Origin of the sequence: Kitasatospora sp. NPDC086801 (genome assembly GCF_044745805.1) — a bacterium.
Lineage (GTDB): Bacteria > Actinomycetota > Actinomycetes > Streptomycetales > Streptomycetaceae > Kitasatospora.
Genome location: NZ_JBIVAX010000021.1, coordinates 56571 through 112467, shown reverse-complemented (window position 1 = coordinate 112467; position 55897 = coordinate 56571). Strand labels below are relative to the sequence as shown.

The window sequence follows — 55897 nt, the reverse complement described above, 5'->3', positions numbered from 1 at the left end:
CGCGGTGGCCGGGGCCGTGCGCCCCGCGCCGTCCGCCTGCTGGCGGATCTCCAGGGCGCGGGCGGCGGCGGTGAGTTCGACGGCGAGGATCCGGCCGAGGTTGTCGACGGCCTGGCGCAGCTTGCGGGCGGCGGACCAGCCCATCGACACGTGGTCCTCCTGCATCGCGGAGGACGGGATCGAGTCGACCGAGGCCGGGACGGCGAGCCGCTTGTTCTCGCTGACCAGCGCCGCCTGGGTGTACTGGGCGATCATCAGGCCGGAGTCCACGCCCGGGTCGTCGGCCAGGAAGGCCGGCAGGCCGTGCGAGCGGGCCTTGTCGAGCAGCCGGTCGGTGCGGCGCTCGGAGATGGAGCCCAGGTCGGCGGCGGCGATGGCGAGGAAGTCCAGCACGTACCCGACCGGGGCGCCGTGGAAGTTGCCGTTGGACTCCACCCGGCCGTCCGGCAGCACCACCGGGTTGTCGACCGAGGCGGCCAGCTCGCGGGAGGCGACCAGCTGGGCGTGGGCGAGGGTGTCCCGGCCGGCGCCGGCCACCTGCGGGGCGCAGCGGATCGAGTAGGCGTCCTGGACCCGCGGCGCGTCGTCCTGGTGGTGGCCGGTGAGGCCGGAGTCCTTGAGGACGGCCAGCATGTTGGCGGCGCTCAGCGCCTGGCCCGGGTGCGGGCGGATCGGGGCGTGCAGTTCGGGGGCGAGCACCTTGTCGGTGCCGAGCAGCGCCTCCAGGGTCATCGCGGCGGTGATGTCGGCGGTGGTGAACAGCCGTTGCAGGTCGGCGATGGCCATCACCAGCATGCCGAGCATGCCGTCGGTGCCGTTGATGAGGGCCAGGCCCTCCTTCTCCAGCAGTTCGACGGGCTCGATGCCGGCGGCGGCGAGCAGTTCGGCGGCGGGCTTCTCCACACCGTCCGGGCCGGTGGCCACGCCCTCGCCCATCAGGACCAGCGCGCAGTGTGACAGCGGCGCGAGGTCGCCGGAGCAGCCGAGCGAGCCGAACTCCCGGACCACCGGGGTGATGCCCGCGTTGAGCAGGGCGGCCATGGTCTGCGCGACCAGCGGGCGCACCCCGGTCCGGCCGGAGGCCAGCGTCTTCATCCGCAGAAAGACGAGTGCCCGGACGACCTCGCGCTCGACCGCCGGCCCCATCCCGGCCGCGTGCGAGCGCACCAGCGACCGCTGGAGCTGTGCCCGCAGTTCGGGGCTGATGTGCCGGACGGCGAGCGCGCCGAAGCCGGTCGACACGCCGTAGACGGGGCGCGGTTCGGCCGCGAGGGCGTCGATCCGCGCCCGCGCCGTCGCCATCTCGGCGAGCGCGTCGGGGCCTATCTCGACCCGGGCGTTCCCCCGGGCGACGGCCAGCACGTCCTCGGCGCTGACGTCGGCCTTGCCGACCTGGACCAGCGGAGCGTCGGGGGCCACAGCACTGTGCATATCCATATACACCATCACATCAGGTGAATGAAGATATGACAACAGGTGGTCGCCATCCTAACCGGCCACGGTTGCGCGCCCCGTACCGACCAGCAGGATTTTCACCCGGCCCGCCCCGTGCCGCACGCTGGTGACCACGGATGACCACGGACACGCACGGAGGTGGCAGGGCGATGACGCGGGCGACGGCACGGCGCCGGGTGGTGCGGCTGCGGGGGGACGAGCGCGGGGTGCGGCCGGACGCGCTGGCGGCGGAGGAACCGCTGGAGATCCGGCTCGGCGGCGAGCCGCTGACCGTCACCATGCGCACCCCCGGGCAGGACTTCGACCTGGTGGCCGGGTTCCTGGTCGGCGAGGGGCTGGTGCACACCTCCGAGGAACTCGCCGCCCTGCGGTACTGCGCCGGGACGGACGAAGCCGGCGCCAACACCTACAACGTCGTCGACGCCACCCTGCGCGGCGCCGCCCGCGCGCTGCCGCTGTCCGCGCACCGCAACCTGCTCACCACCAGCGCCTGCGGCCTGTGCGGCCGGGACACCGTGGACGCCGTCCGCACCCACGTCCGCCACCCGGTGGGCGAGGACCCGCTCACCGTCCCGCCGTCCCTGCTGTACGGCCTGCCGGACCGGCTGCGGGCCGCCCAGCGCACCTTCGAGTCCACCGGCGGCCTGCACGCGGCCGGACTGTTCGACGCCGCCACCGGCGAACTGCTCTGCGCCCGCGAGGACGTCGGGCGGCACAACGCGGTGGACAAGGTGGTCGGCTGGGCGCTGCGCGAGGGCAGGCTGCCGCTGACCGGGCACGTGCTGCTGGTCAGCGGCCGGGCCTCGTTCGAGCTGACCCAGAAGGCCGCGCTGGCGGGCGTCCCGCTGCTGGCGGCCGTCTCGGCGCCGTCCTCGCTCGCGGTGGACCTGGCCGAGGAGCTGGGCCTGACCCTGGTCGGCTTCCTGCGCGGGGAGGGCGCGAACGTCTACACCCGGCCGGACCGGATCACCGCGCCCTCCCCCGCCACGTCCTCCCCCACCGCGCCGGTCACCCCCTGAGCTCGGCCTCGATCAGGTCCGCCGCGCGGGCGGTGCCGCCCTCGGCCCGGCCGGCGGCGGCCAGCGCCTCCAGCCGTTCGGCCACCGCCGGGTCGCCGACCAGCTCCAGCAACGCGCCGCGCAGCGCCTCCGCAGTGGCCTCCGCGGTGTCCAGCCGACGGGCGACGCCGAGCCCCACCAGCGCGTCCGCGTTGGCGAACTGGTCGACGGCCTGCGGCACCGTGATCATCGGCACGCCGTGGTACAGCCCCTCGCTGGAGCCGCCCATGCCCGCGTGGGTGACGAAGGCGTCCGCCTGCGCGAGCACCGACAGCTGCGGCACCCACCGGTGCACCTCAACGGTGTCCGGCACCTCGCCCAGCTCCGCCAGGTCGGTGTGCGCGCCGACCTGGAGCACCGTGTGCCAGCCGGGCAGGTCGCCGAAGGCCTGCGCGCAGGCCCGGTAGAACGCGGGCTGGTGGGTGAAGGCCGAGCCGAGCGAGACCAGCAGCACCTTCTCGGCGTGCGCCGGCCGGTGCCACTCGCCCTGGTGGGCGCGGTCGCCGAAGCACGGCCCGACGAAGGTGACGCGCCGCTCGTCGACCCGGTCCGCGTTGGGCTGCAGGGCGCGCGGGACCAGGGCGACGGCCCGTGCCGGGATGCTCTTGAAGGCGTCCACGTCGCGTTCCACCGCCCCGGCCTCGGCCAGCCAGTCGGCGAACCGCCGGTAGTACTCGGCGCCGCCGGGCCCGTTGCGGACGGCGTCGAACACCTCCGCCAGGTCCTGCTCGAAGCCCTCCCAGCCGACGAAGGTGGGCGACAGCTGCACCACCGGCACGCCCAGCCGCTCGCCGAGCGCCCGCCCGGCGAAGCCCGCGATGTCGCAGAGCACCAGGTCGGAGCGGTCGTCCGCGAAGGCCTCCAGCAGGACGGGGTACATCGCTAGCGCGTCGTCCAGGAACAGCTCCTGGATCGCCACCGGGTCCTCCCCCCACCCGCTCGGGTCGTCGGCGAGCGGCAGCCGCGTCGGGTACGGGACGAGGCGGGCGCCGGTCGACTCGACGGCCTCGGCGAAGGAGGCGTCGTTGACGTAGCTGACCCGGTGGCCCCGGGCGACCAGTTCGGCGATCACGGCGAGGCTGGGGTTGACGTGGCCGTGGGCCGGGACCGACACCATCAGGATGTGGGCGGGGTGGGCGGATCGGGTCATGGGGGCCTCCAAGGTTTCCTCACTTGAGACGAGACGGTTCGTCTCGCTGGCGCCCCTCCAGCATGATCGGGAGCCCGGCGCCGCGTCAAGACGATACGTTCCGTCTCGCCACTTCGCTTAGAATTTCCGCCATGGCCCCCAGAACCGCCCCCGACCCCGCCCGCCGCAGCGAACGCTCCCGCGCAGCCGTCCTCACCGCCGCCTCCGAACTCGTCGCCGAGGTCGGCTTCGGCAAGCTCACCATCGAGGCGATCGCCGCCCGGGCCGGCGTCGGCAAGCAGACCATCTACCGCTGGTGGCCGTCCAAGGGAGCCGTCGTCTTCGACGCCTTCCTCGCCACCAACGAGCACGAGGGCGGCCTCGACCTCCCCGACACCGGCGACCTCGCCGCCGACCTGCGGACCGTCCTGCGCCCCACCACCGACGAGCTCACCGACCCCTCCCTCGACCGCAGCTACCGCGCCGTCACCGCCGAGATCCTCAACGACCCGACCCTGTACGCCGATTACCGCACCCGCCTGCTGGACCCGCTCCTCGACGTCACCCGAGCCCGCCTGCGCAGCGCCCGCGAGGCCGGCCAACTCGCCCCGGACGCCGACCTCGACCTCGCCGTCGAACTCCTCTACGGCCCGATCCACTACCGCTGGCTCTACCGCCTCGGCCCGCTCGACCACGCCTACGCGGACCGCCTGGTCGAGGCGGTCCTGCGGGCCCTCGGCCCGCCGCCCGCCACCTGCCGCCCCTCCACCGGCCGCCCCGACGCCTGAGCCGCACCAGCACCAGCACCAGCACCAGCACCAGCACCAGCACCACGGTCGGCCCCCCACTCCCCCGCCCCGGCCTCACACCACCGGGGGCGAGGCCGCGCCCGCCAGGGCGACGGCCACCAGGGCACGCATCGCGAAGGCCGCCTGGCCGAGCGGCAGGGTGGCGTCGTCGGCGAAGAGCTCGACGAGCCAGCCGCCGGCCGGGTTCTGGCCGCCGGCGGCCACCATGCCGCGGTAGCCGGAGACGACCAGCATGGCCTCCTCGGCCGGGTCGTTGCCGGCCGCGCCGGCGCGCAGGGCGAAGGCGCCGCCGCGGACGGCGCGGCGGGTCATCGGGTAGTGGCGCAGGTCGAAGACGGCGTCCGGGGCCTCGATCTGGGCCCGCTGGGTCTCGGCGCGGGTGCTGCTGGGGCCGCGGGTCATCCGGTAGACGGCGTGCTGGGCGGTGCGCATGAGGTGGGAGCCGGGCGGGACGTAGGAGACCCACCAGCCGACGGCGTCGAGCAGCCGGGCGGAGGCCTCGGCGACGACGACGAGCTTGCCGAGGGTGTCGGCGGGGTGGACGGCCCGGGCGGCGGAGGCCTGGTCGAGGGCCGCGAGGACGGCGGTGAGCAACTGGCCCGGGTCGGCGCTGTGCGCGGCGCCCCGGAAGCGCCGCCGGTCGCCCGCCCCGGCCCGGCCGGGGCGCCCGCGTCCGTCGGCCCGGTGGTGCGGGTCGGCGGCGTCGGCGAGCAGCACGGTGGGGTCGGGCGAGAAGCCGGGGCCGTGGCTGCGCCCGGCGACGACGGGGTGGGCGGCACGGGCGGCCTTGGCCCGGTACTGGGCGGCGTCGGCGAGCCGGAAGAGCCGGTCGGGGGTGGTGACGGGGCCGATGGAGTCACCGGTGGAGGCGACGCCGCAGGCGACGCCCTCGCCCTCGGACAGGGCGAGGGCCCGGGCGCAGAGCTCCTCGGCGACGGTGACCACCTCGTCGGCCTTCTGCCCTTCGGCGAGCAGGCAGAACTCGTCGCCGCCGAGGCGGGCGGCGAGGCTGCCGGGGAGTTTGGCCGCGGCGACCGAGAGCTGGTGGGCGAACCGTTCGAGCAGCCGGTCGCCCATTTCGTGGCCGAGCTGGTCGTTGACCCGCTTGAGGCCGTTGACGTCGCAGACGACGAGCGAGACCACGGTGTTGTCCCGGTTGTGCGCCGTCAGGGCGCTCTCCAGCCGGGCGTCGACGGCCCGCCGGTTGGCGAGGCCGGTGAGCGGGTCGGAGAAGGCGAGTCTGCGCAGGTCGGCGAGGCGTTCGGTCTGGGCCAGGCCGGCCGAGATCTGGGCCGCGAGCAGGGTCGCGTAGTCGGCGTCGGCGTCGGCGAACTCGGGCGTCCCGACGCTGCGGGCCAGGTACAGCTCGCCCCAGGCCTGCCCGTGCAGGACGATCGGGGCGACCACGCAGCAGGCGCGGCCGCGCCGGCGCAGCGCCGCGGCGCGCTCCTGGCAGTACGCACCGGCGGTGGGGTGGGTGTGCCCGGCGTGCGGTTCGGTGTTCTCGGCGGTCTGCAGCCAGGCGCGCGGGAGGCGCCCGGTGGTCCAGCGCTCCTCCAGGTAGGTGACGATCTCGGGGAAGTCGGCGACGGGGTACGACTCGTCCTCGGGCAGTTCCTCCTCGCCGGGCGCGAGCTCGCCGTGGTTGACCAGGACCCGGAGCCGACCGGATTCGCGGTCCCAGACCGAGACGGCCGCCATGGTGGCCCCGAGCGCCTCGGTGGCGCGGGCGGCGGCGGCCCGGACGGCCTCCAGCGGGGTGAGCGCGCCGGCCATGTCCTGGGCCAGCTCGACCACGGACTGGAGCCGCAGGTCGGGCAGTTGGCCGGACGGCTGCGGGCCGCCGCAGTCGCAGCCGCGGTCCGTCATGATCGCCTCACTGCTCACCGGCTCGCCTCGCTCCCTGTGCTCGGTCCTGCCGGACCCCCGAACGGCGGCCGCACCCGTCCGGCCGCCTGCACCAAGACTATGGCGGTTTCGTTCGGTTATGCCCCGTTTGCCGGGGCGGACCCGCAACCGGCCGTACGGGTTTCAACCGTTCGGCACCCCAAGCATCGGGACCGGCCCCGCACCACGTCCTGGAAAAGCCCCGGGAAGGCCGGAAAGGCCCGGGAAAGGCCGGGAAGGGCACAGGAGGAGACCGGGAGGGGCGCGAGCGGGACCGGAAAGGACCCGGGAGGGGCCGAGAAGGGCCGGGAAGGGCCCGGGAGGGGCGAGGAGCCCTACTCCGGCTTCAGCCGCCGCGACAGCAGCCACGGCTCGACCAGCCCGAGCCCGCGCACCGGCCGGCGCCACATCGGCTGCAGGCGGAACCGGTGCCCGGCGTCCAGCCCCGGCACCGGCAGGCCCGAGGCGGGCATCCCGGCGGCGGCCGACAGCGCCTCGGCGAGGCCGGGACCGTCCGTGTCGGGCGGGGCGACGCTGCCGTACTGCTCCAGCGCGGCGGCGAACTCGCCGTCGATCAGCACCGCGTCCTTGGGCGCGATCGAGGTGAGCCGGCTGGCCAGGTTGACGGTGGTGCCGAAGACGTCGCCCATCCGCGAGGTGACCGTGCCGAAGGCCATGCCGACCCGCAGCGCGGGGATGGTGTCGTCCTCGGCGAGGGCCTCGATCAGGCTGAGCGCGATCTCGGCGGCGGTGACCGGGTCCTCGGAGACGTAGAGGATCTCGTCGCCGAGGGTCTTGATGACCCGGCCGCCCTGCCCGGCGATCAGGTCCGAGCAGGTGTTCTCGAAGGTCTCGACGAGTTCGCCGAGCTCCTCCTCCTCCAACCGCCGCGACAGCCGGGTGAAGCCGACCAGGTCGGCGAAGCCGACGGCGAGGCGGCCGCTGGTGATCTCGTTGTCCTCGGCGGCCTGGACCACCCGGCCGGTGACGGCGGCGAGCTGGCGGCGCCAGACGTACACCAGGAACTGTTCCAGCTCCGGCAGCAGCAGCTCGACCAGCGGGTAGGCGACGTCGGCGCGGGTCAGGCCGGGTTCGACGGCCTGGGTGAGGTTCTCCAGGAAGGTGTCCATCTGCCAGCCCGCCAGCCGGGCGGTGGTCTGGCCGGTGGAACGGGCCACCTGGATCGCCATCGACTCGCTGAGCAGGCCGGACTCGACCAGGCCGGCCAGCCGGCGCAGGGCGATCACGTCGCCGTCGGTGAGGGCCCGGGACTGGCCGATGTCGGGGAAGCCCATGGCCCGCCAGAAGCGGGTCGCCAGCTCCATCGGGACGTCGGCGGCCCGCGCGGCCTGGTACGGGGTGTAGCGGCGTGGCGCGTCCAGGATCAGGCGTTCCAGTTCGAGCGCGACCGTGGGGTCGTGGGGGCCCGATGTCGCGCCGCTGCTGCCGTCCTCTGCCACCGGTCCGTCCCCGTGCGGTCGCCGCACTTGCCTCGTGTCCTGCCTGTCCGGGCGCGCCCGCCACCCGGCGGGCAGTGGCGCGCCTCACACCGCTGCCAGGTGGAATGTTCGCACGGAATCGCGTGATCCGGGGCATCAGCCCGGGTCAAGGAGAGGTGAAGAGTGCCGTTCAGCGGGGCTCGGGGCGCACGTGGACGACGTCCCCCGCGCCGACCGCCCGGCGTGCGCCGTCGGGGGTGCGGACCACCAGGCGGCCGTCGCCGTCGATCGCCACCGCCTCGCCGACCAGCTCCCGGTCACCCGGCAGGTGCACCTTCACCTGGCGGCCGAGCGTGGTGCAGCGGTCCGTGTAGGCGCGGAGCAGTTCGCTGGCGTGCGGGTCGCCGGCGGCGGCCGTCCAGGCGCGGTACAGCTCGGCGAACTCGCGCAGCAGGGCGCGCAGCAGGGTCGACCGGTCGGTGACCCGGGCGCCGGCCAGCGTGAGCGAGGCCGCGGTGGGGACGGGCAGTTCGGGCTCGCGCAGCGAGACGTTGATGCCGAGGCCGGCGACCACGGCGCCGCCGCTCAGCTCGGTGAGGATGCCGCCGAGCTTGCGCTCCGCGCCGTCGATCTCCACCTGGAGGTCGTTGGGCCACTTCAGCCCGACCTCGGCCCCGGCGACCCGGCTCAGCGTGCTGGCGGTGGCCACCCCGACCAGGATCGGCAGCCAGCCGTACCGTTCGACCGGCACCTCCTCGGGGCGCAGCAGGACGGACAGGAACAGCCCGGAGCGGGCCGGGGCGGTCCACCGGCGTTCCAGCCGGCCGCGCCCGGAGTTCTGCACCTCGGCGACCAGCACCGCGCCCTGCGGGGCACCGGCCCGGGCGCGGGCGGCGAGGTCGCTGTTGGTGGAGCCGGTCTCGGCGACGACGTCCACCGAGGTCCAGAGCCCGTCCGGAACCACCAGGTCGCGGCGCAGCGCCGCCTCGTCCAGCGGCGGGCGGTCCAGGTCGGTCCACGGCGACGGCCCGGCGTGGCCGAAACCGCGCAGTCCACTGCGGCGGGGGGTCTCGGGTGCGGTCATGCTCCAGAACACTAGGGCCTGTCCGGCGGACACGCCCTGGACGGCGCCCGGACGCCGGGGGCGTAGGCCGCCCCATCGTCCCGCAGAACGCGCGTTGACACACTGTGTCGATGGCCATAACGCCAGGACGTGACGTCCGGCCCCGTGCGCTGGCTACGCTACCCAACGGTAGTTCGCAGCGCCGCCCTGCCCTCATGCGCGGGCCCCACTCCGGCCCGCACGCACTCGAACAGGTCGCGGCCATGGATCAGGGAGAGCCACCGGATGACCGAGGCGCCGTACGACCCCCACACCACCGCCGGCAAGCTCGCCGACCTCCGGCACAGGCTCGACGAGGCGGTGCACTCCGGCTCCGCCACGGCCGTGGAGAAGCAGCACGCCAAGGGCAAGCTGACGGCCCGCGAGCGGGTCGCGGAGCTGCTGGACGAGGACTCCTTCGTCGAGTTCGACGAGTTCGCCCGGCACCGCTCGACGAACTTCGGGCAGGAGCGGAACCGCCCGTACGGCGACGGCGTGGTGACCGGCTACGGCACCGTGGACGGCCGCCAGGTCGCCGTCTTCGCCCAGGACTTCACCGTGTTCGGCGGCTCCCTGGGCGAGGTGTTCGGCGAGAAGATCGTCAAGGTGATGGACTTCGCGCTGAAGACCGGCTGCCCGGTCATCGGCATCAACGACTCCGGCGGCGCCCGGATCCAGGAGGGCGTGGTCTCGCTCGGCCTGTACGGCGAGATCTTCCGCCGCAACGTGCACGCCTCGGGCGTGATCCCGCAGATCTCGCTGATCATGGGCCCCTGCGCGGGCGGCGCGGTGTACTCCCCCGCGATCACCGACTTCGTGGTGATGGCCGACCGGACCTCGCACATGTTCATCACCGGCCCGGACGTGATCAAGACCGTGACCGGCGAGGACGTCGGCATGGAGGAGCTGGGCGGCGCCCGCACCCACAACAGCAAGTCCGGCAACGCGCACTACCTGGCCACCGACGAGAAGGAGGCCGTCGAGTACGTCAAGAGCCTGCTCTCGTACCTGCCCTCCAACAACCTCTCCGACCCGCCGTCGTACCCCGAGCAGGCGGACCTCACCGTCACCGACGAGGACCTCGAACTCGACGCCATCGTGCCGGACTCGGCGAACCAGCCGTACGACATGCGCAAGGTGATCGAGCACATCGTCGACGACGGCGAGTTCCTGGAGACCCAGCCGCTGTACGCGGGCAACATCATCACCGGCTTCGGCCGGGTCGAGGGCCAGTCGGTCGGCATCGTCGGCAACCAGCCGATGGACCTGGCCGGCTGCCTGGACATCAACGCCAGCGAGAAGGCCGCCCGCTTCATCCGGACCTGCGACTCCTTCAACATCCCGGTGCTGACCTTCGTCGACGTGCCCGGCTTCCTGCCCGGCACCGAGCAGGAGTGGGACGGCATCATCCGCCGCGGCGCCAAGCTGATCTACGCGTACGCCGAGGCGACCGTCCCGCTGATCACCGTGATCACCCGCAAGGCCTTCGGCGGCGCGTACGACGTCATGGGCTCCAAGCACCTGGGCGCCGACCTCAACCTGGCCTGGCCGACCGCGCAGATCGCGGTGATGGGCGCGCAGGGCGCGGTCAACATCCTGCACCGGCGGGAGATCGCCGAGGCCGGGGCGGCGGGCGGTGCCGAGCAGAAGCGGGCCGAGCTGATCGCCTCGTACGAGGACACCCTGCTGAACCCGTACCTGGCGGCCGAGCGCGGCTACGTGGACGCGGTGATCCCGCCGAGCGAGACCCGCCGGCACATCGTCCGGGGTCTGCGGGCGCTGCGCGGCAAGCGCGAGGTGCTGCCGCCGAAGAAGCACGGCAACATCCCCCTGTAGGCCCCCGTCGGGAGAGAATGAGCCATGGCCCCGATCCACGTGCTGCACGGGCAGCCGACCCCCGAGGAGCTCGCCGCCGTCCTGGCGGTGGTCCAGGCCCGGGCCGCCGCCGCGCAGGCCGCCGCCGAGGCGGCGCGCCTCGCCGGTGCCGGCCCGGCCGCTCCCTGGAACGACCGCTCCCGCCTGTTCCGCCAGGAGATCCACCCGGGCGTCAACGCCTGGCGGACGTCCGGCTGGGCGAGCTGAGAAAGCAGGTGCGGAGTGGGAAGTCGGCCCGTCCGACTTCCCACTCCGCACCCGCCCACTCCGCACCCGTTCCGGTCCGTCCGCCCGGATTGCCCGAAAGCTGAGTACGGATACTCAGGCGCCCCGGGCCGGGCCCGGCGCACCCTGGACGTGTGCTCTGGTCAGACCCCCGTGACGAGCCCTCCCCGGAGGCCCGCCGGATGATGGAGCGGCTGCACCGGGCCGGCCGGGTGCTCGCCGCCCTCGCGATGGTGGCCGCCGTCCTCCTCCTGCTATGACCGTCGTTCACCCGAACGGCGGATATCGGCACCCCCTACCCTGGTGGGCATGACCGACCAGCGCACCCTCGTCCTCGCCTCCGCCTCCCCCGCCCGCCTCGGGCTGCTGCGCCAGGCGGGCCTCGCCCCGCGCGTGGTGGTCAGCGGCGTGGACGAGGACGCGATCAGCGCCGCCACCCCGGGCGAGCTCGCCCTGGTGCTGGCCGAGGCCAAGGCCAAGGCCGTCGCCGCCGAACTGACCGGCGGCGAGCTGGTGATCGGCTGCGACTCCGTCCTGGAACTGGACGGCCGGGCCCTCGGCAAGCCCGCCGACGCCACCGAGGCGCTCGCCCGCTGGCAGTCGATGCGCGGCCGGGCCGGGGTGCTGCGCACCGGCCACTGCGTGATCGACACCGAGACCGGCCGGCAGTCCTCGGCGACCGCGTCCACCACGGTCCGCTTCGGCACCCCGGACGACGCCGAGATCGCCGCCTACGTGGCCTCCGGCGAACCCCTGCACGTCGCCGGGGCGTTCACCCTGGACGGGCGCTCGGCGCCGTTCATCGAGGGCATCGACGGCGACCCGGGCAACGTCATCGGCCTCTCGCTGCCGCTGCTGCGCACCCTGCTCGCCGACCTGGACGTCCGGCTGGTCGACCTCTGGGCCTGACGGCCGGGCCGAGGCCCTGCGCCGAGCGGCCCGCCGGGCCGGGCAGTTCCGCCGCCCATGGCCCCGGCACCGCCCCACCGCTAGGCTCTCCGTTCCGGACGGGGCCGGACGGGGCCGGACGGGGAGGGAACGCGGCGATGACCGACAGCGTGCTCAACGTGGTGCTGGGGCTGGTGGCCAGCGCCATCAGCGCCGCGCTCGGCTGGCTCGCACAGGCCCTGCGCCGGCGCCGCCGGGTGGAGCGGGTGCGGGAGTTCTTCGGACTGCCGACCGGCAGCGAGTGCCTGATCGTGGTGCCCCGCAGCATCGGGACGGGCTCGCACGCCCACACCGTGACCCGCCGGGACGCCTACGCGCTGATGTGGCTCGCCGGGCTGGTCGAGGAGTGCGGGGCCCGGCCGGAGCTGGTCGCGCACGACGCGGCGAACCGGGGCCTGGGCGTCAAGACCGAGCTCTGCCTGGGCGGACCGGTCAGCAACGAACGGATGGCCGCCCACCTGACCTGGGGCCTGCCGGGCGCGCTGGTCACCTCCGGGCCGGGCCCGGGCAGCAACGTGATCGTGGTGGGCGAGCGCGACTTCACCGCCGACCAGGACCAGGTGCACGCCCTGCTGGCCCGGATCGCCACGCCGGACGGCGGGCGCCCGGTCTTCCTGATCTCCGGCCAGACCGGCACCGCCAACCAGGCGGGCGTCCGGTACCTGGTCGCCCACCACCGCGAACTCGCCCGCCGGTACGGCCGCAACGGCACCTTCGCGCTCGTCCTGCGGGTGGTCAACCCGGAGGCGTACGGGCCGGACATGGTGGAGGTCGCGGCCGACGTCACGGCCGAGGCGGTGCAGCGCCCCGCCGCCCGTTCCACCGTCGTTTGAGCCGGCCGCGCGAGAGTGTGTCCGATGCCACCGGGGCGCCGTACCACCGCCCGGTCACCCGCTGTGGATCCGGCCGGTTCGACCGCACCGGCCGCGACCTGCGGCGTCACCGGACGGGCGGTCGACGGGCCCCGGAAATTCATCACCGTCCGTGTGGGATAGTTCACAACCTGGGGCTACTCGCCGGTACCGCCCAGGAATCCATAAACTCGACCAGGTTCAAGAAGGGAGCCACAGTGCGCAAGGTGCTCATCGCCAACCGCGGGGAAATCGCCGTCCGCGTCGCCCGGGCCTGCTCGGACGCCGGTATCGCCAGCGTCGCCGTCTACGCCGAGCCGGACCGGGATGCGCTGCACGTCCGCGCGGCCGACGAGGCTTACGCGCTGGGTGGAGACACCCCCGGCACCAGTTACCTGGACATCGCCAAGGTCCTGAAGGCCGCCGCGGACTCCGGGGCCGACGCCGTCCACCCCGGCTACGGGTTCCTGTCGGAGAACGCCGACTTCGCCCAGGCCGTCCTCGACGCGGGGCTGACCTGGATCGGCCCGCCCCCGCAGGCCATCCGCGACCTCGGTGACAAGGTCACGGCCCGGCACGTGGCGCAGCGCGCCGGCGCGCCGCTGGTCGCCGGCACCCCGAACCCGGTCACGGGTGCCGACGAGGTGGTCGCGTTCGCCCGGGAGCACGGCCTTCCGGTCGCCATCAAGGCGGCCTTCGGCGGCGGCGGCCGCGGCCTCAAGGTCGCCCGCACGCTGGAGGAGATCCCGGAGCTGTACGAGTCCGCGGTGCGCGAGGCCGTCGCCGCCTTCGGCCGCGGCGAGTGCTTCGTCGAGCGCTACCTGGACAACCCGCGGCACGTGGAGACCCAGTGCCTCGCGGACAAGCACGGCAACGTGGTGGTCGTCTCCACCCGTGACTGCTCGCTGCAGCGCCGGCACCAGAAGCTGGTCGAGGAGGCGCCCGCGCCGTTCCTGACCGCCGAGCAGAACGCCGAGCTGTACCGGGCGTCCAAGGCCATCCTGAAGGAGGCCGGCTACCAGGGCGCCGGGACCTGCGAGTTCCTGGTCGCGCTGGACGGCACGATCTCCTTCCTGGAGGTCAACACCCGGCTCCAGGTCGAGCACCCGGTCACCGAGGAGGTCACCGGCCTCGACCTGGTCCGCGAGATGTTCCGGATCGCCGACGGCGAGGAACTGGGCTACGGCGACCCCGAGGTGCGCGGCCACTCGTTCGAGTTCCGCATCAACGGCGAGGACCCGGGCCGGGGCTTCCTGCCCGCGCCCGGCACCGTGACGCTGTTCGCGCCGCCGTCCGGCCCGGGCGTCCGGCTGGACTCCGGCGTGGAGACCGGCTCGGTCATCGGCCCGGCCTGGGACTCCCTGCTGGCCAAGCTGATCGTCTCCGGCCGGGACCGCAAGCAGGCCCTGGAGCGGGCCCGCCGCGCGCTGAGCGAGTTCAAGGTGGAGGGCATGGCCACCGCCATCCCGTTCCACCAGGCGGTCGTCACCGACCCGGCGTTCGCGCCCGAGGTGCACGGCGGCGAGGGCCCGTTCACGATCTACACCCGGTGGATCGAGACCGAGTTCGACAACACCATCCCGCCGTTCACGGGCGCGGCCGGCGACGGCGAGGAGGCCGAGGGCCGGGAGACCGTCGTGGTCGAGGTCGGCGGCAAGCGGATCGAGGTCTCGCTGCCGTCCTCGCTGGGCGTCTCGGCGGCCCCGGCGGCCGGTGCGGCGGGTGCCCCGAAGGCCAAGCGCCGGGTGGGCGCCAAGAAGGCCGGTTCGGCCGTCAGCGGCGACACCCTGGCCTCGCCGATGCAGGGCACCATCGTCAAGGTCGCCGTCGAGGAGGGCCAGGTCGTCGCCGAGGGCGAGCTGATCGTGGTCCTGGAGGCGATGAAGATGGAGCAGCCGCTGAACGCGCACAAGGCGGGCACCGTCGTCGGCCTCAAGGCCGAGGTCGGCGCGAGCGTCAGCAGCGGCGCCGCGCTGTGCGAGATCAAGGACTGACCCGCTCCCTGGAGCACCGGCCGGCCCGTACCCCCTCGGGGGGGTGCGGGCCGACCGCGTTCGCGCGGCCGTACGGGCGCTCAGCGCCCGCGCGGGATGCCCAGTTCGGCCAGCCGGACCGGCATGCCGCCCGGCCCCGCCGGGCCGCCGTGCGCGCCCGGACGGCGCTGGCCGGGCAGCGGGGCGCCGCCGGGGGGCGGGGCGGCCCGGCGCGGCAGCGGGCCGGGCTGGGTCTGGTGGACGGGCCCGCTGCCGGTGCCGTGCACCGGAGCGTCCCCGGTGGGGGCGGCGCCGAGCGGCGCCAGGTCGATCTGCACCCCGCAGTCGGCGAGCGCGTCGAGCTCCCGGGCGGTGGCGTCGTCCGCCGTCGCCTGCTCGTCCGTGACCAGCCGGGTGATGGTCTCGGTGGGCACCGTCTGGAACATGGTGTCCGCGCCGAGCTTGGTGTGGTCGGCGAGGACGATGACCTCGGTGGCCGACTGCACCAGCGCCCGGTCCACGCTCGCGGACAGCATGTTGGTGGTGGACAGGCCCCGCTCGGCGGTCAGCCCGCTGCCGGAGATGAAGGCCTTGGAGACCCTCAGCCCGTGCAGGGACTGCTCGGCACCGCTGCCGACCAGCGCGTAGTTGGAGCCCCGCAGGGTGCCGCCGGTCATCACCACCTCCACCCGGTTGGCGTGCGCCAGCGCCTGGGCGACCAGCAGCGAGTTGGTGACCACGGTGAGGCCGGGCACCCTGGCCAGCCTGCGGGCCAGCTCCTGGGCGGTGGTGCCGGCGCCGACCACCACCGCGTCCCCCTCCTCCACCAGGCCGGCGGCGAGGTCCGCGATGGCGCTCTTCTCCGCTGCGGAGAGGTGGGTCTTCTGCGGGTAGCCGGGTTCGCGGCTGAAGCCGCCGGGGAGCACCGCGCCGCCGTGCCGGCGGTCGAGGAGCCCTTCTGCCTCCAGTGCCCGTACGTCGCGGCGCACGGTCACTTCGGAGGTCTGGACGACGCGGGCCAACTCCCGGAGCGAGACCGCTCCGTTGGCGCGCACCATTTCGAGGATCAACTGGCGACGTTCTGCTGCAAACACAGAACCGACGGTAACGTGCGTGACCGTCTGCTTTCAGGCGTTTGCAGCTAGTAGCTGGAATTGCTCACGCAAGAGCGGCGCGTGACCGTACAATACGCGCCGCCAGCAGCCCGGGGCTGCGCCCGCCGTCCGGGTGACGATCACTCCTGCGCAAAGGGCGGCCGCCGATCGGCAGCCGCCCTCAACTGTGCGCCGGACGCTCAGGATTCGCCCTCGACCCGCTTGCGGATGTGCAGCTGCCGGGCGGCCTCGGCGGTCGAGCCGGAGACCGACGGGTAGACGGTGAAGGCGCTGGCCACCTGTTCGACGGTCAGATTGGCGTCCACCGCGAGCGCGATCGGGTGGATCAGCTCGCTGGCCCGCGGGGCGACGACCACGCCGCCCACCACGATGCCGGTGCCCGGACGGCAGAACAGCTTCACGAAGCCGTCCCGGATGCCCTGCATCTTCGCCCGCGGATTGCCGCGCAGCGGCAGCTTGACCACGACCGCGTCCATCTTGCCGCACTCCACGTCGGCCGCGGTGTAGCCGACGGTGGCGATCTCCGGGTCGGTGAAGACGTTGGAGGCGACGGTCTTCAGGTTCAGCGGCTGCACCGCGTCGCCGAGCGCGTGGTACATCGCGATCCGGCCCTGCATGGCCGCCACCGAGGCGAGCATGAAGACGCCGGTGCAGTCGCCGGCCGCGTAGACGCCCGGGGCGCTGGTGCGGGAGACCCGGTCGACCTGGATCTGGCCCCAGTCGTTGAGCTTGACCCCGGCCTCCTCCAGGCCCATCTCCGCGGTGTTGGGGATCGAGCCGACCGCCATCAGGCAGTGCGTGCCCTCGATCACCTTGCCGTCGGCGAGGGCCACCTCGACCCGGTCGCCGATCCGCTTGACGCTCTCGGCGCGCGAGCGGCCCATCACGTTCATGCCACGGCGGCGGAAGACGTCCTCCAGCACCTCGGCGGCGTCCGGGTCCTCGCCCGGCAGCACCCGGTCGCGGCTGGAGACCAGGGTGACCTTGGAGCCGAGCGCCTGGTAGGCACCCGCGAACTCGGCGCCGGTCACACCGGAGCCGACCACGATCAACTCGCGGGGCAGCTCCTCCAGGTCGTACACCTGGGTCCAGGTGAGGACCCGCTCGCCGTCCGGCTGGGCGTCCGGCAGCTCGCGGGGGTGGGCGCCGGTGGCGATCAGCACCGCGTCGGCGCGCACCGACTGGACGGTGCCGTCCGGCGCGTCCACCAGCACCTCGCGGGAGCCGTCCACCGCCTGCCCGCCGCCGCCGAGCCGGCCGCGGCCGCGCAGCACGGTGACCCCGGCCCGGGTGACCGACTGGGTGATGTCGTGGGACTGCGCGATCGCCAGTCGCTTCACGCGGCGGTTGACCTTGCCCAGGTCCACGCCGATGACCTTGGCCGCGTCCGCGGCCTCGTCCTGCGCGACGGTGATGCCCAGCTCCTCGTACGAGCTGTCGAAGGTGGTCATCACCTCCGCGGTCGCGATCAGGGTCTTCGACGGCACGCAGTCGGTGAGCACCGCCGATCCGCCCAGACCGTCGCGGTCGACGACGGTCACCTCCGCGCCGAGCTGTGCGGCCACCAGCGCAGCCTCGTAGCCGCCGGGTCCGCCACCGATGATCACGATCCGAGTCACGTGCACCATTGTCCCGCACGCCGGGAGCGGCGCCACGCCGGGGTCCGGGCTCCTGTGCGGTCGCCCAGTCGCCACGGGCCGTCCACCCGCCGGGCTAGTCTTCCCCCCATGCCCCTCTACGCCGCGTATGCCACCAACCTCGATGCACGGCAGATGACCCGCCGCGCCCCGCACTCACCACTGCGCGGCACCGGGTGGCTGGACGGCTGGCGGCTCACCTTCGGCGGCGAACAGCTCGGCTGGGAGGGCTCGTTGGCCACCGTCGTCGAGGACGGGAAGGACCAGGTCTTCGTCTCGCTGTACGACGTCGCGCCGATGGACGAGGAGGGCCTGGACCGCTGGGAGGGCGTCCAGCTCGGCATCTACCGCAAGATCAAACTGCGCGCGCAGACCCTGGACGGCGACACCCCGGTCTGGACGTACGTGCTCAACGACTACGAGGGCGGCCTGCCCGCAGCCCGCTACCTCGGCCTGATCGCCGACGCCGCGGAGAGCGCCGGCGCCCCGCACGACTACGTGATGGACCTGCGCCGCCGCCCCTGCTAGGGCGTGTCCGGCCCCGGCCCGCCGCTCAGGACGCGGGCACCGGCGTGCCCGCCGCGGCCCAGCCGCGGGCCGTCTCCGCCAGCACCCCGGCCACCACCGCGCGGCGGGCCGGCTCGGTGCGCAGCCCGTTCCCCAGCTCGACGTGCAGCCACGGCACGCCGAGCCCGGCCGCGAACCGGCCCTCGACGTTGGTGGTGCCCCCGAGCTGCCCGCACTTCTCCCGCCAGGCCCGGCAGACCGCGTACCCGGCCCGCCCCAGCCCGGCGGCGGTCAGCTCGGCGGCCGGCCCCGGCTGGCCGGCGCCGCTAGAGACCACCGCGTCCTGCCCGGGCAGGCTGCCCTCGTCGAAGCCGTGCACCTGGATGCCGGGCAGGCCGCGCCCGGTGAGCGCCTCGACCACCGCCGCGAAGACCGTGTCGGCGCGGTGGGCGACGTCCGAGGCACCGTCCGCGCCGGCCCGGCGGTGCGCCCCGGCGAGCACCAGCACCCCGCCCGGCGCGGCCCGGAAGAGGTCCACCCCGAGCGCCTCGGTGCGGGCGTCCGAGACCGGGTGGGGCACCTGCACGGTCCAGCCCGCCCGGGCCGAGAGGTCCAGGTAGACCCGGCCCCAGCCGCGGCCCCCGGGGTCCGTGCCGTCAGTGTCCGTGCCGTCGGCGATCTCCGCCACCCGGCGACCGGTCGCCGCCTCGGTGAACTCGGTGAGCCGGTAGCCGGCCCGCGCCAGCGCGCGCCCGGCCTGCTCGGCCTGCCCGTCCAGCGCGCCGAGCACGCCGTCGGCGATCGCCCGGCGCTGTCCGGCGTCCGGCACGGTGTACGGGCCGCCCGGGGTGAACCCGGCGGTGTACCCGTCGACCAGGGCCGCCAGGTCCACCGGGGCGGGCCCGGTCGGTCCGCTCCGGCCCGTCGCCGCGCCCGTCGCCGCCGCCGGCCGCTCGGCGGAGCCGCGCGCGGCCAGGGTCAGCACCGCCGCGAGCACCGCCAGCACCAGCAGCACCGCCGCCGACAGCAGCAGCGGGCGTCGCGAACCCCGAGTCTCCATGGCCGTCGAACCTACCGTGCCGCCCACCGCGGGCCGCCGGGGGCCGCCGGGGCCCCCGGTGGCCATGATCCACACCGGGCCGACGGAAAGAGATCCCGAAGCGACACCCGATGGACACCGGAACGTGACAACTTTTCCGAATCCCCTTCGTACGCTGTTCCGGCTTGACCAACTCTTGATCAGCGCTTGACCGAGAAGGCCGGCGGACCTTCCCGGGGACAGGTACGCCGCGCCTCGGAGGAGAACGAGGCCCCCGTGAGCACGGCACCCACCCCGCCGCGGCAGCACCGCTATCGCCGCCGGGCCGACATGCCGCTGCTGGGAGGCATCCGCCCGCCCATCGCGCTGCTGCTGGTGCTGCTGCTCGCCGTCGCCACCATCACCGCGCTCGCCGTCGGCGGGCTGCGCGTCGACGACACCCCGCAGGCCGTCCGGGAGTCCCACCAGTACGCCGCCGAGGACACCGCGGCCTCGCTGCGCGCCGGACTGCACGAGAGCGCCACCGACCTGCGCCGGGCCGCCGCCCGCTACGACGCCGCGCCCGCCGAGCCGGCCGCGGTGCTGTCCGCGCTCGGCCAGGCGTACCACAAGTGGCGCGGCACGGCGGTGGTCCGCCCCGACACCGGCCGGCTGCTCGCCGCCCGCGGCGAGACCGTGCCGCTGGCCGGCCTCGACCTCAGCCGGGTCACCGACACCGCGCCCGCGCCCGTCCTGGTGCCCTCCGCCACCGGCACCCGGCTGCTCACCTTCGCCCTGGTCACCACCAAGACCGACGGCCGCGCCCTGCTGGTCGCCTCCGACAACCTGCGGCTGCCCGGCATCGCGACCCGCAAGGAGCAGACCATCCAGGTCCTCGACGCCGCCGGCGCCGTCCTGGACAGCACCGGTGCCGAACTCGGCGCCGAGGCCGACCGCGCCGTGGTCACCGGCGCCCGGGAGCGCGCCGCCCGCGAACGCCCGGCCCCCGGCGGGACGGCCTCCGGCAGCCTGGCCGGCAGCCCGGACGCCAAGGGCGTGCGCCGGGTCGCCGGCTACGCCGCCGTCGGCACCCCGGGCGGACACGACCCGGCCGCACCTCTCGGCCTGACCGTGGTCTCCACCAGCACCGTCGACGGCAAGCCCGGCAGCCTGCGCCACCCCGCGCTCGGCCTGGCCGCCGCCGGCGCGCTGCTCGCCCTGGCCCTGCTGCTGGCGTGGTACCTGATCCGCAGCCTCCAGCGACCGCTGCTGCGGCTGTTCCTGGAGTCCCGCCGCCTCACCCGCGGCGAACGGCTCGACCAGCCCGTCCGCGGCCCGAAGCGCGGCGAGGCCGGCCGGATCGCCCGCGCCCTGGAGGAGCTGCGGCGGCAACTCCTCGACCCGGCCCGCCCGCCGGCCCCCGCCGCGTCGAAGCGCCGCCCCGGCACCGCGCTGCCGCTGGCGCTGTGCGCCGTCCTGGTGCTCGGCTGGTCCGGCCCGCTGCTGTTCCTGGGCGGCAACGACCCGACCGTACGGGTCCCCACCCAGGTGGTGGCGGGCCAGCGCGACCGCACCGACACCGCCGCCGACCGGATCCGCCAGGCCCTCAACGAGGGCTACGCGGACCTGCGTTCGCTCGCCCCCGAACTCGCCGGCGCCTCCGTCGGCAAGGCCGACACCCTGCTGCGCGCGACCCTCGCCGAGCACGACCGCTACCGCGCGCTGTACGTCCTCGGCGGGAACGGCGAGGTCCTCGCGCACGCCGGCGACACCCCGCACCGCACCGGCCCCGAGGCCCTCGGCGCGAGCGGCGTGCTGCTGCTCAACAGCTCCGGCCGGGAGCCCCGGATCGCCGCCCGCGCGGCCCTCACCGCCGCCCCCGCCGACGCCGAGGCGGAGGGCGCCGCCGAGCCGCCGGGGCCGGTGCTGGTCGGCGAGTTCAAGACCGACTTCCTCAGCGGGCTGCTGGTCCGCCCCGGCCTCGGCCGGGTCTGGCTGGTCGACGACCGGCAGCGGGTGCTCGCCGCCAACGAGGGCTACAGCTCCTTCGGCGACCTGCCCGAGGGCCGGGCCAGGGCCCTGCTGACCCAGGCGAAGAAGTCGGCCGCCGCCGACGTGCTGCGCGACGGCGGCGACCCCTCGCTGCTCGCCGCCGCCCCGCTCGGCGGCAACGGCAGCGTGGCCAAGCTGGGCTGGTCGGTGGTCACCGCCCACCCGGTGGCCTGGCTGCACCTGGACCAGAACCGGGCCGACCGGCGGGCCGTCCTGGCCGGCATGCTCGGCCTGGCCGCGGCCGCGCTCTGCCTCGGCTGGCTGTTCATCGCGGTCGGCCTGCCACTGCGCCGGCTCGCGGCGAGCGCCGAGGCGCTGGCCGCCGGGGACCGCCGGACGGTGCTCTACCCCGTCCACCACGACGAGGTCGGCGGCGTCGCCCGGAGCCTGGAGCTGATCCGCCAGGAGCTGGTCCGCCAGGAACCGGCCCGCCCCCGCCGTACCACCGCCCCCGCGCCCGCGCCGGCCTCCGTGCCCGCGCGGGCCCGCTGAGCCCCGCCCGAAGGACCTCTCCCGTGCTCTTCCTCTACGTCGTGCTGCTGGTGTGCTGCACCGTGCTGCTGGTGGCCGGCATCGTCGAGCAGCGCCGGCACTTCGCCGCGCTGGAACAGATCCCGACCCGGGTGCTGGTCAACGGCATCCGCGGCAAGAGCTCGATCACCCGGCTCTGCGCGGGCGCGCTGCGCGGCGGCGGGCTGGTGACGGTCGCCAAGACCACCGGCACGGCGGCCCGGTTCATCCACCCGGACGCCACCGAGGAGCCGGTCTACCGCAAGTTCGGCATCGCCAACGTGGTCGAGCAGATCGGCATCGTCCGCCGCGCCGCCACCTACCGGCCGGACGCCCTGGTGATCGAGTGCATGGCCGTCATGCCGGCGCTCCAGGAGGTCAACCAGACCAAGCTGATCCGCTCCACCATCGGCGTGCTGTGCAACGTCCGCGAGGACCACCTCGCGGAGATGGGCCCGACCCTGGACGACGTCGCCCGGTCGCTGTCCCGCTCGATGCCGGTCGGCGGGGTGTGCGTCACCGCCGAGCGGGAGCGCGTGCACCTCCTGCGCGCGGAGGCGGCCCGGCGGAACTGCGAACTGATCGTGGTGGACCCGGAGTCGGTCACCGACGAGGAGCTGCGCGGGTTCAGCTGGTTCACCTTCAAGGAGAACGTGGCGATCGCCCTGGCCGTCGCCGAACTCCTCGGCGTGGAGCGGCGGACCGCGCTGCGGGGCATGTGGGCGGCCCCGCCGGACCCGGGCGTGCTGTCGGTCGAGCGCTACCGCACCGAGGACGGCAAGCGGCTGCGCTTCGCCAACGTCTTCGCCGCCAACGACCCCGAGTCCACGCTGATGAACGTCCGCCAGCTGGAGGGCCTGGGCGCGATCCACCGCCCGCTCAACGTGGTGGTCAACTGCCGCCCGGACCGGGTGGAGCGCAACGGCCAGATGGGCCAGATCGTGCCCGACCTCGCCCCGGACGCCGTGTTCCTGATCGGCCACCCCACCAGGAGCGCCCGGGACGGCATCCCGGCCGGGTGGTCCGGCCGGGTGGTCGACCTCGGCGGCGACAAGCGCGACCCGGCCCGGCTCACCGCCGAGCTGCTGGCCGAACTCGGGCCGGACTCCTCGCTGGTGGCCGTCGGCAACATCCACGGCCAGGGCGAACTGTTCCTGGAGGAGCTGGCCCGGCTCGCCCCCGACGAGGCCCCGGACGCACCCGACGCACCCGCACTCCCGTACCACGAGCCCGAACCGCTCTACCCCGAACCGGTGCACCCCGAACCGGTGCACCCCGAACCGCTCTACCCCGAGCCGGTGTACGACGCCGCGTACCGGACCGTCCACCGCCCCGAACCGATCCCCGACTCCTGGTTCGATCCCCACCACCGCACCCCCCACCACGGAGACCAGCAGTGATCCCCACCGAGCTCACCCCCGAGATCGCCGCCATCGGCATCGCGCTCGGCCTGGTCTTCTCGCTCGTCTGCTACCTGACCACCAACCTCTCCCCCGGCGGCATGATCACCCCCGGCTGGCTGGCCCTCACCCTGGTCGAGGACCTCCAGCGGGTGGCCATCGTGATCGGCGTGACGGTCCTGACCTACCTCGCCACCCGGGTGGTCCAGAAGCTGGTGATCCTCTACGGCAAGCGGCTGTTCGCCGCCGTGGTGCTGATCGGCGTGCTGTTGCAGGCCACCGTGATGCTGGTCCTCCAGCGCGAACTGCCCACCCTCTACGCCAACCAGACGCTCGGTTTCATCGTCCCCGGCCTGATCGCCTACCAGCTGGTCCGCCAGCCCCGGGCGGCCACCCTGATGGCCACCAGCACGGTGACGCTCGCCAACTACGTGGTGCTCACCGCCGGCGTCCTGCTCGGCGCCCTGCCCGGCACCTGATCCCCCCTCGCCCCGGAATCCCCGGAAGCCCTAGAAGTCCTGGAAGCCCCGATGCCCGTCACCCGCAAGTCCCTGCTCAGCGGCGGCCTCGCCGTGGCCCTGCTGGCCGCCAGCGGCTACCTCACCGTCCAGCTGCGCGACCGCGACCGGCCGTCGGACCAGGGCGGCGGCGCGCCACTGATCACCACCGCCGCCGCGCCGAGCACCGCCCGGGACGCCGTCGCCGAGTACCGCTACGAGCGGCTGAGCGGCCCCGACCGCACGGTGGTCCGGGACGCCCGCGGCGGCGTGGTCGCCACCCTGACCGACAGCGCCCGCACCGCCGTCCTGGCCGGCCCGAGCCGCACCTTCGCCGAGCCGGGCACCACCACGGCCACCGTGGTCACCGACACCTGGGTCCGGCTGATGCCGCAGCCGTGGCGGCCGGGCGCCGAGCAGGAGGGCTGGTTCCGCACCTGGTTCCAGCAGTCGCTCGGCTCCACGGCGGACGACGTGCTGGCGGTGGCCACCCAGTACCTGGCCGGCACGGCGCCCGAGAAGGACGCCAAGGGCGTGCGGTTCAAGGGCGACGCCTCCTTCGGCCCGCTCAACCCGAACGGTTCGGTGGGCAACGACCTGCGGCTGGAGCAGACCGACTTCCTCGACTACCTCGGCGTTCCGTACACGTTCGCCGACAAGGTGGCCAAGCAGCCCGACAAGGCCCGGTACGGCGCCTTCGACTGCTCCGGGTACGTCCGGATGGTCTACGGCTACCGCTCCGGTTACCCGCTGCTCTCCAAGGACGTGGCCGGCCCCGGCCTGCCGCGCAGCGCCAACGGCCTGGCCAGGGTCGGCCCGGGCGTCCCGGTGCTGCCGCTGACCACCGCGCCGGGCTCCGACACCACCCTGCGACCGGCCTCGATCGACCCGCTCCAGCCCGGCGACCTGGTGTTCTTCGAGATCGACGCCCGCACCGGCGCCCGGCTCGACCACACCGGCATCTACCTGGGCCTGGACACCGACGGCCACCCCCGGTACATCTCCAGCCGCGAGGAGGCGGACGGCCCGACCTTCGGCGACAAGGGCGGCACCGCGCGGCTGGACGACAACGGCCTGTACGCGAAGGGACTGCGCAGCGCGAAACGGCTCTGAACCCGGGCCCGGATTCCGGTGCGCACCGACCGTGCACCGACCGTGCACCGACGTGCGCACGGGCTGTGCGTACGGACTGTGCGTACCGACGAACGGCGTCACCCGAAAAGCGCCACCGAGCTGTGCTTTCGGGTCAACCGGGTAACGATCCGGCATGCCGCGCCGGATTTTCTACGCGCGTAGTCGAATCCCGTCTATCCTCGGAGCCGTGAACGCATCCCCTCAGTCGGTCGTCTCCGCCGACCCCTACGCCGCCGCCCAGGCCGCCGCCGAGCGCCTGCGCGAGCTGACCGGTGCCGAGCGGCACGACGTCGCCCTGGTGATGGGCTCCGGCTGGGTGCCGGCCGCCGACGCCCTGGGCGAGACCGTGGCCGAGTTCCCGGTCACCGAGCTCCCGGGCTTCCCCGCCCCCGCCGTCGCCGGCCACGCCGGCAAGATCCGCTCGGTGAAGATCGGCGACAAGCGCGCCCTGATCTTCCTCGGCCGCAACCACTACTACGAGGGCCACGGCGTGGCCACCGTCGTCCACGGCGTGCGCACCGCCGCCGCGGCCGGCTGCGGCATCATCGTGCTGACCAACGGCTGCGGCGGTCTGCGCGAGGGCTGGGTCCCCGGCCAGCCGGTCCTGATCAGCGACCACATCAACCTGACGGCGGACTCGCCGATCGTCGGCGCGAACTTCGTCGACCTCACCGACCTGTACTCCAAGCGCCTGCGCACGCTCTGCCGCGAGGTGGACCCGAGCCTGGACGAGGCCGTCTACGTCCAGTTCCGCGGCCCGCACTACGAGACCCCGGCCGAGGTCAACATGGCCCGGGTGATCGGCGGCGAGCTGGTCGGCATGTCCACCACCCTGGAGGCCATCGCCGCCCGCGAGGCCGGCACCGAGGTGCTCGGCATCTCGCTGGTCACCAACCTGGCCGCCGGCATCACCGGCGAGCCGCTCAACCACGCCGAGGTGCTGGAGGCTGGCAAGGCCTCCGCCGAGCGCATGGGCGAGCTGCTCGCGAAGGTCCTTGAGCGGATCTGACGCGCAGCTGGAGCACAATCGTGAGCGACGGGGCCCTCGGGCGGCCGTGATCGGCTGATCACGCCCCGCGGGCCCCGTCCGCATGTGCACACCCCTTCTTTGCGGAACCCCCCGGCCGACAAACCGACGCACTTCCCGATGGAGCAGGCAGCCATGACGCAGGCAACCACCACCGACCTCCTCGCCCGGGCCCGAACCTGGCTGGCCGAGGACCCCGACCCGCAGACCCGCGAGGAGCTGAGCGCCCTGCTGGCCCGGGCCGAGGACCCGGCGGCCGAGACGGACGGCAAGCTCGCCTGGGCGGACCTCGCCGAGCGCTTCTCCGACCGGCTCCAGTTCGGCACCGCCGGCCTGCGCGGCGAACTGGGCGCGGGCCCGATGCGGATGAACCGTGCCGTGGTGATCCGGGCCGCCGCCGGCCTGGTCGCCCACGTCAAGAAGGAGAACCTGGGCGACCTGGTGGTGATCGGCTACGACGCCCGCCACAAGTCCTACGACTTCGCCCGGGACACCGCCGCCGTGGTGGTCGGCGCCGGCCTGCGCGCCGCGCTGCTGCCGCGCCCGCTGCCGACCCCGGTGCTCGCCTTCGCCGTCCGCCACCTGGGCGCGGCCGCCGGCGTCACCGTGACCGCCAGCCACAACCCGCCGCAGGACAACGGCTACAAGGTCTACCTGGGCGACGGCTCGCAGATCGTCCCGCCGGCCGACGCCGGGATCGCCGCCGAGATCGACGCGATCGGCTCGCTCCACGACGTCCCGCGCGCCGAGGACGGCTGGGAGGTGCTCGGCGAGGACGTCATCGAGGCCTACCTGGCCCGGGCCGTCTCGATCGTCGACGAGCACAGCCCGCGCGACCTCGCCGTCGTCTACACCCCGATGCACGGCGTCGGCCGCGACACCCTGGTCGCCGCCTTCCGCCGGGCCGGCTTCCCGGCGCCCACCGTCGTCGCCGAGCAGGCCGAGCCCGACCCGGACTTCCCGACCGTGGCCTTCCCCAACCCGGAGGAGCCGGGGGCGATGGACCTCGCCTTCCGCACCGCCGCCTCGGTCGGCCCGGACATCGTGATCGCCAACGACCCGGACGCCGACCGCTGCGCGGTGGCCGTCCCCGCCAACGGCGACGCGGCCGGCGGCGGCACCGGCGCCGCCGGCTGGCGGATGCTCCGCGGCGACGAGGTCGGCGCGCTGCTCGGCGCGGCCCTGGTCGCCAAGAAGGCCGAGGGCGTCTTCGCCACCACCATCGTCTCCGCCACCCTGCTGGGCCGGATCGCCGAGGCCGCCGGCCTGGGCTACGCCGAGACCCTGACCGGGTTCAAGTGGATCTCCCGCGCCGACGGCCTGCGCTACGGCTACGAGGAGGCGCTCGGCTACTGCGTCGACCCGCAGGGCGTCCGGGACAAGGACGGCATCACCGCCGCCCTGCTGGTCGCCGAACTGGCCGCCACCCTCAAGACGTCCGGCCGCACCCTGACCGACCTGCTGGACGACCTGGCGCTGGAGCACGGCCTGCACGCCACCGACCAGCTGTCCGTCCGCGTGCACGACCTCTCGCTGATCGCCGACGCCATGCGCCGGCTGCGCGAGCAGCCGCCGACCCTCCTGGCCGGCCTCCGGGTCACCCGCGCCGACGACCTGTCGGCCGGCTCCGCCGACCTGCCGCCCACCGACGGCCTGCGCTACTACCTGGCCGGCGAGGCCGTCCGCTCGGCCCGCATCGTGGTCCGCCCGTCCGGCACCGAGCCCAAGCTCAAGTGCTACCTGGAGGTCGTCCTCCCGGTCGCCACCGCCGCCGACCTCACGGCCAGCCGCGAGCGGGCCGCCGGACTGCTCGACGCGATCAAGCGCGACCTGGCCGAGGCCGCGGGCATCACCGCCTGACGCCCGCCCGTACGGGAAGGGGCCCGCCGGTCGCGTACCGGCGGGCCCTTTCCGTGCTTCGGCTCAGACCGCGATCACCGTGATCAGCGCGACCAGGCCGGCCAGCGTCGGCGCGATCACCCACCAGCACCACGCCACCTCGACCGGGCCGGCCGCGTCGGGGCGGCGGGCGTTGCGCTCGGCCATCTCCTGCAACACGGTGGTCACCTGGTCGGACCAGGCGCGGGTCGGGTCGGGGGAGCCCTGCACCACCGGATTGGCCTGGCGGCCGAACACCATCCCCATCCGGGAGGCGTGCTCGGCGCCGTCGCGCTGCTGGGCCCGGGTCGCCCGCTTGCGCTGGCGCAGCGACACCGGCACCGCCCACACCTGGTACTTCTTGCCGCCGGCGAGCAGCTCGACCGAGTACCCCGCGCGCAGCGTGTCCACCGCGGCCCACGGCGCGGTGATGGTCCGCCACGGGTTGCGCACCACCAGCCGGCTGCTGTCGGCCAGCACCGCCGGGCGCAGCGTGTAGGCGATCACCGGGAAGGCGAACACCGGCACCGCCGCGAGCGAGACGTACGGCGTCTTCCCGCTCCCGTTCAGCACCGCGTCGCCGATCAGCCAGGCGGCGACGGCCAGCAGCAGCACTCCGGAGATCACACCGGGGACAGAGCGGTACACGCGGTCCGCGTAGGCGGGATCCCCGTCGGGGGCGGCGGAACCCTGGCGGGGCTTGCCGTCGGAATCGGTCATGCCGTCGATTCTGCCGCATGCCCCCCACCGAGAGGTCTCGGTCCGGCATCGAATGCCGCCCCCGAACCACCCGGTCGCCGGGCGCCGTGCGTCCCGCCCGCACGCCCCCGCCGCCGCCCTCCCGCTCCCCTCCGCCGCCCCGGAGGTCTCGGTCCGGCCACGAAAGGCGGGGCCCCTAGCGGTCGACTACGCGCGTAGATATGCTGGTCTGGTGACTATGTCCACTGTTGCAGCCAATGCCCCCGGCGTTGCGGGCAGCGGCCTTCAGGACGTTGCGGCGTCCGAGGCCTCGCTCCGCCGCTTCCTGCACGGCCTGCCCGGCGTCGACCAGGTCGGCCTTGAGGCGCGTGCCGCCACCCTCGGCACCCGCTCGATCAAGACCACCGCGAAGGCTTACGCCATCGACCTGGCGATCTCGATGATCGACCTGACCACGCTGGAAGGCGCGGACACGGTCGGCAAGGTGCGCGCCCTGTGCGCCAAGGGCAGGACCCCCGACCCGACCGACCCGACCACCCCCCGCGTCGCCGCCATCTGCGTCTACCCGGACATGGTCGCCACCGCGAAGGACGCCCTGCGGGGCACCGACATCCAGGTCGCCTCGGTGGCCACCGCCTTCCCGGCCGGCCGCGCCGCCCTCCCGGTGAAGCTCGCCGACACCGCCGACGCGGTCGCCGCGGGCGCCGACGAGATCGACATGGTGATCGACCGGGGAGCCTTCCTCTCCGGCCGCTACTACGACGTCTTCAACGAGATCGTCGCCGTCAAGGAGGCGTGCAAGCGCCCGGACGGCACCTCCGCCCACCTCAAGGTGATCTTCGAGACCGGCGAGCTGCAGACGTACGACAACGTGCGCCGCGCCTCCTGGCTGGCGATGCTGGCCGGCGCCGACTTCATCAAGACCTCCACCGGCAAGGTCGCCGTCAACGCGACCCCGCCGGTCACCCTGCTGATGCTGGAGGCGGTCCGCGACTTCAAGGCGCAGACCGGCGTCCAGGTCGGCGTGAAGCCCGCCGGTGGGATCAAGACCACCAAGGACGCCATGAAGTACCTGGTGATGGTCAACGAGACCCTCGGCGACGACTGGCTGAGCCCGCACTGGTTCCGCTTCGGCGCCTCCAGCCTGCTCAACGACCTGCTGATGCAGCGCCAGAAGCTCACCACCGGACGCTACTCCGGCCCCGACTACGTGACGGTGGACTGATCACCATGGCCAAGAAGAAGAACATCGAGGAGCCGGCGAAGGCCTCCGGCCTGTTCACCTACGCCCCGGCCCCCGAGTCCCCCGCCGCCGCGGGCGACATCGCCACCTCCTACGGCCACTTCATCGGCGGCGAGTTCGTCGACTCCTCCGGCAGCGAGGCCCTGAAGACGGTCAACCCGGCCACCGAGCAGGTGCTCGCCGAGTTCGCCCAGGGCACCGACGAGGACGTGGACCGCGCGGTCGCCGCCGCCCGCAAGGCCTTCGCCGACTGGTCGGCGCTGCCGGGCGGCGAGCGCGGCAAGTACCTGTTCCGGATCGCCCGGATCATCCAGGAGCGCAGCCGCGAGCTGGCCGTGCTGGAGTCGATCGACAACGGCAAGCCGATCCGCGAGACCCGCGACTTCGACATCCCGACCGTCGCCGCGTGGTTCTTCTACTACGCCGGCTGGGCGGACAAGCTGGACTACGCGGGCTTCGGCCCGAACCCGCGCCCGCTGGGCGTGGCCGGCCAGGTCATCCCGTGGAACTTCCCGCTGATGATGCTGGCGTGGAAGATCGCGCCCGCCCTGGCGACCGGCAACACCGTCGTCCTCAAGCCGGCCGAGACCACCCCGCTGACGGCCCTGCGCTTCGCCGAGATCTGCCGCCAGGCCGGTCTGCCGAAGGGCGTCGTCAACATCGTCACCGGCGACGGCCGCACCGGCGCCGCGCTCACCGCGCACCCGGACGTCAACAAGGTCGCCTTCACCGGCTCCACCCCGGTCGGCAAGGCGATCGCCAGGCAGCTGGCCGGCAGCCGCAAGAAGCTGTCGCTGGAGCTGGGCGGCAAGGCCGCGAACATCGTCTTCGACGACGCGCCGATCGACCAGGCGGTCGAGGGCATCGTCAACGGCATCTTCTTCAACCAGGGCCACGTCTGCTGCGCGGGCTCGCGCCTGCTGGTCCAGGAGTCGATCCAGGACGAGCTGCTGGACGCCCTGAAGCGCCGGATGTCCACCCTGCGGGTCGGCGACCCGCTGGACAAGAACACCGACATCGGCGCCATCAACTCGGCCGCCCAGCTGGCCCGGATCACCGAGCTGACCGACGCCGGCGAGGCCGAGGGCGCGGACCGCTGGTCGCCCGAGTGCGAACTCCCGGGCACCGGCTTCTGGTTCAAGCCGACCCTGTTCACCGGCGTCAGCCAGGCCCACCGGATCGCCCAGGAGGAGATCTTCGGCCCGGTCCTGTCGGTGCTGACCTTCCGCACCCCCGACGAGGCGGTCGCGAAGGCCAACAACACCCCGTACGGCCTCTCCGCCGGCATCTGGACGGAGAAGGGCTCGCGCATCCTGTGGACGGCGAGCCGGCTCAAGGCCGGCGTGGTCTGGGCCAACACCTTCAACAAGTTCGACCCGACCTCGCCGTTCGGCGGCTACAAGGAGTCGGGCTACGGCCGCGAGGGTGGCCGCCACGGTCTGGAGGCCTACCTCGATGTCTGATGTCGCAACGCGTCTTGACGTCCTCAAGACCTACAAGCTGTACGTCGGCGGGAAGTTCCCGCGCTCCGAGAGCGGGCGGGTGTACGAGGTGACGGACGCAAAGGGCGGGTGGCTCGCCAACGCTCCGCTGGGCACCCGCAAGGACGCCCGCGACGCCGTCCTGGCCGCCCGCGCGGCGGTCAAGGGCTGGGCCGGCACCACCGCGTACAACCGCGGCCAGGTGCTGTACCGGGTGGCCGAGATGCTGCAGGGCCGCCGCGAGCAGTTCGCCGCCGAGGTCTCCGCCGCCGAGGGCATCGGCCCGAAGAAGGCCGCCGCGCTGGTGGACGCCGCGATCGACCGCTGGATCTGGTACGCGGGCTGGACGGACAAGGTCGCCCAGATCGCGGGCGGCGCCAACCCGGTCGCCGGCCCCTTCTTCAACCTCTCCGCCCCGGAGCCGACCGGCGTGGTCGGGATCGTCGCCCCGCAGGCCGGGTACGGGCACTCGCTGCTCGGCCTGGTCTCGGTGATCGCCCCGGCGATCGCCACCGGCAACACGGTCGTGGTCGCGGCCGCCGCGGACGCCCCGCTGCCGGCCCTGTCGCTGGGCGAGGTGCTCGCCACCTCGGACGTCCCCGGCGGCGTGGTCAACATCATCTCGGGCAAGACCGCCGACGTCGCGCCCACCCTGGCCTCGCACCAGGACGTCAACGCGCTGGACCTCACCGGCGCGATCGCCGCCGACGGTCCCGGCGCGGCGCAGGCGCTGGAAGCGGCCGCCGCGGATACCCTGAAGAGGGTGGTCCGTCCGGAGCTGGACCCGTTCGCCCAGGACTGGACCAATGCGCCCGGTACCGACCGGCTACTCTCGTTCCTGGAGACGAAGACGGTCTGGCACCCGATGGGGATCTGACCGCCCCGTCGACCACCGAGTAACAACTCCACAGACTGGCCGTCCCCAGTGCCCTCTCCCCCCCAGGGCCCGGACGGTCATTGGACGGACCCGCGCCTCTCCCCCCCTGGCGCGGGTCCGTCGCCTTTCGGCACCGTTTCGGCGCCGTCCTCGCCGCCTTCTCGACCGCCCTCCTGGCCACCGTCCTCGCCGCCGATGATCCACGTCGCCCCCGCCGATCCACCGGGCACGCAGAAGATGTGATCCGACCGGTTTCGGCATCGGGCCCGGATGCGTCAGACTGGTGTCCCGTGAGTGACGACCCGCTGAATCCTGTGCCGACGACCCACGCCCGGGTCGTCCTGCTGTCCGGCCCCTCCGGTTCCGGGAAGTCCTCGCTCGCCGAGCGCAGCGGCCTGCCCGTCCTGCAACTGGACGACTTCTACAAGGACGGGGACGACCCCACCCTGCCGCTGCTGCCCGACGGCGCGGTCGACTGGGACTCCCCGCTCGCCTGGCACCGCGACCAGGCGGTCGCCGCGATCCGCGGCCTGTACGAGACCGGCCGCGCCGATGTCCCGGTGTACTCGATCCCGGACAACGGCCGGATCTCCACCCGCACCCTGGAGCTGGCCGGCGCCCCCGCGTTCATCGCCGAGGGCATCTTCGCCGCCGAGATCACCGCCGAGTGCGCCGCCGAGGGCCTGCTCGGCGACGCCCTGTGCCTGCGCAACGGCGCGCTCACCACGGCCTGGCGCCGACTGCGCCGGGACGTCCGGGAGAGCCGCAAATCGCTGCCGGTGCTGCTGCGCCGCGGCTGGCGGCTGATGCGCGCCGAACGGTCCATCGTCGGGCGGCAGGTCACCCTGGGCTCCCACCCGTGCGCCGGGGCGGAGGCCGAGCGCCGGATCCGCGCCGCGGCCGGGCGGCGGGCGCTGTCCTCCGTCTGAGCCGTCCTCCGTCCGGGCGGGCCGTCACCGGACGAGGGCGCGCGGCGGAACCGGGACACGAAGAACGACGGGCCCGGTGCGTCTCCCCCGCACCGGGCCCGTCGCCTTCCCCGAACGGTCGTCGGGCTCCCCGTGGTCACCGCTCCCCCGAGCCGGCGTCCACGCACGGCGACCGTCCGCTACCCGTCCCCCGACGGGAGTCCCGCTCCTTCACGCCATCCGCGTCCCGCGTTACGCGACCAGCTCGCCGAACGCCCGGACGGTGTCGCCCGACTTGTTCAGGTGCTCGTCCTCGCGCAGCCGGCGCAGCGCCCGCCAGATGCTGCTCTTGACCGTGCCGACGCTGATCCCCAGCACGCCGGCGATCTCCGGGTCGGTCTTGCCCTCGTAGTACCGCAGCACCAGCATGGTCCGCTGGTTCTCCGGCAGCTTCGCCAGTGCCTGCCAGAGCACGGTGCGCAGCTCGGTGCCGCCCATCGCGTCGGTGTCGCCGGCCGTCTCCGGCAGCTCCTCGGTCGGGTACTCGTTGACCTTGCGGCGCCGCCAGGCGGAGATGTGCAGGTTGGTCATGGTGCGGCGGAGGTACCCGCCGACCGCGGCCTTGTCGGTGATCCGGCCCCAGGCCCGGTAGGTGCTGAAGAGCGCGCTCTGCAGCAGGTCCTCGGCCTCGTAGCGGTCACCGGTGAGGTGGTACGCCGTGGCGTACAGGGAGGCACGGCGCTCACGCACGTACGCGGTGAACTCCGTGATGTGGTCCTCCGCGACGGCCGGGTGCTCCCCCTGCGCGTCTCCCCGTCCGGCCGGGTTCAGCTGCAGCAGCGTCGCCCCGGCGGCCTCGCGGCCGGCCGACTCCCCCGAGCCGACCGTCCGCAGACCGTTGCCCCGGTTCCCACCCGGAGCGTCCTTGCCCTCGACGCGGACGGGGAGGATCCCCCGCAGCGTGAGGGTGTTGCCGGAGTCGGCCGCGTTCCCCACCCGGCCGATCCCGTACAGCTCCCCCGTCCTGGCGCCGCCGCTCACCCGGCGGGCGACAGGGTTTCCACCGGTGCTGCGCGCGCACCCCCGTACGGTCACGGCACCGGAGTTCTCGTCGGTCCTGACCTCGTACCGGGTCCGCGGGGCGGTGGCTGACGAACGCGCGGTGCGGACAGCCGGGTTGGTCCGGGTCTGAAGCATGGCGTTCATCGTGCGCCCCCTGGGTCGGTACGAGCGGTTCCTGTTGCCGCCTTCCAGCCGGCCGGGTTGGCCCGCTGTCCTGCGGCGACATGGAAAATCCTGCCCGGTGGTTGTGATGGCGCTGTCCGCCGACTGTCACAGGGGTGTCACAGGAGCGGGCCTTTCGTCCCGGTCCGCCTCCCTCCGTACCGGACGCCGGTAGCGCTCCTTCCGGTTCCCATACGGGCGGTCACCGGTCCGGGGGGTGAATCGACGCTTCGCGTGGGCCAAAATGGGGCCGTGCCTTTCCTCCTTCTGATCGAGGACGACGACGCCATCCGGACCGGCCTCGAACTCGCCCTCACCCGCCAGGGCCACCGCGTGGCCACCGCCGCCTCCGGCGAGGACGGTCTGAGGCTCTTCAAGGAGCAGCGGCCCGACCTGATCGTGCTGGACGTCATGCTGCCCGGAATCGACGGCTTCGAGGTCTGCCGCCGAATCCGCCGCACCGACCAGCTGCCGATCATCCTGCTGACCGCCCGCTCGGACGACATCGACGTGGTGGTCGGCCTGGAGTCCGGCGCCGACGACTACGTGGTCAAGCCGGTGCAGCCGCGGGTGCTGGACGCCCGGATCCGGGCCGTGCTGCGGCGCGGCGAGCGGGAGAGCTCCGACTCGTCCGCGTACGGCAGCGTGGTGATCGACCGGGCGGCGATGACCGTCACCAAGGACGGGCAGGACCTCCAGCTCACCCCGACCGAGCTGCGGCTGCTCCTGGAGCTCAGCCGCCGCCCCGGCCAGGCGCTCTCCCGCCAGCAGCTGCTGCGGCTGGTCTGGGAGCACGACTACCTGGGCGACTCCCGTCTGGTGGACGCCTGCGTGCAGCGGCTGCGGGCGAAGGTCGAGGACGTGCCCTCCGCGCCGACCCTGATCCGCACCGTTCGCGGCGTGGGCTACCGGCTGGACCCGCCGGCCTGAGCGCCTCCACCGCCCTCCTGCCCCCCCCGATCCGCCTGACAGCTCCTGAACTTCCTGAACCTCCGTACGACGACAGGCTCTTGTGACTGACCATCAGACGACGGCCCGACGTTTCACCGCGGGCCCGTGGCGCAGGCTGCGCTCCCTGCGGGTACGGCTGATCGCGGTGTTCGCGGCGGTCGCGCTGCTCGCCGCCGTCTCGGCCTCCGGCATCGCCTACTGGCTGAACCGCGACGCGGTGCTCAAGCGCGCCCAGGACACCGCGCTCAACGACTTCCGGGTCTCGCTCAGCCGCAACGTCTCCGACCTGCCGCTGAACGCGAGCTGCCCGGACCTGACCACGCTCGCGTCCACCGTCGCCAGCTCCGGACTGAGTTACGACGTGGTGGTGGCCGACCCGGCGCACCCGGAGTGCACGGCCTCCTCCGACCCGGGGCAGTTCACGCTGGCCGACGTCCCGGCGGCGTTGCAGTCCACCGTCGCCAGGCAGCGCGAGGTCACCGAGAGCAACCCGTACCCGTACCACCTGTACTGGCAGCGGCAGAACCTGGGCGGCCGGCCGTTCCTGATCGGCGGCACCAAGGTGGTGCCGACCGGGCCGACGGCGTACATGTTCAAGTCGCTGGAGAACGAGCGCGCCGACCTCAACACGCTGGGCTGGTCGCTGGCCATCGCCACGCTGCTCGCGCTGATCGGCTCGGCGCTGCTCGCCCAGGCGGCCTCGTCGACCGTGCTGCGGCCGGTCAAGCGGCTCGGCGACGCCGCCCGGCGGCTCGGCGAGGGGCACCTGGACACCCGGCTGGAGGTCGAGGGCGGGGACGAACTCGCGGACCTGGCGCGGACGTTCAACCGGGCCGCGGCGTCGCTGCACGAGCAGGTCGAGGAGCTGAGCGCGCGCGAGGCGCAGAGCCGGCGGTTCGTCGCCGACATGTCGCACGAGCTGCGCACACCGCTGACCGCGATGACCGCCGTCACCGACATCCTGGAGGACGAGGCCGAGTCGCTGGACCCGATGATCGAGCCGGCCGTACGGCTCGTGGTCAGCGAGACCCGGCGGCTGTCCGACCTGGTGGAGAACCTGATGGAGGTGACCCGTTTCGACGCCGGCACCGCCAAGCTGGTCGCCGACGAGGTGGACATGGCCGACCTGATCATGTCCTGCATCGACGGCCGGGCCTGGTACGACGCCGTCGAACTGGACGCCCCGCGCGGCATCCTGGCCGTGGTCGACCCGCGCCGGCTCGACGTGGTCTTCGCCAACCTGATCGGCAACGCGCTCAAGCACGGCGGCTCGCCGGTGCGGGTCAAGGTCCGGGAGACCGCCGGCTCGGTCGTGGTCGAGGTCTCCGACAGCGGCCCGGGCATCCCCGAGGACGTGCTGCCGCATGTCTTCGACCGGTTCTACAAGGCGGACCGGGGGCGGGCCCGCTCGGAGGGCAGCGGCCTGGGGCTGTCGATCGCGATGGCCAACGCACAGATCCACGGGGGCACGATCACGGCGGCGAACGGGGAGGTCGGGGCGGTGTTCACACTGACGCTGCCGCTGGCCCCGCCGCCCCCGCCGACCGAGGGCGAGACCGGTGACGGCCCCGTCGGCGACGCCGCCCAGGACAAGGACGTCACGTGACCGCCCCCACCCGCACCGCCCTGCGCCGCACCGCCGGCGCCCTGCTGCTGCTCGCGCTCGCCTCCGGCTGCGGCATCCGGCCGACCGCCGTCCCGGTGGACGCGGGCGCCCCGGCCAGCCGGACGGCCTGCCCGACCGCCCCGCACATACCGGCCGCCCTGGCCACGCCGTCGGCGCCCACGGCAACCCCGCCGCCGGCCCGCGGCGGCGCCAAGACGGGTGCGAGCCCGAGCGCGTCGCCCACGGTGGTGCCCGCCACCCCGCCGCCCGACAACGTGTTCGGCGCGGTGCCGACGGCCGCGCCCTGCCGGTAGTCCCGCCTGCCCGCCGTCCTGCCGCCCCGGTCGCCTGCCGCCCTGCCGCCCCGCCATCGGCGCTCGGCGCTCGGCCGTTGGACGGTGGGCGACCGGGGCGCGAGCGTCGACGGCGGGCGACCGGGGCGCGTCCCGGAATGTTCACGCCCGGGGTGGAACCACTGCGCCACCGGCCCACGTCCTTCCCCCCGTGCAGCGAGATGGCACCAGGACACGCGACGAGCGTTCCGGCGCGCGGACCAGGAACCGGCCGGCGACGGCCGTCCACCGTCCCCTTCGAACAGCCGGACTGGCGGGCCTGACCTGTCACCTGGCACTGGTGCTCTGGCTGGTGGTGCTGAGGCCGCTGCCGGTGGCCTGGGTGTACGACACCAACCTGACGCCGCTGGCCTCCCTCCGCTCCTCCAGCGGCTGGCAGGTGGTCGGCGAGTTCCTCCTGCTGGCCCCGCTCGGCGTGCTGCTCCCGCTGGCCGGCGGGCGGCTGCGGGCGCCCTGGCTGCCGTCCTTCCTGCGCACCACCGGTGCCTCCGCCCTGCTGGCGACCGGCCTGGAGTTCCTCTCCTCCTGGACGCCCGGGCACGTCCTCAACGTCGACCACATACTGCTCGCCGTGATCGGCGTGGCCGTCACCCACCTGGCCCTGGTCCCCGGCCTGCGGCGGCTGCTGCGCGACCGGCGGCCGCGGGTACGGGTACCGGCGCCCGCCCCCGCGGCCACCTCCGCGCCCCCGCCCGCGCCGAAGGTGACCGCCCTGGTCGGCCCGCCGGTCGCCCGCGCCCGCGCCTACGCCGAGCCCACGCCGCCCGCCCGCTGAGGCCCGTCCTCCCCCGCGGCTCCGACCGGCCGCACCCGGCCGCCGACCTCGATCAGCCCGCCCGGGAGCGGCCCGGTCAGCAGCTGCGAGCCCCGGCCCTGGGTGACGGTCAGCGCCCGCCCGAGGCGCGCGGTCAGCAGCAGGACCGCCGCGCCGGTCGCCTCGTCCTCGTCGATCCCGTCGCCCCGGCCCGGGAAGGCCCGCGCCCGGACGGTGCCGGCCGCCTCGTCCTGCCAGGCCCAGGCGTAGATCCACTCTCCCGGCGGCGGCACCTCCAGCGCGTCCACCTCGGCCGCCGAGCCGTACCGCCGCAGGGTCCGCGGCGGGGCCCACTCGGGGCGCGCCACGATCCGGGTCAGTCCACCGTCGTGCCGCACGCCCACCTCCCCGGCGAGCGTGACCAGCCGGTCCACCCCGAGCAGCCAGGCGGCGCCCACGCACGGGTGGCCGGCGAACGGCAGGCGCAGCGTCGGGGTGTAGATGTCGATCTCACCGCGCTCCGGGTCGTCGACGAACACCGTCTCGCTGAAGCCGAGTTGCCGCGCGAACGCCTGCCGGTCCGCCCGGTCCGGCAGGGCGGCGCCCGCCCGCACCACGCCGAGTTCGTTCCCGTGCCCGCCGTCGGGCCCGCAAAAGACCCGCAGCACCTCATAGTCAGTCATTTCCCACCTCGTCAATTGCCGTTTTGTCGGAGCGCAACGACTCCGTGATGAAAAGACGACGCCGAATGTCGGCCGCCTCCAGTAATCTGCGCTGTCGTCCCCACGGCTTCGCCGTTTCATCTCGTCCCACAGGAATCCCCCTTGAACAATCTCGACTTCAGTGCCGAGCCGCTTTTCTCCTGGTACGTCGTCGCGCTGGCGATCAGCGGCGCCGCCATGCTGGTCCTCGGAGCAGTCAATCCCGGTGGCGGTCTGAAGGTCGGCTGGCGAATCCTCAACGTCCTCGCCGGCCTCGGATTCCTGGGGTACGCCTACTACCTCATGTTCGTCTTCGAAGGCGGCCAGTACGAAATCCGCTTCAAGGCGTTCATCCTGCCGATCGCGCTGATCGCCAACTCCGTGAAGGCGATCGTCGAGCGCGGCAACGCCAAGAACCAGCAGCCCCCCGCGCCGACCGCACCCTACGACCCGGCCGCCGGGTACCCGCAGGGCGTCCCGCCGCAGGCGGCACCGTACAACCCCAACGCCCCGCAGTCGCCGTACGGCCAGCCCGTCCCGCCGCAGGCCGCTCCGTACGCTCCGCAGGGCGCCGCGCCGTACCAGCAGGGCGTCCCCGCGCCGCAGGCCGCGCCGTACGCGCCGCCGGCGCAGGCCGTGCCGAACAACCCGTACGCGCAGCCGGTGCCGCCGGCCGCGCAGCCCGGGCAGCCGCAGTAGCCGCGGGCTGATCCGCCATCGGCGGGTGGGGGGCTCCGGTCCGTCCGGTGCCCCCCACCCGCCGGCGTCAGGGCGTCAGGGCGTCAGGCGGTGCAGGTCGCGCGGGAAGAGCGTGGTCCGGCGGATGTTGTCGGTGCCGGTGAGCCGCGCCGTCCAGCGCTCCAGCCCGAGCGCGAACCCGCCGTGCGGCGGCATCCCGTGCGCGAAGGACCGCAGGTAGCCCTCGTACGGCCGGACCGGCTCGCCCCGGGCCGCCAGCGCGGCCAGGTAGTCCTCGTGCCGGTGCAGCCGCTGGCCTCCGGTGACCAGTTCGAGCCCGCGGAAGAGCAGGTCGAAGCTGTTGGAGCACTCCGGGCGGCCCGGTTCCGGGTGGGTGTAGAAGGGCCGCTTGCGCATCGGGTAGCCGACCACGAACAGGAACTCGCTGCCGTGCTCGCGCAATGCCCACTCGCTGAGCCACCGCTCGTGCGCCGGGGCGAGGTCCGGCTCGTCGACGCCCAACAGCCGCATCGCCTCGGCGAAGTGGAGCTGCGGGATCTCCGCCGGGACCTCGGGCAGCTTCACCTCCAGCAGGTCGACGGCGGCACCGGCCCGCTCGGCCACCGAGGCGACCATCCCGGCGGCCACCTCGCGCAGCACGGCCATCACCTCGCGGTGGTCGGTGATGAAGCCGAGTTCCGCGTCCAGGCTGGTGTACTGCCCCAGGTGCCGCGCGGTGTCGTGCGGTTCGGCCCGGAACACCGGCCCGGTCTCGTAGACCCGCTCGAACACCCCGACCATCGCCTGCTTGAAGAACTGCGGCGACTGCGCGAGGTAGGCGGGGCGGCCGAACCAGTCCAGTGCGAAGACGTTCGCGCCGGACTCGGTGGCCGAGGAGACCACCTTCGGGGTCTGGATCTCGGTGAAGTCCAGGCCGTCGAGGGTGGCACGGAACCCGGCCACCGAGGCCGCGGTGATCCGGTGCAGGGCGGACAGCCGCGGGTGGCGGAGGGTGACCGGCGCGCCGTCGAGGATCACCGGGAGGGCGGCCTCGACGGCCGGCCGGAACAGACCGACCGGAGGCGCCTCGGCAAGGCTGGACAGGACCTCGACGGTGGGCGAGGTCAGCTCGACGCCGGCCGGCGCCTGCGGGTTGGCGGTGACGGTGCCGCGGATCCGCAGCACCGTCTCCTCCGGCAGGTCGGGGCCCGCGCCGGTGGCGACCACCTGGGCCAGTCCGGAGCGGTCCCGGATCACCAGGAAGGTGACGGACTTGAGTGCGCGGCGGCGGTGCAGCCAACCGCTGATCTCTACGGATTCGCCGACGTGGCCGGGTAGTTCGGCGGCCAGGACACGGGTCGTCGGGTGGATCATCGCGGCCCTCCAGGGGCGTCGTGGTGATCCCTTCGGAGTGCGGGCGAGAAGGGCAACTCGCGGTGCCACCGCACTTTCGCCGCCGCCCGCGGGGGCGGCGGCCTCATTGCGGCCCGTTGACGGGGGCCGGCCGGCGGGGCATTTCCTCCCCGCACTCGGAAGTGTCTTCGCTCCGGGACGCAGGGCCGCCTTCACAGCTGCCGGCGGCTCTCTCGGCCCACGGGGCCCGGAGGTACTCGTCTCCCTCGACGTGTTGCCGGAGAGGCTAGACCGGACCGCCGCCGGACGGCAACGGGCTTTCCCGCCGCCGGGCGGGTGCCACCTGGGGCGTCCGCGCTCCGGGTGACCCTGAGACGGACCCCGACACCCGGCTACGCCTCACCGGTGAGTCGGCGGGGTGGCGAATCGACTGCCAGGCGGACGTTTCCGGGAGCGCGGTGGCGGAGAGTGGAAATTAAGCCCGCCGGACTGGCCGGACCGGGCGCCACGACACGGAGTTGACCATGAGCGCCCGTCTCGCCCGTCCCCGTCACAACCGCGTCATCGCCGGCGTCTGCGCCGGGCTCGCCGAGCGCTACGGCGTGACGCCGTGGACCGTCCGACTGATCTTCCTGATCTCGATCATCCTGCCCGGACTCCAGTGCCTCGTCTATCTGGCCCTCTGGGTGCTGCTGCCCCAGGAGCCGTAAACCGTGAGCCCGGAGCCTGGAGCCGCGGCGCCGGGCCCTGCGCGACGGTTGCCCGGCACGACGGCGGGCCGCCCGCTCCCGGGATCACCGGGGCGGACGGCCCGTCGCCGTGCCGGCGGCCAGGTCAGCCGGTCAGGCCCGGCAGCGGCAGGGTGTGGGTCAGCCCGCCGATGGGGGTCTTGTCGACGCCGGGGATGGTCGGGATGGCGCCACGCGTGGTGGCACCGGCCTCGGCGGCCGGGGCGGGCGCCGCCTGGCCGGCGGCCGGGGTGAGGGTGCCGAGCGTGCCGGTGACCTTGTCACCGCCGGGCAGCTTGGCGGCGGTGTCGGTGACCGCGCCGGTCACCGCGGGGTTCGTGACCGCGCCGGTGGGCAGTCCGAGGCCACCGGGCGCGGGGGCGGCGGAGGCGGTACCGGCGCCCACCGCCGCGATGGCGATGCCGAGCGCCGCGGTGCCGGCGGCCTTGAGAGCCTGCTTCATGGTTCGTCCCTTTGGGTCGTCGTCGGTGGCCGACATCGGGACGGGGCGGACGGACTACCGCCGCCACGGCCGGTCAGCATTGACGGCCACACCGTAGTGAGTGGGCCGCGCGAGGACCAAAGGGCGTTCACTCGCCCGAGTGAGTAGTCGGATGAACGCCAACTCCCCTCCGGAGCAACGGCGTTCACCCGACCATTCGAACGGGCCGATCCGCTCAGCTGTCGCCGGCGCCCGAGCTGAACAGCCACTCCGCCTTCAGTTCGGCGTATCCGGGCTTGATCACGTCGTTGATCATCGCCAGTCGCTCGTCGAACGGCAGGAACGCGGACTTCATCGCGTTCACCGTGAACCACTCCATGTCGCCCAGCGTGTAGTCGAAGGCCTCCACCAGGTGCCCGAACTCGCGGCTCATGCTGGTCCCGCTCATCAGCCGGTTGTCGGTGTTCACGGTGACCCGGAACTTCAGCCGGCTGAGCAGCCCGATCGGGTGCTCGGCGTACGAAGTGGCCGCCGCGGTCTGGAGGTTGGAGGTCGGGCACATCTCCAGCGGGATGCGCTTGTCGCGCACGTACGCGGCCAGCCGACCGAGCTCGACGCGGCCGTCCTCGCCCACCGTGATGTCGTCGACGATCCGCACGCCGTGGCCGAGCCGGTCGGCGCCGCAGCACTGCAGGGCCTCCCAGATCGAGGGCAGGCCGAAGGCCTCGCCCGCGTGGATGGTGAAGTGGTTGTTCTCGCCCTTGAGGTAGTCGAAGGCGGCCTGGTGGCGGGTGGGCGGGTGGCCCGCCTCGGCGCCGGCGATGTCGAAGCCGACGACGCCCTGGTCCCGGTGGCGGTTGGCCAGTTCGGCGATCTCGGTGGAGCGGGCGGCGTGCCGCATCGCGGTCAGCAGGGTGCCGACCCGGATCCGGTGGCCGGCCGCACGGGCGTTGGCCTCGCCGAGGCGGAAGCCCTCGTTCACGGCCTGGACGACCTCGTCCAGGGACAGGCCGGCCTCCAGGTGCTGCTCGGGGGCGTAGCGGACCTCGGCGTACACGACGCCGTCGGCGGCCAGGTCCTCGGCGCAGTCGGCGGCGACCTTGATCAGGGCCTCGCGGGTCTGCATCACGGCGCAGGTGTGCGCGAAGGTCTCCAGGTAGCGGACCAGCGAGCCGGAGTCGGCGGCCTCGCGGAACCACTCGCCGAGTTCCTTGGCGTCGGTGGTCGGAAGGCCCTCGTAGCCGACCGCGGCGGCCAGCTCGACGACCGTCTCCGGGCGCAGCCCGCCGTCGAGGTGGTCGTGCAGCAGCACCTTCGGCGCGCGGCGGATCTGGTCGGGGGTGGGGATGCGCGGGCCGGCGCCCGCGGCGGTGACAGGGATCTGCTTCTCCATTGCGGAAATATAGCCCCTACGCGCGTAGACCCACCACTGCCAACACGGCCGGTTCGGCGAAAGTCCACCGGGAATTCCACCGACCGGGCCATTCGCGCCGCATTCGGCCCAGTCGCACGGCGACGTCGACTCAGTCGTGCTGCAGCAGCCGGCCCCGCCGGGACAGCACGAAGTCCCGGAACGCCGCCACCGGCGGAGTCAGCGGCCGCCCCGCCGCCCAGGCCAGCCCGATCGCCCGCCGGGTGCGCGGCGCCGTCACCTCCAGCTCCACCACCCCCGGCCGCGGCACCAGCGCGGGCGGCAGCAGCGCCACCCCCAGCCCGGCCGCGACCAGCCCGCGCAGCGTCTCCGCCTCCTCGCCCTCGAAGGCCAGCCGCGGCACGAACCCGGCCTGCGCGCAGAAGCCGTCCGTGATCGCGCGCAGCCCGTACCCCTGCTCCAGCCCGACGAACGGCTCCTCGGCCACCTCCGCCAGCCGGATCCGCCGACGGGACGCCAACCGGTGGTCCGCCGGGACGACCAGGTGCAGCCGCTGCTCGTCCAGCGGGCGGGCCGTGAAGGCCGGATCGTCCGGCAGCGGCGCGACCAGGCAGAGGTCCAACTCCCCCTCCCGCAACCGCTCCAGCATCGCCCCGACGTAATCCTGCACCAGCTGGAACCGGACCTGCGGATGCCCCGCCCGGAACCCGCGCAGCAGCGCCGGCACCGCGTCCGTCCCCATCGTGTGCAGGAAGCCGAACGCCACCCGCCCGGCCGCCGGATCGGCCTCCGCCCGGGCCGCCTCCGCCCCCCGCTCGACCTCCGCCAGCGCCCGCTCCACCGAGGCCAGCAGCAACCGGCCGGCCCTGGTCAGCCGGACCGTCCGGCCCTGACGGGCCAGCAGATCCACGCCCAGCTCCTCCTCCAACCGGGCCACCGCCCGCGACAGCGTCGGCTGCGGCACCCCGAGCAGCGCGGCCGCCCGCGTCACGTGCTCCAGCCGGGCCACCGCCGCGAACTGGGCCAGCCGGGGTGCCAGCAGCACCGCCGGCTCGTCCGGCCCCAACTCCGCCGCCCGGTACCGCGGCTCCGTGCCGTCCGTCACGTCCGCCGTGTCCGCCCCGGCCATCCCGCCACCACCTCGACTCATACGACAACGCATCAATCATCCACTGTTCATGCATTGGACGCATCAACGGCGCACGCCTACCGTCGACGACATGCAGCCCGCCGATACCAAGGCATCCGTGCCCGCCCCGGATGCCCCCGCCCCCACCCCCTCGCACGACGACCGCCACCGCCCCGGCCAGCGCGCCTTCCGCCGCGCCAACCTCGCCCTGTTCGCCGCCGGAGTCGCGACCTTCGTCCTGCTCTACTCCACCCAGGGCCTGCTGCCGATCCTCTCGGCCGACCTCGACCTCACCCCCGGCCAGGCCAGTTGGACGGCCTCCGCCGCCACCCTCGGACTCGCGCTCGCCCTGCTCCCCGCCAGCGCCCTGTCCGACCGGTACGGCCGCACCGCCGTGATGACGGCCTCCACCCTCGCCGCCGCCACCCTCGCCCTCGCCCTGCCGTTCGCGCCCGACCTCACCACCCTCGTGGTGCTGCGCGTCCTCCAGGGCGCCGCGCTCGCCGGGCTGCCCGCCACCGCCATGGCCTACCTCGCCGAGGAGATCCACCCCAGCGCCCTGGCCTCCGCGATGGGCCTGTACGTGGCCGGCAACAGCATCGGCGGCATGGGCGGCCGACTGCTCTCCGGCTGGACCGCCGCCGCCCTCGGCTGGCGCTGGGGCCTCGCCGCCTCCGCCGCCCTCGCCCTGCTCGCCGCACTCGCCTTCCGGCTGCTGATCCCCGCCGCCCGGCACTTCACCCCGGCCCCGGTGGACGCCCGCGCCCTGGCCCGCACCGTCGGCCGGCACCTGCGCAACCCGCTGCTGGTCCGGCTGTACGCGCTCGGGCTGCTGTTCATGGCCGTGTTCGGCGCGGTCTACAACACCGTCGGCTACCGGCTGATCTCGGCGCCGTTCCACCTGCCCGAATCCGTCGCCGCCTCGATCTTCGTCGTCTACCTGGTCGGCACCGGCACCTCCGCCGCCGCCGGCCGCCTCGCCGGCCGCCTCGGCCGCCGCGGCGCGCTCTACGTCTCCATCGGCGTGACCGCCGCCGGGCTGCTGCTCTCCCTCGCCGAGTCCCTGGTCTGCGCCCTGCTCGGCCTGGTCCTGATCACCGCCGGCTTCTTCGCCGGCCACGCCACCGCCTCCTCCGCCGTCGGCCGCACCGCCACCGAGGGCCGCGCCCAGGCCTCCGCCCTCTACCTGATCGCCTACTACCTCGGCAACAGCCTCGGCGGCACCCTCGGCGCCGACGCGTACCACGCCACCGGCTGGCCCGGCGCCGCCACCGTCGGCCTCACCGCCATGGCCCTCGCCGCCGCCGTCACCCTCTACGCCACCCGCCAGGCCCACGCGGCCCGGCGAGAGGACGGACTGGGCAGACTTTCCGCCAGGTAGACTTTCCTCATGGCAGACCTCAAGCGCCGCCGTCGCCCCCACCTGGTGTCCACGCCCGTGCGGAAGAAGGGCGTGGTCACCATCCCGCAGGAGATAAGGGAGCAACTGGACCTCCAGGAGGGCGACCAGCTGGTGGTCGCCGTCGAGGACGGCCGCATCGTGCTGACCCCCGCCTCCGTGATCCCCGACGACCAGGCGTGGTTCTGGGGCGCCGCCTGGCAGGAGAAGGAGCAGCAGGTCGACGAGGCGATCGCCGAGGGCGACCGCGGCGAGGTCTTCCAGGACGGCGACGCCTTCCTGCAGTCCCTCGCCGACGAGGGCGGCCTGGACCTGGAGGAGATCAAGCGCCGTGCCGACGCATGAGTCGCTGGCCCACTTCCTCCGCGACTGGAAGGGCCTGACTCCCGCGCAGAAGGCCGCATTCCTCGTCGCCGTCGCCCAGTTCGTCACCGACCTGCGGGCCGGTCAGGGCTTCCGACGCGGCCCGCGCGTGAAGAAGGTGCAGGGCCACCCGGACATCTGGGAGCTGACCTGGGCCCCGGACGGCCGGGCCACCTTCCACTACGGCCACCCCGTCCAGGGCGGGGAACCACGCATCGTCTGGCGCCGGATCGGCACCCACGACGTCTTCAACCGCCCCTGACAGTCGCCGTGGATACACTCCGGGACATGAGCGTCGATCCGGCGGCGTACCTCCTGGTCGATCCCCGCAAGGGCACCGGCATCGTGCACGACGAGCCCGGCTACACCCGCCGCAAGGACTTCGTCTTCGGCGACGAGATCACCGTCGGTCCCTGGACGCTCGACACCAGCGTCCTGCGGACTTACGCCTGAACCCGCACCCGCAGGACACCGGCCGACCGGGCCCGAACACACGGAAGGAGCCCGCACCCGGCAGACCGGGTGCGGGCTCCTCGTCGGTCCCTCATGCAGCCGGCGCGTGAAAGCGAAGCTTCGTATCGGCGCCGGGCACCACGTGGAGGTCCAGCTCGGCTTCCAGAGCCACCGCCAGCTTTTCCAGCAGCAACAGGGTAGGGACTGTGTCAGCTCCCTCGATGTTCTCGATCTCCGCCTCGGTCATGTTCGCGCGGCGGGCCACTTCGGCCTGCGACAGGCCGAGAGCAGTGCGGCGGTCGTAGAGAGCCTGTCCGAAGGCCAGCGCATAGCGGATCTCCCGCCGGTGCTCGACCACCTCGGGCGGTTCTTCGACCTGCTCGCCCAGCAGCGCACGCGTGCGAGCGGTCTTCCACTGGAGGTGGTTCATCGCTGCGCTGCTCTCCCTTTCCGAAGATCCGGCTGAACTCTTCGTGCGCAGGGTCGTGCTCTGACTCGCAGATCTTCTGCGCCCACATCGCCCGGGTGACTTCAGCAGTCTCCCTCATCCGGGTTTTGGCGAACACCGTCAGAAGAATGATCCGCCGCTCAGGCCCGAGCCAGTACGTGACCCTGGTGGCCATACCCGCGAGGCCGAAGCGCAATTCTCGCAGCGGACCCCCCAGATGGCGCGTGTACGGCTCACCGAGTGTCGTGGGGTGGTCGGCCAGCAGATCGACGGTCTCTTCGACCTTGCGATAGCGCCGGTCCGACAGCTCACAGAGCCGCTGTCGGACCTCCGGTTCGATCTCGACCGTGAAGCGGTCAACTCCCATGTGCGGCAGCGTAGGACACGCTGCCGCACATGGGGTAATCACGTGGTCACGCGATGCGGTCGAGGACGATCGGGTTCGGGGTGAAGGCCGTGCCGGCCGGGGAGACCTCGATGCCGCCCGCCAGCGCCTCGATGGCGTAGTCGTAGCGCTCGGGGGTGTCGGTGTGCAGGGTCAGCAGGGGCTGGCCGGCCACGACGGTGTCGCCGGGCTTGGCGTGCATCTCGACGCCGGCACCGGCCTGGACCGGGTCCTCCTTGCGGGCGCGGCCGGCGCCGAGGCGCCAGGCGCAGACGCCGACGGCGTAGGCGTCGAGCTCGGTGAGGACGCCGGAGGCGGGCGCGGGGATGACGTGCTGCTCGCGGGCGACCGGGAGCGGGGCGTCGACGTCGCCGCCCTGGGCGGCGATCATGCGGCGCCAGTGGTCCATCGCGGAGCCGTCGCGCAGCGCGTCGGCCGGGTCCTTGCCGTGCACGCCGGCCGCGGCGAGCATCTCGCGGGCGAGGGCGAGGGTGAGCTCGACGACGTCGGCGGGGCCGCCGCCGGCCAGCACCTCGATCGACTCGCGGACCTCCAGCGCGTTGCCCGCGGTGAGGCCGAGCGGGGTGGACATGTCGGTGAGCAGGGCGACGGTGTTGACGCCGGCGCTGGTGCCCAGGCCGACCATGGTGCGGGCGAGTTCGCGGGCGTCGTCGAGGTTCTTCATGAAGGCGCCGGAGCCGACCTTGACGTCCAGGACGAGTGCGCCGGTGCCTTCGGCGATCTTCTTGGACATGATCGAGGAGGCGATCAGCGGGATGGCCTCGACGGTGCCGGTGACGTCGCGCAGCGCGTACAGCTTCTTGTCGGCGGGCGCGAGGCCGTCGCCGGCGGCGCAGATGACCGCGCCGGTGGAGCGCAGGACGTCGAGCATCTCCTCGTTGGAGAGCAGGGCGCGCCAGCCGGGGATGGACTCCAGCTTGTCGAGGGTGCCGCCGGTGTGGCCGAGGCCGCGGCCGGAGAGCTGCGGGACGGCGGCGCCGCAGGCGGCGACGAGCGGGGCGAGCGGGAGGGTGATCTTGTCGCCGACGCCGCCGGTGGAGTGCTTGTCGCTGGTGGGCAGGGGCAGCGAGGAGAAGTCCATCCGGACGCCGGAGCGGATCATGGCGTCGGTCCAGCGGCTGATCTCGTGCGGCTTCATGCCGTTCAGCAGGATCGCCATGGCCAGGGCGGACATCTGCTCGTCGGCGACCTCGCCGCGGGTGTAGGCGTCGATGACCCAGTCGATCTGAGCGTCGCTCAGCTCTCCGCTGTCGCGCTTGGTCCTGATGACGGAGATGGCGTCCATGCGTGCTCCAAGAGGGGTTTCAAAAGCGAAGAGTGTCGCGAGATGACCGGGTTCCGGCCCACTCGCGACACTCTACGCGCGTAACAATTGACGAAGCTAGAGCCGCTCCGGCCCGAACGCGTCGGGCAGGACCTCGCTCATCGGGCGGATCCCCGAGGGCAGCTCGATCAGCAGTTCGGGCCCGCCGTGCTCGTACAGCAGCTGGCGGCAGCGCCCGCACGGCATCAGCAGTTCGCCCGCGCCGTCGACGCAGGTGAAGGCGGTCAGCCGGCCGCCGCCGGTGGCGTGCAGCGCGGACACCAGCCCGCACTCGGCGCACAGCCCGAGCCCGTACGAGGCGTTCTCGACGTTGCAGCCGGTGACCAGCCGTCCGTCGTCCACCAGCGCGGCCGCGCCGACGGGGAACTTGCTGTACGGGGCGTACGCGTGGGTCATCGCCTCGCGCGCGGCCGCGCGCAGCCGCTCCCAGTCGATCGCGGCCGACGCCGCCGGCGCCGTCACTTGCCCTGTCCCTTGCGGTAGATCTGGCCGTCCGCCTTCGGCATCCGCAGCCGCTGGGAGGCCAGCGAGAGCACCACCAGGGTGATCACGTACGGCGTGGCGACGATCAGCGGGCGCTGCACCTCGTCGGTGAACGCGTACCAGGCGCCGAGGCCGCCGGCGACCACGAAGGAGATCGCCGCACCGGTGAACTTGCGCCGGTACAGCTGCCAGAGCGCGAGCAGCGCCATCGCGATGGCGACGGTCAGGATCAGCACGTGCACCGACTCCGGGTCGCGCAGCTGGAGGCTGTCGGTGAAGCCGAACAGACCGGCGCCCATGGCGAGGCCGCCCGGCATCCAGTTGCCGAAGATCATCGCGGCGAGGCCGATGAAGCCGCGGCCGAGGGTCTGGCCGTCCTTGTAGAAGTGCGCCGCGACCAGCGAGAGGTACGCACCGCCGAGGCCGGCGAAGGCGCCGGAGGCGATGACCGCGAGGTACTTGTACTTGTAGACGTTGACGCCCAGCGACTCGGCGGCGGTCGGGTTCTCACCGCAGGAGCGCAGCCGCAGGCCGAACACCGTGCGCCAGAGCACGAAGTAGCTGACCACGATCATCGCGCCGGCCACCAGCACGACCACCGAGATGTTGGTGACCAGGCCGCCGACCACACCGGCCACGTCCGAGACCAGGAACCAGTGGTGCTTCTCGATGTCGGACAGCCACGAGGACAGCCCGGGGACGGTGATGTACGGCAGCGGATCCGCCGGCGGCGACTGGTTCGCACCAGCGCCGACCGCGATGTAGTCCTTGTAGTAGATCCGGTTGACGTACGCGCAGATGCCGGGGATCAGCAGGTTGATGCCGACGCCGGAGACGATGTGGTCGACGCCGAAGGTGACGGTCACGAGCGCGTGCAGCAGACCGCCGAGCGCGCCGCCGAGCATGCCGGCCAGCAGACCGACCCACGGGTTGACCAGGTAGCCGGCCCAGGCACCGCAGAAGGTGCCGGCGACCATCATGCCTTCGAGGCCGATGTTGACCACGCCGGCCCGCTCGGACCACAGACCACCCAGACCGGCCATGCCGATCGGCACGGCGGCGCTGAGCGCGGCGGTGATCTGACCGGAGGAGGTCAGCGCGTGGTTGCCGGTGGCCATGCCCACGGCGGAGAACAGGACCAGGGCGCCCGCGATCAGCAGCAGCACCACCGGCCAGGACATCTTGCGCTTCTTGGTGGGCGCGCCCGGCGCCTTCGGACGCGCGGCGGTAGCCGTGCTCATGCGGACACCTCCTTCTTCTCAGTGGCCGCGAGCTGAGCCGCGAGCTGGGCGGCGAGCTGGGCGCCGACCTTCTGCTGCTGGCGCTTCAGGCCGTAGCGGCGCACCAGCTCGTAGGCGACGACGACGCAGATGACGATGGTGCCCTTCATGACATCGACGATCTCGAAGGGGAAGCCGCCCTGGAGGGGCAGCTGGGAGCCGGTGGTGTCCAGGAAGGCGAACAGCAGGGCCGCGAAGGCCATGCCGATCGGGCTGTTGCGGCCCAGCAGCGCGATCGAGATGCCGAGGAAGCCCAGGCCGGGCTGGAAGCTCTGGCCGTAGTAGAACGAGTTCTGCATCAGCTCGGGCATGCCGATCAGACCGGCGATCGCGCCGGAGACCACCATCGAGGTGACCACCATGCGCTTGACGTTCACGCCGGACGCGGTCGCGGCGGACTCCGAGCGGCCGGTGGCCCGCAGGTCGAAGCCGAAGCGGGTGCGGGTCAGCGTGAACTGGAAGACCACGCCGACCAGGGCGGCGATGAAGATGAAGCCCCAGAGCGGGCCACCCGCCGTGTCCAGCGTGAAGAAGTGGCTGGACTGCGAGATCGGGTCGGTCTGGATCGAGTTGCTGGTGCTGCTCGTCTTCGGCGCGAAGATGCCGGGGACGAGCAGCAGGCCGACGACCGCGATCGAGATCGAGTTCAGCATGATGGTCGAGATGACCTCGCTGACCCCGCGGTAGACCTTCAGCAGACCGGCGATGCTCGCGTACAGGCCGCCGACCAGCATGGCGGTGACCAGCAGCAGCGGGATCTGGATGATCGCCGGCAGGTCGACCTTGGCGCCGACGAAGGCCGCGAACAGCGCCGCGACCTTGTACTGGCCCTCGACGCCGATGTTGAACAGGTTCATCCGGAACCCGAAGGCGGCGGCCGCGGCGGCCAGGTAGTACGTGGTGGACCGGTTGAGGATCCCCACTTGGCCGTCCGACTTGCCGGCGTACGTGAGCATCACGTTCCACGCGTCGAACGGGTTCTTGCCCGAAGTCGCCAGCAGGACGGAGCAGATCACGATGGAGAGCACGACCGCGAGCACCGGCGCCGCCAGTGCGAGCACGATCCGCTCACCGCTGATCCGCTGCGCCAGGCTGCGCTTGGCGGCGGTGTTGGGACTGGTCATGTGGGTTACTCCCCCGCCTGCGGGTCGTCGGCGGTGTCGGTGGGGCCGGCGTCGGACTCGGCCTCGGTGCCCTCCGCGAGGACCTCGTGGAACTGCTCGACGGCCTCCGCATCGGACTCGAGGTGGCCGCTGGCGGCACCCGTCATGGCGGTGCCGAGGTCCTCGGCGGTGACGGTGGCCGGGTCGGCGTCGGCGACCAGGCGCCCGCGGTAGATGACCCGGATGGTGTCGGACAGGCCGATCAGCTCGTCCAGGTCGGCGGAGATCAGCAGGACGGCCAGGCCGGCCCGCTGGGCGACCCGGATGTGCTCCCAGATCTGCGCCTGCGCGCCGACGTCCACACCACGGGTCGGGTGCGCGGCGATCAGCAGCTTGGGCTGGTGGCTCATCTCGCGGCCGATGATCAGCTTCTGCTGGTTGCCGCCGGAGAGGGAGGCCGCGGTGACCTCGATGCCGGGGGTGCGGACGTCGTAGTCCTCGACGATCCGCCAGGTGTCCTTGCGGGCGGCGCCCGGGTCGAGCAGGACGCCCTTGGAGTTGGGCGCCTCGGTGACGTGACCGAGGATCCGGTTCTCCCAGAGCGGGGCCTCCAACAGCAGGCCGTGCTTGTGGCGGTCCTCGGGGATGTAGCCGATGCCGGCCTCGCGGCGGGCCCGGGTGAGCGAGCCGGAGAGGTCCGTGCCGTCCAGGGTGACGGTGCCGCCGTCCAGCGGCAGCATGCCCATGATGGCCTCGACCAGTTCGGCCTGGCCGTTGCCCTCGACGCCGGCGATGCCGAGGATCTCGCCCTTGTGGATGCGCAGCGAGATGTCGTCGAGGACGACGCGCTCGATGCCCTCGGCGTCGGTCTTGGCGATCCGCAGGTCCTTGACGTCGAGCATCTCGGTCGTGGTGACGGTCGACTCGCGGCTCTCCGGGGAGGGCAGCTCGGCGCCGACCATCATCTCGGCCAGCTGACGGGCGGTGACGGCCTTCGGGTCGGCGTCGCCGACCGTGGTGCCGCGCCGGATCACGCTGATCGCGTCGGCCACCGCCAGCACCTCGTGCAGCTTGTGCGAGATGAAGATGACGGTGACGCCCTCGGCCTTGAGCTCGCGCAGGTTGTCGAACAGCGCGTCGACCTCCTGCGGGACGAGCACGGCCGTCGGCTCGTCGAGGATCAGGATCTTGGCGCCGCGGTAGAGCACCTTGAGGATCTCGACGCGCTGGCGGTCGGCGACGCCGAGGTCCTCGACCAGGGCGTCCGGGCGCACGCCCAGGCCGTACTGGTCGGAGATCTCCTTGATCTTCGCCTTCGCCTTGGCGCCGATGCCGTGGAGCTTCTCGCCGCCGAGGACGACGTTCTCCCACACGGTGAGGTTGTCGGCCAGCATGAAGTGCTGGTGGACCATGCCGATGCCGCGGGAGATGGCGTCGCCCGGAGTGTTGAACTCGCACGGCTCGCCGTTGATCGCGATGGTGCCCTCGTCCGGCTTCTGCATGCCGTAGAGGATCTTCATCAGCGTCGACTTGCCGGCGCCGTTCTCACCCATCAGGGCGTGCACGGTGCCGCTGCGGACGGTGAGGTTGATGTCGTGGTTGGCCACGACGCCGGGGAAGCGCTTGGTGATGCCGCGCAGTTCGACGGCCGAAGTCGCCGTCCCCGCGCTGGGGGTGCCGTCCTTGCGCGGGGGGACGGGGTCGGATGCGGTGATGGCGATCTCCTGGTGGTCTGGAGGCGCGTCGTTGCGCTGGGAGGGCCAAGGGGAGGACGGGGGGACGGGACGGGGCCCGGGGGTACGCGTTGAGCGCACCCTTCCGGGCCCCTCCCGTGATGCTGTGCCGATCGTCGCGCTGCCGGGCAGGCGGCAGTCGCGAGTCGCGTCCCGGAGGCGCGGGCCTTACGGGGCCGGCGTGGTCGGGATGGTGGTGGCGCCGGAGGTGATCGCCGTGGTGGCGGCCTTCAGCTTGTCCTGGATGTCGTCGAGCTTGCCGCCGGTGGTGGCGAGCGAGACGCCCTCGGCCTTCAGGTCGAAGAGCTTGACGCCGGTGAACGGCTGGCCCTTCTTGACCGACTCGATGTAGGAGAAGACCGCGTGGTCGACGTTCTTCACCATCGAGGTCAGGATGCTGCTCTTGTACTTCGCCAGGGCCGGCTGGGCGGCCTGGTCGGAGTCGACGCCGATGGCCAGGGCGCCCGGCTTGTTGGCGACGGCCTCGATGGCGCCGTTGCCGGAGGAGCCGGCGGCGGCGTAGATGACGTCCGCGCCCTTGTCGAGCTGGCCCTGCGCCGCCTCCTTGCCCTTGTCGGGCGAGTTGAAGCCGGTGAAGTCCGGGGGCGTGGTCAGGTAGGTGGTCTCGACCTGGATGTTCGCGTCGACGGACTTCACACCCGCCTTGTAACCGGCCTCGAACTTCTTGATCAGCTCGGTCTGCACACCACCGATGAAGCCGACGTGCTTGGACTTCGACTTGTTCGCGGCGGCGACACCGGCGAGGTACGAACCCTCCTGCTCGGCGAAGACCAGCGACGTGACGTTGGACGGCTGGTCCTTGTCGTTCGAGTCGATGATCGCGAACTTGACGTTCGGGTTGTCCTTGGCGACCTTGTCGACCGCCTGCTGGTAGACGAAGCCGACCGCGATGATCGTCTTGTAACCGCCGTCGATCAGGTTCTTGAGCCGGGTCTCCTTGTCGGCCTCGGCCTCACCGGTCTTGGCGTCGGCCTCGGTGACCGCGACGCCGAGCTCGGCCTTGGCCTTGTCGAGACCGCGGGCGGCGGAGTCGTTGAACGACTGGTCGCCACGGCCACCGATGTCGTAGGCCATACCGACCTTGATCGAGCCGTCGCCCGAACCGGAGGACGTGTTGCTGTCAGTGCTCTTTGCGCCGCAAGCGGCGAGCGAGGCCATGCCCAGGGAACCCGAGAGCACAACCGCAGCGAGCTTCATTGAACGGCGCAAGGGAGTATCTCCTTCTCACACGCACCTGATTAGCGTGGTCGGACGCCACCGTAACGCGCGTAGAACACGGTTGTGTTACGGGGTGCCAGAGCATTCGGGTTGTTATCAAACCGTGGTCTCACGGTCTTCCCGAGGCCCTATTTCCCGTGCGCGGACGGTGATCCGAAGCTGGTTTGCGGCACAGTCTACGGAACCGTTCGATAACCCCGGATGGCGGTAAACCGGCCGGTCACCGAGATGGGGTGCCGGCCGGTCGCGCGGGGGTCGGGTGAGGGGGCGTTCGCCCAGTGCCCGGGGAGGTGCCTGGGGAGGTGTCCGAGGAGGCGCGCGCCGCTCGGTCCTGCGGCTCGAAACCGCCGCTCAGTCCTGCGACTCAGTCCTGCGGCTCAGTCCCGCCGCTCAGTCCTGCGGCTCGTCCAGGGCGAGCGCCGCGAACAGCTCCACGCCGATCCCGATCGCGCGCTCGTCGACGTCGAAACGGCCCTGGTGCAGGTCGCGGACGGTGGTGTCACCGGGGGCGCGGACGCCGAGCCGGGCCAGCGCGCCCGGAGCGTGCTCCAGGTACCAGGAAAAGTCCTCGCCGCCCAGGCTCTGCTCGGTGCTCTCCACCACCTGCGTACCGTCCCGGCCGAACCGGTCGGTCATCGCCGCGTCCAGCAGGGCGACCGAGACCGCCTCGTTGACCACCGGCGGCACCCCGCGGTGGTAGTCCAGCGTCCACTTCGCCCGGTAGGTCTCGGCCAGCTTGGCGATCAGCTCGTGCAGCAGGTCGGGCGCCTCGCGCCAGCCGTCCAGCTCCAGGCAGCGGACGGTGCCCTCCAGTTCGGCGTGCTGCGGGATGACGTTGGACGCGGAGCCGGAGGCGATCCGGCCCCAGACCAGGCTGACGCCCCAGCGCGGGTCCATCCGGCGGGCCAGCGCGCCCGGCAGGTCGGCGGCCATCCGGGCGATCGCGGTCACCAGATCGGTGGTCAGGTGCGGGCGGGCGGTGTGCCCGCCGGGGCCGTCCAGGTGCAGCACCAGGCGGTCGCAGGCCGAGGTGATCGCGCCGGTGCGCAGGGCGATCCGGCCCACCTCCACCTTGGGGTCGCAGTGCACCGCGAAGATCCGGCCGACGCCGTCCATCCCCCCGGCCTTGATCACGTCCAGCGCACCGCCCGGCATGACCTCCTCGGCCGGCTGGAACACCAGCCGGACCGGGCGGCGCAGTTCGCCGGTGCGGACCGCCTCGGCCAGCACCAGGGCGGTGCCGAGCACCACCGCGGTGTGCACGTCGTGGCCGCAGGCGTGGGCCCGGCCGGGGACGGTCGAGCGGTACGGCACGTCGGTCTTGGCGTCGTCGATCGGCAGCGCGTCGATGTCGGCGCGGAAGGCCAGGAACTCGGTGCCGGGGGCGGTACCGGCCGGGACGACGTCGACGATCAGGCCGGTGCCACCGGGCAGCACCCGGGGGCTCAGGCCGGCCGCCACCAACCGGTCACGGAGCAGGCCGGTGGTGCGGAACTCCTGGCGGCCGAGCTCCGGGTGCCGGTGCAGGTCACGGCGGAAGGCGATCAGCTCGGACTCCAGCCCCCGGACCCGGGCGCGCAGTTCGGCGGCGGGGCGTGCGGTGGCCAGAGTGGCGCCCGGCTGAGCGGGCTCAGGACGGTT

51 protein-coding genes and 2 pseudogenes (2 of these 53 only partly in view) are annotated in these 55897 nt (G+C 73.3%); 29 read left to right on the top strand and 24 right to left on the bottom strand.

Annotated elements, in window-relative coordinates:
* Nucleotides 1–1437, bottom strand: partial view of a histidine ammonia-lyase gene (gene hutH / locus ACIPLC_RS22345; protein ID WP_400474748.1) — the 5' portion only. The gene continues 147 nt to the left of window position 1, outside the view; the window shows 1437 of its 1584 coding nt (coding positions 1–1437); its start codon is at nucleotides 1435–1437; its stop codon lies beyond the left edge, outside the window.
* A 167-nt stretch (nucleotides 1438–1604) separates the two neighbouring features.
* On the opposite strand from hutH, the gene fdhD reads away from it, so the two are divergent.
* On the top strand, nucleotides 1605–2474 hold the full coding sequence (gene fdhD / locus ACIPLC_RS22340) for a formate dehydrogenase accessory sulfurtransferase FdhD (RefSeq protein WP_400474747.1): 870 nt from the start codon (nucleotides 1605–1607) through the stop codon (nucleotides 2472–2474).
* On the opposite strand, the gene ACIPLC_RS22335 is transcribed toward fdhD, so the two are convergent.
* A complete protein-coding gene (locus ACIPLC_RS22335) occupies nucleotides 2464–3663 on the bottom strand; it encodes a macrolide family glycosyltransferase (RefSeq protein ID WP_400474746.1) in 1200 nt (399 codons plus the stop codon). The genes fdhD and ACIPLC_RS22335 overlap by 11 nt on opposite strands.
* 131 nt (nucleotides 3664–3794) lie before the next feature.
* On the opposite strand from ACIPLC_RS22335, the gene ACIPLC_RS22330 reads away from it, so the two are divergent.
* On the top strand, nucleotides 3795–4430 hold the full coding sequence (locus ACIPLC_RS22330) for a TetR/AcrR family transcriptional regulator (protein ID WP_400474745.1): 636 nt from the start codon (nucleotides 3795–3797) through the stop codon (nucleotides 4428–4430).
* 642 nt (nucleotides 4431–5072) lie between these two features.
* Here ACIPLC_RS22330 and ACIPLC_RS22325 read toward each other — a convergent pair.
* The 3 genes and pseudogenes from ACIPLC_RS22325 to ACIPLC_RS22315 form a co-directional block, all read right to left on the bottom strand.
* Nucleotides 5073–6227, bottom strand: a pseudogene (locus ACIPLC_RS22325) (diguanylate cyclase domain-containing protein); the annotation flags it as partial.
* Nucleotides 6228–6673: 446 nt separating this feature from the next.
* A complete protein-coding gene (locus tag ACIPLC_RS22320; RefSeq protein ID WP_400474744.1) occupies nucleotides 6674–7798 on the bottom strand; it encodes an adenylate/guanylate cyclase domain-containing protein in 1125 nt (374 codons plus the stop codon).
* Between the two features lie 169 nt (nucleotides 7799–7967).
* Nucleotides 7968–8861 (bottom strand): biotin--[acetyl-CoA-carboxylase] ligase, encoded by an 894-nt coding sequence (locus ACIPLC_RS22315; protein ID WP_400474743.1) that lies wholly within the window; start codon nucleotides 8859–8861, stop codon nucleotides 7968–7970.
* Between the two features lie 264 nt (nucleotides 8862–9125).
* Here ACIPLC_RS22315 and ACIPLC_RS22310 point away from each other — a divergent pair, with 264 nt between their 5' ends.
* The 6 genes from ACIPLC_RS22310 (at nucleotide 9126) to ACIPLC_RS22285 (ending at nucleotide 14772) form a co-directional block, all read left to right on the top strand.
* Nucleotides 9126–10715 (top strand): acyl-CoA carboxylase subunit beta, encoded by a 1590-nt coding sequence (locus ACIPLC_RS22310; RefSeq protein WP_400474742.1) that lies wholly within the window; start codon nucleotides 9126–9128, stop codon nucleotides 10713–10715.
* Between the two features lie 24 nt (nucleotides 10716–10739).
* Nucleotides 10740–10961 (top strand): acyl-CoA carboxylase epsilon subunit, encoded by a 222-nt coding sequence (locus ACIPLC_RS22305; protein ID WP_400474741.1) that lies wholly within the window; start codon nucleotides 10740–10742, stop codon nucleotides 10959–10961.
* Nucleotides 10962–11113: 152 nt separating this feature from the next.
* Nucleotides 11114–11239, top strand: a complete 126-nt coding sequence (mmpB, locus tag ACIPLC_RS22300; protein ID WP_279634918.1) for a morphogenic membrane protein MmpB — start codon at nucleotides 11114–11116, stop codon at nucleotides 11237–11239.
* Nucleotides 11240–11288: 49 nt separating this feature from the next.
* Nucleotides 11289–11888 carry a nucleoside triphosphate pyrophosphatase gene (locus ACIPLC_RS22295; RefSeq protein ID WP_400474740.1) on the top strand — a complete coding sequence of 200 codons (600 nt, stop codon included), beginning with the start codon at nucleotides 11289–11291 and terminating at the stop codon, nucleotides 11886–11888.
* Between the two features lie 137 nt (nucleotides 11889–12025).
* The gene (locus tag ACIPLC_RS22290; protein WP_400474739.1) at nucleotides 12026–12760 is read left to right on the top strand and encodes a hypothetical protein; all 735 of its coding nucleotides are present in this window, start codon (nucleotides 12026–12028) and stop codon (nucleotides 12758–12760) included.
* A 236-nt stretch (nucleotides 12761–12996) separates the two neighbouring features.
* Nucleotides 12997–14772: an acetyl/propionyl/methylcrotonyl-CoA carboxylase subunit alpha gene (locus ACIPLC_RS22285; protein ID WP_400474738.1), complete on the top strand. Its 1776-nt coding sequence runs from the start codon at nucleotides 12997–12999 to the stop codon at nucleotides 14770–14772.
* 80 nt (nucleotides 14773–14852) lie between these two features.
* Here ACIPLC_RS22285 and ACIPLC_RS22280 read toward each other — a convergent pair whose 3' ends face one another.
* Nucleotides 14853–15809: a DeoR/GlpR family DNA-binding transcription regulator gene (locus tag ACIPLC_RS22280; RefSeq protein WP_400474772.1), complete on the bottom strand. Its 957-nt coding sequence runs from the start codon at nucleotides 15807–15809 to the stop codon at nucleotides 14853–14855.
* Between the two features lie 236 nt (nucleotides 15810–16045).
* Entirely contained in the window at nucleotides 16046–17494 is a 1449-nt protein-coding gene (locus ACIPLC_RS22275) for an NAD(P)H-quinone dehydrogenase (protein WP_400474737.1), read from the bottom strand.
* A 99-nt stretch (nucleotides 17495–17593) separates the two neighbouring features.
* Here ACIPLC_RS22275 and ACIPLC_RS22270 point away from each other — a divergent pair, with 99 nt between their 5' ends.
* The gene (locus tag ACIPLC_RS22270) at nucleotides 17594–18031 is read left to right on the top strand and encodes a gamma-glutamylcyclotransferase (RefSeq protein ID WP_400474736.1); all 438 of its coding nucleotides are present in this window, start codon (nucleotides 17594–17596) and stop codon (nucleotides 18029–18031) included.
* 25 nt (nucleotides 18032–18056) lie between these two features.
* On the opposite strand, the gene ACIPLC_RS22265 is transcribed toward ACIPLC_RS22270, so the two are convergent.
* The gene (locus tag ACIPLC_RS22265) at nucleotides 18057–19070 is read right to left on the bottom strand and encodes a hypothetical protein (RefSeq protein WP_400474735.1); all 1014 of its coding nucleotides are present in this window, start codon (nucleotides 19068–19070) and stop codon (nucleotides 18057–18059) included.
* Between the two features lie 255 nt (nucleotides 19071–19325).
* On the opposite strand from ACIPLC_RS22265, the gene ACIPLC_RS22260 reads away from it, so the two are divergent.
* From ACIPLC_RS22260 to ACIPLC_RS22235, 6 genes are all read left to right on the top strand, one after another.
* Entirely contained in the window at nucleotides 19326–21572 is a 2247-nt protein-coding gene (locus tag ACIPLC_RS22260; RefSeq protein WP_400474734.1) for a HAMP domain-containing protein, read from the top strand.
* A gap of 23 nt (nucleotides 21573–21595) precedes the next feature.
* Nucleotides 21596–22990, top strand: coding sequence for a poly-gamma-glutamate synthase PgsB (gene pgsB / locus ACIPLC_RS22255; RefSeq protein WP_400474733.1), 1395 nt, complete (start codon nucleotides 21596–21598; stop codon nucleotides 22988–22990).
* Nucleotides 22987–23469 carry a poly-gamma-glutamate biosynthesis protein PgsC/CapC gene (locus ACIPLC_RS22250; RefSeq protein ID WP_063349074.1) on the top strand — a complete coding sequence of 161 codons (483 nt, stop codon included), beginning with the start codon at nucleotides 22987–22989 and terminating at the stop codon, nucleotides 23467–23469. Before pgsB ends, ACIPLC_RS22250 begins: the two co-directional genes overlap by 4 nt.
* Nucleotides 23470–23520: 51 nt before the next feature.
* A complete protein-coding gene (locus ACIPLC_RS22245; RefSeq protein ID WP_400474732.1) occupies nucleotides 23521–24600 on the top strand; it encodes an NlpC/P60 family protein in 1080 nt (359 codons plus the stop codon).
* Nucleotides 24601–24808: 208 nt separating this feature from the next.
* Entirely contained in the window at nucleotides 24809–25630 is an 822-nt protein-coding gene (locus ACIPLC_RS22240) for a purine-nucleoside phosphorylase (protein WP_400474731.1), read from the top strand.
* Between the two features lie 153 nt (nucleotides 25631–25783).
* The gene (locus tag ACIPLC_RS22235) at nucleotides 25784–27508 is read left to right on the top strand and encodes a phospho-sugar mutase (RefSeq protein ID WP_400474730.1); all 1725 of its coding nucleotides are present in this window, start codon (nucleotides 25784–25786) and stop codon (nucleotides 27506–27508) included.
* A gap of 63 nt (nucleotides 27509–27571) precedes the next feature.
* Here the strand turns inward: ACIPLC_RS22235 and ACIPLC_RS22230 are convergent, their stop codons facing one another.
* A complete protein-coding gene (locus ACIPLC_RS22230) occupies nucleotides 27572–28246 on the bottom strand; it encodes a PH domain-containing protein (RefSeq protein WP_400474729.1) in 675 nt (224 codons plus the stop codon).
* Nucleotides 28247–28463: 217 nt separating this feature from the next.
* Between ACIPLC_RS22230 and deoC the strand changes: the two genes are divergently transcribed.
* The 4 genes from deoC to ACIPLC_RS22210 all read left to right on the top strand — a co-directional run bounded on the left by deoC (nucleotide 28464) and on the right by ACIPLC_RS22210 (nucleotide 32755).
* A complete protein-coding gene (gene deoC, locus ACIPLC_RS22225; RefSeq protein ID WP_400474728.1) occupies nucleotides 28464–29450 on the top strand; it encodes a deoxyribose-phosphate aldolase in 987 nt (328 codons plus the stop codon).
* 5 nt (nucleotides 29451–29455) lie between these two features.
* Complete coding sequence (locus tag ACIPLC_RS22220; RefSeq protein ID WP_400474727.1) at nucleotides 29456–30931, top strand: aldehyde dehydrogenase family protein; 1476 nt, start codon at nucleotides 29456–29458, stop codon at nucleotides 30929–30931.
* Nucleotides 30924–31826, top strand: coding sequence for an aldehyde dehydrogenase family protein (locus ACIPLC_RS22215; protein WP_400474726.1), 903 nt, complete (start codon nucleotides 30924–30926; stop codon nucleotides 31824–31826). Before ACIPLC_RS22220 ends, ACIPLC_RS22215 begins: the two co-directional genes overlap by 8 nt.
* 290 nt (nucleotides 31827–32116) lie before the next feature.
* Entirely contained in the window at nucleotides 32117–32755 is a 639-nt protein-coding gene (locus tag ACIPLC_RS22210; RefSeq protein WP_400474725.1) for an ATP-binding protein, read from the top strand.
* A 231-nt stretch (nucleotides 32756–32986) separates the two neighbouring features.
* Here ACIPLC_RS22210 and ACIPLC_RS22205 read toward each other — a convergent pair whose 3' ends face one another.
* Nucleotides 32987–33940 (bottom strand): SigE family RNA polymerase sigma factor, encoded by a 954-nt coding sequence (locus ACIPLC_RS22205; protein WP_400474724.1) that lies wholly within the window; start codon nucleotides 33938–33940, stop codon nucleotides 32987–32989.
* A gap of 270 nt (nucleotides 33941–34210) precedes the next feature.
* On the opposite strand from ACIPLC_RS22205, the gene ACIPLC_RS22200 reads away from it, so the two are divergent.
* The 4 genes from ACIPLC_RS22200 (at nucleotide 34211) to ACIPLC_RS22185 (ending at nucleotide 37643) form a co-directional block, all read left to right on the top strand.
* Nucleotides 34211–34888, top strand: coding sequence for a response regulator transcription factor (locus tag ACIPLC_RS22200; protein ID WP_030257458.1), 678 nt, complete (start codon nucleotides 34211–34213; stop codon nucleotides 34886–34888).
* 82 nt (nucleotides 34889–34970) lie between these two features.
* Complete coding sequence (locus ACIPLC_RS22195) at nucleotides 34971–36515, top strand: ATP-binding protein (protein ID WP_400474723.1); 1545 nt, start codon at nucleotides 34971–34973, stop codon at nucleotides 36513–36515.
* On the top strand, nucleotides 36512–36829 hold the full coding sequence (locus ACIPLC_RS22190; RefSeq protein ID WP_400474722.1) for a hypothetical protein: 318 nt from the start codon (nucleotides 36512–36514) through the stop codon (nucleotides 36827–36829). The genes ACIPLC_RS22195 and ACIPLC_RS22190 overlap by 4 nt, the downstream gene beginning before the upstream one ends.
* 319 nt (nucleotides 36830–37148) lie before the next feature.
* Nucleotides 37149–37643 (top strand): VanZ family protein, encoded by a 495-nt coding sequence (locus ACIPLC_RS22185; RefSeq protein ID WP_400474721.1) that lies wholly within the window; start codon nucleotides 37149–37151, stop codon nucleotides 37641–37643.
* Here the strand turns inward: ACIPLC_RS22185 and ACIPLC_RS22180 are convergent.
* On the bottom strand, nucleotides 37613–38305 hold the full coding sequence (locus ACIPLC_RS22180) for a PhzF family phenazine biosynthesis protein (RefSeq protein WP_400474720.1): 693 nt from the start codon (nucleotides 38303–38305) through the stop codon (nucleotides 37613–37615). The two genes, ACIPLC_RS22185 and ACIPLC_RS22180, sit on opposite strands and share 31 nt — an antisense overlap.
* Before the next feature lie 141 nt (nucleotides 38306–38446).
* Between ACIPLC_RS22180 and ACIPLC_RS22175 the strand changes: the two genes are divergently transcribed.
* Nucleotides 38447–39022 carry a hypothetical protein gene (locus ACIPLC_RS22175; protein ID WP_400474719.1) on the top strand — a complete coding sequence of 192 codons (576 nt, stop codon included), beginning with the start codon at nucleotides 38447–38449 and terminating at the stop codon, nucleotides 39020–39022.
* 75 nt (nucleotides 39023–39097) lie between these two features.
* Here ACIPLC_RS22175 and aspS read toward each other — a convergent pair whose 3' ends face one another.
* On the bottom strand, nucleotides 39098–40375 hold the full coding sequence (gene aspS, locus ACIPLC_RS22170) for an aspartate--tRNA(Asn) ligase (RefSeq protein WP_400474718.1): 1278 nt from the start codon (nucleotides 40373–40375) through the stop codon (nucleotides 39098–39100).
* 503 nt (nucleotides 40376–40878) lie between these two features.
* Between aspS and ACIPLC_RS22165 the strand changes: the two genes are divergently transcribed.
* Nucleotides 40879–41064 carry a PspC domain-containing protein gene (locus tag ACIPLC_RS22165; protein ID WP_063349060.1) on the top strand — a complete coding sequence of 62 codons (186 nt, stop codon included), beginning with the start codon at nucleotides 40879–40881 and terminating at the stop codon, nucleotides 41062–41064.
* 124 nt (nucleotides 41065–41188) lie between these two features.
* On the opposite strand, the gene ACIPLC_RS22160 is transcribed toward ACIPLC_RS22165, so the two are convergent.
* From ACIPLC_RS22160 to ACIPLC_RS22150, 3 genes are all read right to left on the bottom strand, one after another.
* Nucleotides 41189–41545 carry an ATP-binding protein gene (locus ACIPLC_RS22160; protein WP_400474717.1) on the bottom strand — a complete coding sequence of 119 codons (357 nt, stop codon included), beginning with the start codon at nucleotides 41543–41545 and terminating at the stop codon, nucleotides 41189–41191.
* Nucleotides 41546–41759: 214 nt separating this feature from the next.
* Nucleotides 41760–42917, bottom strand: a complete 1158-nt coding sequence (locus ACIPLC_RS22155; RefSeq protein ID WP_400474716.1) for an adenosine deaminase — start codon at nucleotides 42915–42917, stop codon at nucleotides 41760–41762.
* A 130-nt stretch (nucleotides 42918–43047) separates the two neighbouring features.
* Complete coding sequence (locus ACIPLC_RS22150; RefSeq protein WP_400474715.1) at nucleotides 43048–44025, bottom strand: LysR family transcriptional regulator; 978 nt, start codon at nucleotides 44023–44025, stop codon at nucleotides 43048–43050.
* Between the two features lie 91 nt (nucleotides 44026–44116).
* Between ACIPLC_RS22150 and ACIPLC_RS22145 the strand changes: the two genes are divergently transcribed.
* From ACIPLC_RS22145 to ACIPLC_RS22130, 4 genes are read left to right on the top strand one after another with little or no spacing between them, the layout of a single operon-like run.
* The gene (locus tag ACIPLC_RS22145; RefSeq protein WP_400474714.1) at nucleotides 44117–45406 is read left to right on the top strand and encodes an MFS transporter; all 1290 of its coding nucleotides are present in this window, start codon (nucleotides 44117–44119) and stop codon (nucleotides 45404–45406) included.
* Nucleotides 45407–45415: 9 nt separating this feature from the next.
* Entirely contained in the window at nucleotides 45416–45769 is a 354-nt protein-coding gene (locus ACIPLC_RS22140) for an AbrB/MazE/SpoVT family DNA-binding domain-containing protein (RefSeq protein WP_400474713.1), read from the top strand.
* Nucleotides 45756–46049, top strand: coding sequence for a hypothetical protein (locus ACIPLC_RS22135; protein WP_400474712.1), 294 nt, complete (start codon nucleotides 45756–45758; stop codon nucleotides 46047–46049). Before ACIPLC_RS22140 ends, ACIPLC_RS22135 begins: the two co-directional genes overlap by 14 nt.
* A 26-nt stretch (nucleotides 46050–46075) precedes the next feature.
* On the top strand, nucleotides 46076–46240 hold the full coding sequence (locus tag ACIPLC_RS22130; protein WP_400474711.1) for a hypothetical protein: 165 nt from the start codon (nucleotides 46076–46078) through the stop codon (nucleotides 46238–46240).
* A 91-nt stretch (nucleotides 46241–46331) separates the two neighbouring features.
* Here ACIPLC_RS22130 and ACIPLC_RS22125 read toward each other — a convergent pair whose 3' ends face one another.
* From ACIPLC_RS22125 to ACIPLC_RS22085, 9 genes and pseudogenes are all read right to left on the bottom strand, one after another.
* The gene (locus ACIPLC_RS22125) at nucleotides 46332–46670 is read right to left on the bottom strand and encodes a helix-turn-helix domain-containing protein (protein WP_387817609.1); all 339 of its coding nucleotides are present in this window, start codon (nucleotides 46668–46670) and stop codon (nucleotides 46332–46334) included.
* Nucleotides 46671–46800: 130 nt separating this feature from the next.
* A pseudogene (locus ACIPLC_RS22120) lies at nucleotides 46801–47055 on the bottom strand (type II toxin-antitoxin system RelE/ParE family toxin); the annotation flags it as partial.
* A gap of 46 nt (nucleotides 47056–47101) precedes the next feature.
* The gene (locus tag ACIPLC_RS22115; RefSeq protein ID WP_400474710.1) at nucleotides 47102–48379 is read right to left on the bottom strand and encodes a thymidine phosphorylase; all 1278 of its coding nucleotides are present in this window, start codon (nucleotides 48377–48379) and stop codon (nucleotides 47102–47104) included.
* Nucleotides 48380–48475: 96 nt separating this feature from the next.
* Nucleotides 48476–48880, bottom strand: a complete 405-nt coding sequence (locus ACIPLC_RS22110; RefSeq protein WP_063349052.1) for a cytidine deaminase — start codon at nucleotides 48878–48880, stop codon at nucleotides 48476–48478.
* The gene (locus ACIPLC_RS22105) at nucleotides 48877–50142 is read right to left on the bottom strand and encodes an ABC transporter permease (RefSeq protein WP_400474709.1); all 1266 of its coding nucleotides are present in this window, start codon (nucleotides 50140–50142) and stop codon (nucleotides 48877–48879) included. The genes ACIPLC_RS22110 and ACIPLC_RS22105 overlap by 4 nt, the downstream gene beginning before the upstream one ends.
* The gene (locus tag ACIPLC_RS22100) at nucleotides 50139–51305 is read right to left on the bottom strand and encodes an ABC transporter permease (RefSeq protein ID WP_400474708.1); all 1167 of its coding nucleotides are present in this window, start codon (nucleotides 51303–51305) and stop codon (nucleotides 50139–50141) included. Before ACIPLC_RS22100 ends, ACIPLC_RS22105 begins: the two co-directional genes overlap by 4 nt.
* A 5-nt stretch (nucleotides 51306–51310) precedes the next feature.
* Nucleotides 51311–52837, bottom strand: coding sequence for an ABC transporter ATP-binding protein (locus ACIPLC_RS22095; RefSeq protein WP_400474771.1), 1527 nt, complete (start codon nucleotides 52835–52837; stop codon nucleotides 51311–51313).
* Nucleotides 52838–53185: 348 nt separating this feature from the next.
* The gene (locus ACIPLC_RS22090; RefSeq protein WP_400474707.1) at nucleotides 53186–54247 is read right to left on the bottom strand and encodes a BMP family protein; all 1062 of its coding nucleotides are present in this window, start codon (nucleotides 54245–54247) and stop codon (nucleotides 53186–53188) included.
* Nucleotides 54248–54646: 399 nt separating this feature from the next.
* Nucleotides 54647–55897, bottom strand: the 3' portion of a protein-coding gene (locus ACIPLC_RS22085; RefSeq protein WP_400474706.1) for an amidohydrolase. It continues 3 nt past the right edge of the window; only the last 1251 of its 1254 coding nucleotides appear in the window; its start codon lies off the right edge, out of view; its stop codon occupies nucleotides 54647–54649.

Coding starts and splice junctions, on each gene's coding strand:
- ACIPLC_RS22335 (WP_400474746.1), bottom strand. CDS start 3,663: ATGACCCGATCCGCCCACCCCGCCCACATCCTGATGGTGTCGGTCCCG.
- ACIPLC_RS22270 (WP_400474736.1), top strand. CDS start 17,594: ATGCCCCTCTACGCCGCGTATGCCACCAACCTCGATGCACGGCAGATG.
- ACIPLC_RS22290 (WP_400474739.1), top strand. CDS start 12,026: ATGACCGACAGCGTGCTCAACGTGGTGCTGGGGCTGGTGGCCAGCGCC.
- ACIPLC_RS22095 (WP_400474771.1), bottom strand. CDS start 52,837: ATGGGTGAGAACGGCGCCGGCAAGTCGACGCTGATGAAGATCCTCTAC.
- ACIPLC_RS22280 (WP_400474772.1), bottom strand. CDS start 15,809: ATGGTGCGCGCCAACGGAGCGGTCTCGCTCCGGGAGTTGGCCCGCGTC.
- ACIPLC_RS22205 (WP_400474724.1), bottom strand. CDS start 33,940: ATGAACGCCATGCTTCAGACCCGGACCAACCCGGCTGTCCGCACCGCG.
- ACIPLC_RS22245 (WP_400474732.1), top strand. CDS start 23,521: ATGCCCGTCACCCGCAAGTCCCTGCTCAGCGGCGGCCTCGCCGTGGCC.
- ACIPLC_RS22150 (WP_400474715.1), bottom strand. CDS start 44,025: ATGGCCGGGGCGGACACGGCGGACGTGACGGACGGCACGGAGCCGCGG.
- ACIPLC_RS22100 (WP_400474708.1), bottom strand. CDS start 51,305: ATGACCAGTCCCAACACCGCCGCCAAGCGCAGCCTGGCGCAGCGGATC.
- ACIPLC_RS22115 (WP_400474710.1), bottom strand. CDS start 48,379: ATGGACGCCATCTCCGTCATCAGGACCAAGCGCGACAGCGGAGAGCTG.
- ACIPLC_RS22330 (WP_400474745.1), top strand. CDS start 3,795: ATGGCCCCCAGAACCGCCCCCGACCCCGCCCGCCGCAGCGAACGCTCC.
- ACIPLC_RS22105 (WP_400474709.1), bottom strand. CDS start 50,142: ATGAGCACGGCTACCGCCGCGCGTCCGAAGGCGCCGGGCGCGCCCACC.
- deoC (WP_400474728.1), top strand. CDS start 28,464: ATGTCCACTGTTGCAGCCAATGCCCCCGGCGTTGCGGGCAGCGGCCTT.
- ACIPLC_RS22315 (WP_400474743.1), bottom strand. CDS start 8,861: ATGACCGCACCCGAGACCCCCCGCCGCAGTGGACTGCGCGGTTTCGGC.
- ACIPLC_RS22165 (WP_063349060.1), top strand. CDS start 40,879: ATGAGCGCCCGTCTCGCCCGTCCCCGTCACAACCGCGTCATCGCCGGC.
- ACIPLC_RS22130 (WP_400474711.1), top strand. CDS start 46,076: ATGAGCGTCGATCCGGCGGCGTACCTCCTGGTCGATCCCCGCAAGGGC.
- ACIPLC_RS22310 (WP_400474742.1), top strand. CDS start 9,126: ATGACCGAGGCGCCGTACGACCCCCACACCACCGCCGGCAAGCTCGCC.
- ACIPLC_RS22305 (WP_400474741.1), top strand. CDS start 10,740: ATGGCCCCGATCCACGTGCTGCACGGGCAGCCGACCCCCGAGGAGCTC.
- ACIPLC_RS22265 (WP_400474735.1), bottom strand. CDS start 19,070: ATGGAGACTCGGGGTTCGCGACGCCCGCTGCTGCTGTCGGCGGCGGTG.
- ACIPLC_RS22220 (WP_400474727.1), top strand. CDS start 29,456: ATGGCCAAGAAGAAGAACATCGAGGAGCCGGCGAAGGCCTCCGGCCTG.
- fdhD (WP_400474747.1), top strand. CDS start 1,605: ATGACGCGGGCGACGGCACGGCGCCGGGTGGTGCGGCTGCGGGGGGAC.
- ACIPLC_RS22155 (WP_400474716.1), bottom strand. CDS start 42,917: ATGGAGAAGCAGATCCCTGTCACCGCCGCGGGCGCCGGCCCGCGCATC.
- ACIPLC_RS22180 (WP_400474720.1), bottom strand. CDS start 38,305: ATGACTGACTATGAGGTGCTGCGGGTCTTTTGCGGGCCCGACGGCGGG.
- ACIPLC_RS22275 (WP_400474737.1), bottom strand. CDS start 17,494: ATGGTGCACGTGACTCGGATCGTGATCATCGGTGGCGGACCCGGCGGC.
- ACIPLC_RS22145 (WP_400474714.1), top strand. CDS start 44,117: ATGCAGCCCGCCGATACCAAGGCATCCGTGCCCGCCCCGGATGCCCCC.
- ACIPLC_RS22230 (WP_400474729.1), bottom strand. CDS start 28,246: ATGACCGATTCCGACGGCAAGCCCCGCCAGGGTTCCGCCGCCCCCGAC.
- ACIPLC_RS22235 (WP_400474730.1), top strand. CDS start 25,784: ATGACGCAGGCAACCACCACCGACCTCCTCGCCCGGGCCCGAACCTGG.
- ACIPLC_RS22140 (WP_400474713.1), top strand. CDS start 45,416: ATGGCAGACCTCAAGCGCCGCCGTCGCCCCCACCTGGTGTCCACGCCC.
- ACIPLC_RS22160 (WP_400474717.1), bottom strand. CDS start 41,545: ATGAAGCAGGCTCTCAAGGCCGCCGGCACCGCGGCGCTCGGCATCGCC.
- aspS (WP_400474718.1), bottom strand. CDS start 40,375: ATGATCCACCCGACGACCCGTGTCCTGGCCGCCGAACTACCCGGCCAC.
- ACIPLC_RS22125 (WP_387817609.1), bottom strand. CDS start 46,670: ATGAACCACCTCCAGTGGAAGACCGCTCGCACGCGTGCGCTGCTGGGC.
- ACIPLC_RS22215 (WP_400474726.1), top strand. CDS start 30,924: ATGTCTGATGTCGCAACGCGTCTTGACGTCCTCAAGACCTACAAGCTG.
- ACIPLC_RS22295 (WP_400474740.1), top strand. CDS start 11,289: ATGACCGACCAGCGCACCCTCGTCCTCGCCTCCGCCTCCCCCGCCCGC.